Raw genomic sequence first — 52,249 nt, 5'->3', positions numbered from 1 at the left:
CCGTGGGGGCGGCGGCCGCCGTACTGCGCGTCCTGGATGTTCTTGATCACGCCGTAGCCCTTGTCGTTCATCAGCACGATCACCATGTCGGCGCGTTCCTGCACCGCGGTGGCCAGTTCGCCCAGGTTCAGGATAAAGCCGCCGTCGCCGGCCAGCGTGAAGGTCTTCTTGCCCGAAGCGGTCGCCGCAGCACCGATCGCGGCGCCGATGCCCATGGCCAGGCCCTGGCCGATGCCGCCACCCAGCGCGTGCACGCCGGCACGCGAATCGAAAATGCGCAGATGGCGATTGCCCCAGGTGCTGTTCGACACGGTCACGTCGCGCACCCAGTTGAAGCTGCGGCCGACCGCGCCCTGCAGCGCCTGCACCAGCGCCGAGTACGGGCCCAGGCCGTCGACCAGGCCGTTGACGGCGGTGTCGTGGGCGCGGCGCAGGTCGGCGGCGAAGGCCGGGTCGATCTGCATGCGCTTTTCAAGCCGATCCGCCAGGGCGTCCAGCGCCAGCGCGGCGTCGCCGCTGACAAAGTAGTCGCTCAGGTAGCAGCGGCCTTCGGCGGCCGGGTCGGCGTCGATGCGCAGCAGCGGGCGCGGCAGCTTCAGTTCGTACTTCAGGGTTTCATTGCCGCGCAGGCGCGAACCCACCACCAGCATCGCGTCGCAGGTCTGGTAGAAGGCCTCGACCGGCTTGTGCAGGTTGTAGGCGCCCAGCGAGCGGGGATCGTCTTCCGGCACGATGCCGCGACCCTGCGTGCTGGTGACCACGCCGAAGCCCAGGTCCAGCAGGCGCTGCACCTGCTTGCTGGCGTGGCGCGCACCGCCGCCCAGCCACAGCAGCGGGCGCTTCGCCTTGGCCAGGCGCTCGGCCAGCGCGTCCAGCGCATGCGCCGACGGCACGTGCTGCGGCACCGGCAGCGGCTGCAGGTCGGCCGGCATGTCGATCAGCGCGGCCTGGATGTCGATGGGGATCTCCACGCTGACCGGGCCGGTCGGCGCCGTCAGCGCGGTCTGCACGGCCAGCTTGATGGTGCTGATGGCGGTGTCGGCGCTGCGGATGCGGAAGGCGGCCTTGGACACGGCCTTGAGCATGGTGAGCTGGTCCGGCGCTTCGTGGATGTAGGCGAGGCTCTGGTCCAGGTAAGGCGTTTCGATCTGGCCGGTGATGTGCAGCATCGGCGTGCCGGCGGTCAACGCTTCCACCATCGCACCAGCGGCGTTGCCCGCGGCGGTGCCGGTGCTGGTCAGGCACACGCCCAGGCCGCCCGTGGTGCGGGCGTAGGCGTCGGCCATGTTGGTGCCACCCGCTTCGCCGCGCGCCGGCACGAAGCGGATCTTGCCGCGCTCGCCCATGGCGTCGAGGATCGGCATATTGTGGATCGAGATCACGCCGAAGGCGGCCTTGACGCCGCACTGCTCGAGAAACGCCGTGATGGCGCAGCCGACGGTGACCTGCTGTTGCTCGTACTGTTGTTGATTAGGCATGACGGGAGTGTCCTCCGGAGATATCGATATGGCTGCCCGTGGTGTACGAAGACAACGGCGAGGCAAGGAACAGGATGGCGCGGGCTGCCTCGACCGGCAGGCCCAGGCGGCCAAGGGGAATATGTTTCTGCTGGGCCAGGCGCGCGGTCCATGCGGCCCAGTCCAGGTGGTGGTCTGCTTCAGGGCGCGCCTCGAAGCGGCGGTGCCACTGGCCCGATTCGACCAGGCCGATCAGGATGCCGTTGACGCGGACACCCTTGGGCGCAAACTCGGTGGCCATCGAGCGCACCAGGTTGAGCACGCCGGCGCGCGCGGCCGAGGTCGCCACCATATGCGGCTCCGGCTGCTGCGCCAGCAGCGAGTTGACACAGACGATCGCACCCTGGCCCGACTTCTCGAGCTGCGGCAGGAAGGCACGCGTCGGGTGGATCACGGAGAAGAACTTGAGCTGCAGCTCTTCCATCCAGGCAGCGTCTTCGGTGTTGGCGAAGGTAGAAACACGGCCCTGGCCGGCGTTGTTGACCAGCATGTCGACGTTGCCCAGCGCGGCCTGCACGGCAGCGGCGAAGGCGGCGACCTGTTCAGGCTTGAGCACGTCGCAGGTGGCGGCATAGAGCCGGCACCCGGGGAATTTCTCGCGCAGCTGCGCTTCGGCGCTGCGCAGGCGGTTCTCGTCGCGGCCGCACATGGCCACGGCGGCGCCCGCTTCGAGCAGCAGCTCGACGGTCGCCAGCCCGATGCCGGAGGATCCGCCGGTGACGACGGCAACCTTGCCGCCGAGTTCAATCATGGACATTGTCCTCACTCCCGATACAGATTCACCACCTTGGCGCCGCTGCTGCGCAGCGACGGGCGGTAGTCGAGCAGGCGCGACAACTCGCCCGCGGTATCCCTGACCTTCTCCACCATCGCATCCAGTTGCGCCGGATCGATATGCGCGGCGGGGATGGTGGCGCCCAGCGCCGCCACTACCTTGCCGGTGCGATCGCGCACGGGCGCGGCGATGGTGGAAATGCTGGCTTCGAAGAAGCCTTCCTGCAGCACGTAGCCGCGCTCGCGGTCGCGCTGGACGATCTCGTGCAGCTCATCAACGGTGCGCGGCGTGCTCTCGGAGAACACCGCAAGCTGCGTCTCCGGATACAGCGCGCGCAGCTCCGCCAGCGACAGGTCTTCCAGCAGCACGCGCCCCAGCACCGTGGCATGCGCGGGCAGGCGCGTGCCGACGTTGACCGAGCTGGCAAACGGCCGCGGCGACACCGCCTTGGCCACGTAGACGATCGAACGCCCGTCGCGCACCACCAGGTTGCTGGGGTAGCCGATCTCGTCGCGCAGCCGCTCCAGCAGCGGGCGGCCCAGCTCGGTCAGCTCCAGCGACGCCAGGTATTCAAACCCCAGGCGCAGCACGGCCATGCCCAGCCGGAAATCCCGGCCGCCATCGGCGCGCTCGACAAAGCCCAGCATCTCCAGCGTGGCCAGCAGGCGGAACACGGTCGAGCGCGGCACCTTCAGGCGGCGCGCCAGTTCCGCTGCCGACATGGTGCGGTCCTTGCTACTGAACTCGCTCAGCAGGCGCAGGCCGCGCTCCAGGCCCGGGACGATGTACTTGTCCGGGGTCTCGCTGGCGGCGGGCGTGGCCGGGATGGGGTTGCTGCTCATGGCTTCGGTGGATGCGTGCTGACGGACGTTCGCCGGCATCAGCGCTTGATCTTCGTCAGCGGATGCTCGGGCGGGTAGGTCGGCGTGATCGGCTTCTTGGCGCCCAGCATCACGCACATCAGCGCGTCTTCCTCGCCGATGTTGATTTCCTCGCGGTAGACGCCCGGCGGCACCGAGACCAGGTCACGGTCGGTCAGGATGGTCTCGAAGCGCTCGCCGTCCTTCTCCAGGATCAGCTTGACCTTGCCGCGCAGGATGAAGAACACCTCTTCCACGTCGGTGTGGATATGCGACGGGCCTTCATGGCCGGCCGGGATGATCATCGTGGAGAAGGTGAAATGCTCGCTCGGCACGGTGTTGGTGTCGGCGGCCACGCCGGTGCCGCCGGTGCCCAGGTAGCGCATCTGCGCGCGGCGGTACTTGGGGTCGTAGTCGGCCTGGAACTTCAGCGCGTCCCAGTCGTACTTGCGCGTGGAGAAGCGCGCCACGCGGCTTTCCATCCACTGGTCGAACGAGGCGTCCTCCGGCTGGTCCCAGGAACGCTTGATGTTTTGTGGTTGAGAAAGATCGCTCATTTGGATTCCTTCTGTTTTCAGTGGATCGGTTGGATCAATGCATGACAAAGCCGCCGTTGACCGCCAGCGTCTGGCCGGTCACGAAACGGGCGAGGTCGGACAGTGCAAACAGCACCGCGCCGCAAACATCGTCGGGCAGTTGCTCGCGCGTGATCGCGCGCTGCTCGCGGTACAGGTCGTGCCGGTGCTGCGGCACGTATTCGGTGGCTTCCACCAGCGTCAGGCCCGGGGCCACGGCGTTCACCGTGATCTGGTCCTTGCCCAGTTCACGCGCCAGCGAGCGGGTCATGCCGATGATGGCGCTCTTGCTCGCCACATAGGCCAGCAGGTTGGGCGCGCCCCACAGCGGCGTGTCGGACGCCAGGTTGACGATGGCGCCGCGGCCGCTGGCGCGCAGCGCCGGCAGGCAGGCGGTGGTCATCAGCCAGGTGCCGCGCACGTTGACGTTCATCACGCGGTCCCAGGTGGCGATGTCGATGGCGGCGGCGTCACGGCCGCCGGAATCCGTCACGGCGGCGTTGTTGACCAGGCCGTCGAGCCCGCCCAGCGCCTTGACCGCGGCCTCGGCGCAAGCCTGCACCGAGACCGGATCGGACAGGTCCAGCGTGACCGGCACCACCTTCAGGCCGCGCGCGCGCAGGGCGTCGGCTTCCTGCTGCAGGCGCTCGGCCAGGATGTCGGCCATGGCCACGGTGGCGCCGGCTTCGGCCAGCGACTTGACGAAGGCCAGGCCCAGTCCGCGCGCGGCGCCGGTGACCAGCACCTTGCGCCCGGCCAGCAACGTATTGTTGGTGTTTGCCTCAGGCATGGCTGGCGGCTCCGGCGGGTTGCAGCATGGCGACGGGCTCGTCGGCCACTTCCTGCTCGGCGCGGCGCTTGAGCACGCGGCGCACGCGGGTAATGCCGGCGTCGTGCTGGTACAGCATCTCGTGGTCGCGCGCGTTCGGGGCCATCATTTCCAGCACCACGCGGTCCTGCTCCAGCACGTCCCAGTGCAGCTGCTCCAGGCGGTTGCGGTACAGGAAGCGCCACACGTCACGCTCCCAGCCCTGCACGTGGCGGGTACGCCAGAAGAACACCATGCAGTGGTCTTCATCCACTGGCGTGGCCATGCCGACGATGCCGAACGGGCCGCCGGGGCCGACACTGGCGCGGTATGGAATCGCCAGGCGCAGCCACAGCGTGCCGGTCTCGCCAAATTCGACCCAGTCGAAATTGACGCCGCGCTGGCCGGTCTTCTCGAACACCAGGCCGTGCTCGGTCTCGCGGATCTGCATCACGGCGGACTTCTCGCCGCTGGCCATCGAGTGCGACACCGCATGCAGGTAGGCGCCGTGCATCGGGTCCATCACGTTGTCGATGGCGTAGCGGTAGTTGCAGTCCCAGTGCGCCACGCACAGGAAGTTGCTGTGCTCTTCGCTGACCAGCTCTTCCGGCAGGCGCAGTTCGTCGGGGCTGCCCTCGCCTTGCGGGGCCTGGTCGCCGAACCACAGGAAGATGGCGCCGGCCTTTTCCTGCACCGGGTAGCTGCGCACGCAGGTGCGGCCTTCCAGCGGGCAGCTTTCCACCGCCGGCACGCTCTTGACCTGGCCGTCGCCACCGACCTCAACGCCGTGGTACCAGCAGGCAACGCGGTCGCCCAGGTTCCAGCCCATCGACAGGCGCGCGCCGCGGTGCGGGCAGCGGTCTTCCAGGGCGTGGACCTGGCCTTCGCCGTCGCGCCACAGCACGATGTTCTGGCTCAGGCGGGTGATGCCGATCGGGGCATGGGACACCGCCCACGAGGCGGCGACCGGGTACCAGTAGTTGCGCAGGCCGGTGTTCAGGCGGGCTTCGGTGCGGGCTTGCTTGTTCGATTCCATGGTTTTCTCGCTTCGAGGCTGGACTTGGACTGGGGCGGGCTCAGGCACCCAGCCGGCGCATTTCGGACAGGAAGCGCTCTTCGGTCCAGGGCTGGCCGTCCACGCCCAGGAAGCCGGCGTCATTGAAGGCGCGCACGATGTCCTGCGGGTTCTGCGCGCCGCCTTCGAACGCGGCTTCAAGGGCATCGCCCAGCGCGTTCTCATAGGCGGTCGGTGCGGCGGCGCGGGTCTGCCAGACGATGTTGGCGACCTTGCCGGGTTGCTCGATATGGCCCTTGCCTGCCACGTTGTTCGGCGCCGGACGCTCCCAGGGCACCAGGTTCGGGTTGTACGAGAGGCTTTCCATTGCGCTTTGCTCCATGTCTTGCAGCGGGGGGACCGTGTTCCGCGTGCCTCGTCGACCGGTCTTGCGATCGCCTGGCTACGTTTTACTAATGAAACACTGGTTTAGATATTGAACACAGGTACGACTATAGACAACGCGGCCGCAAAAATTGACTGGGGTTAACCCGCGATCAGCACTACGAAATCTGGAAGGGGTGGCGCAAGCTGCGCGCCACCGCGTGGGATGCCGGGGCAGGCGCCGCCGCGGTGGCTTCAGGTGACGTCGTCCAGCACCGAGCGGATCAGCCGCGCGGTGGCGGCGGCCTGGTCGATATAGCAGGCGTGGCCGGCATCGGGAATCAGCGAGAACGGCAGGCCGAAGCGTTCGGCCAATGTGCCGCAGGCTGGCGGCGTGGTGACGACATCGCGGCTGCCGCAGGCGATCTGCGTGGGCAGGGCATCGGGGCGCCGCGCCAGGTAGGCGTGGATGTCGTCGCCGCACAGCATCGCCACCGCCTGGCGGTAGCCGTCCGGGTTCAGCCGCTGCATGTTCCAGCGCACCCATGCCTGGGCGCCGGGGTCGGCCTCCTCGCTCAGCAGCCGGGCCGGCCCGCGTTGCGCCAGCCCGTCCACGCCAAGGGACTCCAGCGCCTCCAGCCGCTGCCGCGCCACCTCCCTTGCCTGCGCTTCCCTGCCCACGCCGCCGTAGCCTTGCGCCACGCTGAGCAACAGCAGGCGCGCGGGCAGCTGGCGCGCGTTGGCGACATAGGCTGCCGCCATCAGCGCGCCCAGCGAATGCCCGACGATCAGCGCCGGCTGCACGCCCAGTGCCTGCAGCAGTCCGTCCAGCCGCTGCGCATAGTCAGACGCCAGCGGCCGCGCCTGCGGCAGCGGCGACGAATCGCCATAGCCCGGCGCATCCCAGGCGATCACCCGCGCGTGCGCGGCCAGCAGGCTGGCGCACGGCAGCCATGACGCCGCCCCGGAACTGATGCCGTGCAGCAGCACGACCACCGGGCCCGTGCCCCCGCCGCAGCGGTAGGCCACGCGCTCGCCGCCCGCGCCCATCTGCACCACGCGCTGGGCAAAGCCGCTGTCGAGGGCTTCCAGCAATTGCCGGTCTGGATCGGCTGGGATGTGGGGGTGATTTTGTTCCATATATAAAACTTTGATTTGGAAATAAAACTTTTAAAGCATAGGCGTGCCGGGGCGCAGCCGGGATGAGGGTTAACGATAGAAAGATCGGAAACCTGCGCGCAGAGCCGGCGTTAGCCGTCGTGGCGCCGCCTCACTAGGGATAACCCTCCTCACATTTTGTGGAAACTCACAGCTATATTTTGCCTGACGTTTCTTATGTTGTTTGATGTTTCATATATAAAACACAAAAGAGACCGAAACAACATTCGCGGCCGCCATCCGCAGTGGCTGCGGACGACAAGACGACAAGACGACAAAACGGAAAACGGAAAACGGAAGGAAACTGGTAGATGAAACTTGCACGAATCGCCGCGGGCCTGGCCGCGGCTTTCCCCCTGCTGGCCTCGGCACAATCCTCGGTCACCCTGTACGGGGTCATCGACACGGGCGTCGAGTATGTGAGCAATGTCGGCGCCAACGGCGACGGGCTGGTGCGCATGCCCAACCTGACCGCGACCGTGCCTTCGCGCTGGGGCATCCGCGGCACCGAAGACCTGGGCGGCGGCCTGAAGAGCATCTTCGTGCTGGAGTCGGGCTTCTCGCCGGATTCGGGCACCTCCAACCAGGGCGGCCGCCTGTTCGGGCGCCAGGCGCTGGTCGGGCTGAGCAACCAGTACGGGCAGCTGTCGTTCGGCCGCCAGTACACCATGCTGTTCTGGGCCACGCTCGACAGCGATGTCCTGGGGCCCAACGTGTACGGCTCGGGCTCGCTCGACAGCTACCTGCCCAATACGCGCGCCGACAACGCGGTGTCGTACAAGGCCAACTTCAGCGGCTTCGTGGTGGGCGCCACCTACAGCTTCGGGCGCGACGCGGTCAACGCCGGCCCCAGCCCCTCGGGCACCAACTGCGCCGGCGAGAACGCCGCCGACAAGAAGGCGTGCCGCGAGTGGTCGGCCATGCTCGGCTACGACAACAAGACCTGGGGCGTCACCGCCGCGTATGACTCGCAGCGCGGCGGCCCGGGTGCCTTCGGCGGCCTGACCAACAGCAACCTGACCGACGACCGCCTGTCGCTGGGCGGCTACATGCTGTTCCAGCGCACCAAGATCGGCGCCGGCTGGATCCGCCGCGACAACGAGGGCAGCCCCACGCCGATCAGCGACCTGTACTACGCCGGCGCGTCCTACGACATCACCCCCGCGGTCAACCTGGCTGGCCAGGTCTACTTCCTGAACTACCACGGCAGCGACAACCAGGCCATGCTGTATACGCTGCGCGCGATGTACAGCTTCAGCAAGCGCACCTCGGTGTACGCCACCGCCGGCTTCATCAACAACGGCGGCCAGCTGGCCATGTCGGTCAGCGGCGGCTCGCCTGGCTCGAACCCGCGCCCGGGCGAGAACCAGTGGGGCTCGATGATCGGCATCAAGCACGTTTTCTGATTTCCTCCGCGCCCCCCGGCGGTACCGTCCGGCGCATGCAACGCGCCGGACGCCAACACAGCCCATTGGCCCCGGCCCGTCCGGGCGCCACGTCTTACAGAGGTCTGCACATCATGAAGTCCGTACGCCGCAAAGTACTCGCCACGCTGGCCGCCGCGACCGCGCTGGTCGCCATCACCGGCACTGCCCTGGCCCAGGGCGCATACCCGAACAAGCCCATCACCATCGTTGTGGCCTATCCGGCCGGCGGCGACGTCGACGTGCTGGCGCGCATGTTCGCCGAAAAGCTCGCCCCGCGCCTGAAGCAGTCGGTGGTGGTGGAAAACCGCACCGGCGCCGCCGGCACCATCGGCAGCGCCTACGTGGCGCGCGCCAACCCGGACGGCTACACTCTGCTGCTGGCCCCCAACACCGTTGCCATCGCGCCGCTGGTGCTCAAGGCCGGCACCGGCGCCAGCTATGACGTGCAGCACGACCTCACGCCCATCAGCCAGATCGGCACGCAATCGCTGTTCGTGGTGGTCAACAAGGGCAGCGGCATCACCAAGGTCAGCGAGCTGGTGGCGCGCGCCAAGGCCGGCAAGGTGGAAACCTATGCCACGCCCGGTAATGGCTCGCCGATGCACATCATGGGCGAACTGTTCAACAAGTCCGCCGGCATCAAGATCAGCCAGGTGCCCTACCGCGGCCTGGCGCCCGCCATCGTCGACGTGATCGGCGGGCAGGTGCCGGTGACCTACATCACCTACGGCGCGATCTCGCAGTATGTCGGCAACGGCAGCCTGGTGCCGCTGGCAGTGGCGGACCAGAAGCGCTCGCCGTTCGCGCCCAACGTGCCGACGCTGGCCGAGCTGGGCTACAAGGATGTGGAGATCGGCGCCTGGCAGGCCCTGCTCGGGCCCAAGGGCATGCCGGCCGACCTGGTGCGCACGCTCAACGCGCACGTCAACGAGATCCTGAAGATGCCCGACGTGGTGGCGCGCATGGCCACCATCGCGGTCACGCCTTCGGGCGGCGAGCCGGCGGTGCTGTCGAAGCTGATCGCCGCCGACACGGCCCGCTACACCAAGGTGGTCAAGGAGTTCGGCATCCAGGCCGACTGAGTTCGCCCGCCGCGCCGGGGGACTCCCCCCGGCGCCCTCTATTTGAGGTCCGCAAACTTGCGGCCCTGCGCCACCAGTTCCTCCAGCAGCGGCGCCGACGCGAAGTCCGCGCCATAAAGCGCCTCGTAGCGCCGCATCGCCGCCAGCACCTTGTCCAGGCCGATGGTGTCGGCATAGAGCATCGGGCCGCCGCGATACACCGGCCAGCCGTAGCCGTTCACCCAGATCACGTCGATGTCCGAGGCGCGGATCGCCTTGCCCTCCTGCAGGATCTTCGCGCCTTCGTTGATCATCGGATAGATGCAGCGCTCCAGGATCTCCTGCTCCGACACCACGCGGCCGGTCCTGCCCTGTTTCGCGGCGAAGTCGCGAATGACCTGCTCGACCACCGGCGACGGCTTCGCGTTGCGCTGTTCGTCGTAGTCGTAGTAGCCGGCGCCGGCCTTCTGCCCGCGGCGGTCCATCTCGCACAGCACCTCGCGCAGCGTCGAGCCGCTGGACTTCTCGCGCACCCAGCCGAGATCAAGCCCGGCGAGATCGCTCATGGCGAAGGGGCCCATCGGAAAGCCGAAGTCGTACAGCACTCGGTCCACGTCCCACGGCAGCGCCCCGTCCAGCACCAGCTTCTGGGCCTCGCGCTGGCGCTGGGCCAGCATGCGGTTGCCGACAAAACCCCGGCATACGCCCACCAGCGCCGCGACCTTGCCGATCTTGCGCGCGAGTTCCATCGCGGTGCGGATCACCGGCTTTGCCGTCTTGTCGCCGCGCACCACTTCCAGCAGCTTCATCACGTTGGCGGGCGAGAAGAAATGCAGGCCGATGACCGCCTCAGGGCGCGAAGTCGAGGCCGCGATCACGTTCACGTCCAGCGCCGAGGTATTGGTGGCAAGGATGGCGCCCGGTTTGGCGATCTGGTCCAGCTTGCCGAACAGATCCTGCTTGACCTCCATGTTCTCGAACACCGCTTCGATGATCAGGTCGGCATCGGCCAGCTGCTGCAGGTCCAGCGTGGGCGTGAGCAGCGCCATGCGGGCCTCGACCTCGGCCGCGCTCAGGCGCCCCTTGCGCGCGGAATTTTCATAGTTGGCCCGGATCGTCTTCAGGCCGCGGTCCAGCGCCTGCTGCGAGGTCTCGACGATGGTCACCGGGTAGCCGGCGTTGAGGAAGTTCATGGCGATGCCGCCGCCCATGGTGCCCGCGCCGACGATGCCGATGCGCTTGACCACAAGCGTGGGCGTGTCGGCTCCCACATCGGGCACGTTCCATACCTGGCGCGAGGCAAAGAAGTAGTAGCGCTGTGCCGCCGACTGCGTGCCGTTGAGCAATTCAGTGAACAGTTCGCGCTCGCGCTTCAGGCCGGCTTCGAACGGCAGCTCCACCGCCGCCTCGATGCAGCGGATATTGAATTCGGGCGCATCGAAGCCGCGAAAGCGGCGCGCATTGGCCTTGCGGAAGACAGCGAACAGTTCCGGCTTGCCGCGCGCGGCTGCCACCTTGTCGTCGGATTCGCGCACCTTGCGCAGGGGCCGCTTCTCGGCCACCACCTTGCGCGCGAACGCGACCGCGTCGGCACGCAACGAGGCGTCGTCGGTCAGCAGGTCGGCCAGGCCCATCTCCGCCGCGGCGCTGGCCGCCACGTGCGTGCCCGAGGTGACCATCTCCAGCGCCTTTTCCGGGCCCACGATACGCGGCAGCCGCTGGGTGCCGCCCGCCCCCGGCAGCAGGCCGAGATTGACTTCCGGCAGCCCGCACTTTGCCGAGCGCGTGGCGATGCGGTAATGGCACACCAGCGCCAGCTCCAGTCCGCCGCCGAGCGCGGTGCCGTGGATGGCGGCCAGCACCGGCTTGGGCGCGTCCTCGATCATGGCCTGCACCTCTGCCAGCGACGGGCCCGCCGGCGGCTTGCCAAACTCGGTGATGTCCGCGCCCGCGACAAAGGTCTTGCCGGCGCAGATCAGCACCACGGCCTTGACGGCATCGTCGGCGAGCGCGCGCGCCATGCCGTCGCGAATGCCGCTGCGCACGGCGGCGGACAACGCATTGACGGGGGGCGAGTCGAGGGTCAGGACGGCGATGTCGGCGTCCACCGTGAGGTCGGTCACGGCGTTGATGGCGGTCATGGATCGGTTCTCCTGGATTGGATCGGTGTGGGGTGCCGGTGCAGGCCCGGCGGATGCTCAAGCGCCGCCCTGCGCCGGCGCGGGTCGACAATGCGCAGGGCCAGCACGAAGGCGGCGCACTTGACCAGGATGGCGAGCGCGAACACCACCCAGAAGCGCACGCCCTGGGCCAGCAGGCCGCCGCAGACCGGGCCGACGGCCATCATCGCGAAAGTGGCGGTATCGGACACCGCCAGCAGCATGGGCCGGTCCTTGCGGCTGCCGAACTCCATCACCAGGTTGTCCGCGGAGATGAAGAAGCCGCCAAAGGCGGCGCCCAGTCCGCAGAAGGCAAGCAGGAAGCCGGGCAGCGTGGTGCCGCACAGAAGCAGCAGCGTTGCCGCCACCCACAGCGCGATGCTGGCCAGGAACACCAGCCGGTAGCCGTGGCGGTCGGCGATGCGGCCCCAGGCCAGGCTGCTGGTGGTCTGCGCCAGCAGGTAGGCCAGGCTCATGTAGCCCAGCACCGCGCCGGACAGGTCGATATGGGTGCTGGCATAGATCGCATAGAACGGCATCGCCATCATGCCGAACGCCACCAGCGCGCGCGCCACGAAGAAGCGCACGAAATCGCGGTCCGCGCGCAGTAGCGCCGGCACCTCGGCCAGGCGGCGCAGGAAGCCCGCCGGCAGGCGCACGTCGTGCAGGGTCGGCTCGCGCATCTGCGTGAGCGCTGAAATGCCGATGCTGGTCAGCACGAAGGCCGCCAGGAAGGTGGCGGCATAGCCGTTGCCCAGCACCTGGTTGCCCACCAGGTAGCGCCCGCCCAGCCACGCCACCGCGGCCGCCGTGAGCCCGCCGCAGAAATTGCGCAGCGCGGTCAGCCGGCCGCGGCGCGCCAGCGGGATGATCTTGGAGGTCAGGTAGTTGAAGCTGACGTTCTGCACCCCGTTGAGCAGCCCGAACAGCAGCAGGAAGATGCCCGCCGCGACCAGCGCCGCCTCTCCCGACAGCCACAGCGCGGACAGCGCCAGCCCCAGGATCTGCGCGCGCACCAGCCAGCCCACCAGGTAGATCAGCGGCATCACGCGCGGGCGGTGCTCGATCAGCGTGGCGCCCCAGATCGACGACGCGGCCATGCCCGCATATTGCGCGGACAGCACGATGCCGATGGTCAGCTTGGAGCCGGACAGCAGGTACAGGTAGGCCGGCACGAAGGTGGGCGCGGTCACCAGCCTGAACCCGGTCATGCCCAGCATGCCGTGCGCCAGGTACGCACGGGCGTTGCGCGGCAGGTGCTGGTCGACATGCCGGAGATAGCACCGCTCAGCCTGTTCATGCGCGCTCAGGTCAGGTCCCTCGTCGGGACCGGCTACCCGCTCGGGGGTCCGCTCGCCTGTCATGCGCCGTGACCTATGCCGCCTGAATCCACCCAGCGCACGCGGTCCGGCGCACGTGCACCGGGAGACGAAACGGTTCGCTGGTCGAGCGAAGGCATGACGACGGGCACGGCTTGGTCTCCCTATGGCACCGGTCTGCGTTGGCAACTTGCCTGTCCGGCATCCCACGCAACCGGTCTATCCCGACTTTTAGTGATAGCGGTATGTTTTGAATGGATGCTACCACAGGAAACATCTTCAACGCCTGGCCTTCCTTTCACCGGGCGACTACGTCGTATTACCGCCTAATTCCTAGGATATTTCGTGCTGCATCGCAACCTCAGGCATGACCCATGGTCTGCAATGCGTGCACTTCTGACATCCGGACGCTGCGCCCATCACATCCATTTTAGGTAATTGAGTATTGACGCTGCCAGATGCGACTTGTATAACGGGATACGCCGCCTGGCCGACCAGCCAGGTGCGGGCGACCTCACCGGCAGCGCGCCAGAGAAAGAGGCGTCCAGCGACAGGCACCTGAAAACAAGGAGACACGCGTGGACGAGTTGGAGACCTTCCGGCAGCAGGCGCGCGCCTGGCTGGAGCAGAACTGTCCGGCCGAGATGCGGCAGCCGGTGCGCAACGAAGACGACATCTGCTGGGGCGGGCGCAGGTTCCGCTTCCAGTCCGAGGCCCAGCGCCAGTGGCTTGGCCGCATGGCCGACAACGGCTGGACCGTGCCCGAATGGCCCACGGAGTACGGCGGCGCCGGCCTGCCACGTGAGCAGGCCAAGGTGCTGCGCGAGGAAATGGCCCGGCTCGGCTGCCGCGTGCCTCTGCAGAGTTTCGGCATCTCCATGCTTGGCCCCGCCCTGCTCCGCTACGGCACCGAAGCCCAGAAGCGCGAGCACCTGCCCCGCATCGCCCGCGGCGAGATCCGCTGGTGCCAGGGCTACTCCGAGCCCAACGCCGGTTCCGACCTGGCCGCGCTGCAGACCCGTGCCGAGGACCGCGGCGATCATTTCCTGGTCAACGGCCAGAAGGTGTGGACGTCCTATGCCGACCAGGCCGACTGGATCTTCTGCCTGGTGCGCACCGATGCCGCGGCGCAAAAACACACCGGCATCAGCTTCCTGCTGTTCGACATGGAAACGCCGGGTGTGACGACCCGGCCCATCCCGCTGATCTCCGGCAAATCCCCCTTCTGCGAGACCTTCTTCGACGACGTCGCGGTGCCGCGCGCACAACTGGTCGGCGAGCTCAACCGCGGCTGGGAGATTGCCAAGTACCTGCTCACCCACGAGCGCGAGATGATCAGCGCCATCGGCAGCCGCGGCATGCGGCAGCCGCTTGGCGCGCACGCGGCAAAGGCCATCGGGCTGGACGCCGCCGGCCGGCTCGACCAGCCGATGCTGCGCGCGCACGTCGCGCAGTTCGAGATCGACGAGGCCGCCTTTGCCGCAGCCGGCGAGCGGGTGCGCGACCTGGCCCGCCAGGGCGAGGGCATCGCGGCGTTCTCGTCGGTGCTCAAGTACTACGGCGCGGAACTGAACAAGCGCCGCTACGAGCTGCTGATGTCGATCGGCGGCAGCGACGCGCTGGAATGGGAAAGCGAGCGCAGCCAGCAGGGCGCGCTGGCACGCGCGTGGCTGCGCAGCAAGGCGAACTCGATCGAGGGCGGCACCAGCGAGGTCCAGCTCAATATCGTCGCCAAGCGCCTGCTCGGCCTGCCGGGCGCCTGAGCCCGGCCCCGCGCGCTTCCCCCGCTGCCCCGTACCCAGACACGAGTCCGCCCATGCCCATCGTACTGAACCAGACGCAGGAAATGCTGCGCGACAGCGCCCTGACCTTCCTGCGCGAATCCGCCCCGATCTCCGCGCTGCGCACGCTGCGCGATACCCGTGACGAGACCGGCTTCTCCCGCTCCTTGTGGCAACAATTTGCCGAACTCGGCTTCGCCGGCGTGCTGGTGCCCGAGCAATATGGCGGCAGCGGCTTGGGCGTGGTGGAGGCCGGCGTCATCATGGAAGCGATCGGGCGCACGCTGGCGCCCTCGCCGTTCCTGTCCACCGCCGTGCTGGGCGCGGCGCTGCTCACCCACTACGGCAGCGATGCGCAGCGCACGGCGATGCTGCCCGCCATCGCCGCCGGCAAGCACCTGACCGCGCTGGCACTGGAAGAGAGCGCCAGGCACCGGCCCACGCGCCATGCCCTGCGCACAAGCGCCGACGGCGACGGCTTCCGCCTCGATGGCGACAAGGTCTTTGTCGTCGATGGCCACGTCGCCGACACCCTGATCGTGGCGGCGCGCACCACTGGCGCGCCCGACGACCGCGACGGCATCACGCTCTTCCTGGTGCCGGCCGGCAGCGCCGGCCTCTCGATCGAGCGCACGGTCATGGCCGACGCCACCAATGCGGCGCGCGTGACCCTGCGCGAGGTCCGGCTGCCGGCCGCCGCTGTGCTGGGCACCCCCGGCAATGGCGCCGCCATGCTGGAGCGCGTGCTGGACGTGGGCCGCGCCGTGCTGGCATCCGAACTGCTCGGCATCGCCGACGAAACCTTCGAGCGCACGCTTGCCTACCTGAAGGAGCGTTGCCAGTTCGGCCGCATCATCGGCGAATACCAGGCGCTGCAGCACCGCGCCGCGCACCTATTTACCGAGATCGAGATCACCCGTGCCGCCGTGCTGCAGTGCCAGCAGCGGCTCGATGCCGGCACGGACGACGCCGCCGGCCTGGTCTGCGTGGCCAAGGCGCGCGCTGGCACCAGCGCAACCCTGGCCGTGCAGGAGGGCGTGCAGATGCATGGTGGCATCGGCATGACCGACGCGCTGGAGATCGGCTTCTTCATGAAGCGGGCACGCACCGCCCAGGAACTGCTCGGCGATACCAACGCCCAGTTGCAGCGCTGGGCGACGCTGCGCGGCTACTAGCCGGCGCGCGTCCCGCACACCGCCGCGGGGCCATGGAAAACCACTAGCTTTTCCGCGCGGCAATCGGGTTGTTTTCGTTTCGAACGATCAGTATGCTGGGATCACGGCCTCGCAAGACCGCCCGCAACGGTATTTCGCCACCGGCGAAATGCCAGTAATCACTCCCCATCAGCAGCATAATCCTGTGTTGGCGGATGCAAAGGGATCGGGAGACAGGAGACGACATGCACCAAGCATCATGCAGATTCGTGTTGCCGGTATCCTCCGTTTCGGCTAGCCGCGCCAACGCGGCGCTGCGAGGGCTGCGATGAGCGCCTACGTGCTGCGCCGGCTGCTGGCGCTGGTCCCCACGCTCTTGTTCGCCAGCCTGATCGTCTTCACCATCGTGCGCATGGTGCCCGGCGATGTGGTCGACCTGATGCTGAGCCAGAACGACATCAGCGCCGATACCCGTACCCGCGAAGACCTGGTCCGCGCCCTCGGCATGGACCGCCCGATGTGGCAGCAGTATGTGCACTGGGTCGGCGGCATCGTGCTGCGCGGCGACCTGGGCCAGTCCCTGTGGCAGGGCGAGCCGGTGCTGTCGATGGTGACCGCGCGCATCCCCGCCACCTTCTCGCTGGGCGTGATCGCGCTGGTGGTGGCGCTCTCGGTAGCGCTGCCGATCGGCGTGCTGTCGGCCATCCGACAGGACAGCGCCGCCGACTACATTGCGCGCTCATTCTCCATCCTGATGCTGGCCATCCCCAGCTTCTGGCTCGGCACCATGGTGATGGTGTTTCCCTCGGTGTGGTGGGGCTGGTCGCCCGAGGCCCGCTACGTGCCCTTCCATGAAGACCCGGTGCAGCATGTGCGCAATATGCTGATCCCCGCCATCGTGCTGGGCATGGCGCTGTCCGCCATCACCATGCGCATGACGCGCACCATGATGCTCGAGGTGCTGCGCCAGGACTATATCCGCACCGCCTGGGCCAAGGGCCTGAGCGAGCGCCTGGTGGTGCTGCGCCACGCCCTGCGCAATGCGCTGATTCCGGTGGTGACGCTGATCGGGCTGCAGGCGCCGCTGCTGATCGGCGGCGCGGTCATCATCGAACAGATCTTCGCGCTGCCCGGCATGGGCCTGCTGCTGCTCGACGCCGTGCATCAGCGCGACTATCCGGTCATCACCGGCGTGTTCCTGGTGGTGGGTGTCGCGGTGATGCTGATCAACCTGCTCGTCGACCTGAGCTACGGGCTGTTCGATCCGAAAGTGAGGCACCGCTGATGGCCAAACCCGCCCTGCACCCCAATCCCGCCGCCCCCGCTGCCGCACCGGCCCGGCGCGCCGTGCCCGGCCGCGGCCTGCTCAGCCGGCTGTTCCGCGACAAGCCGCTGGGCGCCGCCGGCGCCGTCATCTGCGCCATCTTCCTGTCCTGCGGCGTGTTCGCCGACCTGCTGGCGCCGTATGGCATGAACGAGATCAACATGCTGCAGCGGCTGCAGGCGCCCTCCTGGGCGCATCCGTTCGGCACCGACAACCTTGGCCGCGACATGCTGTCGCGCTGCCTGTACGGCGCGCAGCTGTCGGTGGTGATCGGCCTGAGCGCGGCCACGCTGGCCACGGCGATCTCGGTGCTGCTCGGCATCCTGACCGGCTACCTCGGCGGCAAGCTTGACCTGATCGTGCAGCGCATGGTCGATGCCTGGATGAGCTTCCCGGACCTGGTGATCCTGATCGTGGTGGTCTCGGTGCTGGGCCCCGGCAGCTGGCAGATCGTCTGCACGCTGGGGCTGCTGCTTGGCATCGGCGGCTCGCGCATCGTGCGCAGCGCGGTGGTCTCGGTGCGCGAGAACATGTATGTCCACGCCGCGCAGTCGATGGGCGCGTCAACCACGCGCATCCTGTGGCGCCATATCCTGCCCAATGTGCTGCCCCCGGTGATCGTGCTGTTCACCACCCGGGTCGGCACGGCAATCCTGGCGGAATCGGGCCTGTCCTTCCTGGGCCTGGGCGTGCCGCCGCCCGCGCCCACGTGGGGTGGCATGCTGTCCGGCGACGGCCGCACCTTCATGTTCCAGGGCCCCTGGCTGGCGCTGGCGCCGGGCATCTGCCTCACCATCGTGGTCTACGCGATCAATATCTACGGCGACGCCCTGCGCGACCTGCTGGACCCACGCATGCGCGGCACGCGCTAGCGCCCGCCCGAATAGCAATCCCCGCCGCGCTGGCGCGCGGGGCACGGATTTCCCGCGCGGCCATGCCGCCGGGCCAACGGCAGTCGACCACGGAGGGCTTCGGTTTGAACACACAGGCATCCTCGATGTTGGCGGGCGTGGTGCTCGCATTGTGCGCAGCCACGGCGGGCGCGCAGAGCGACGCGCCCAAGTACGGCGGCACGCTGGAGATCGGCTCGGTCTACCCGACCATCTCGGCCCTGTCATGGGACCTCGCCGACTGGAACTGGAAGCAGAACTACGACACCGGCCAGGTCTACGAGCAGCTGTTCGTGGCCGACCTGTCCAAGTCCAGGCGCCTCGGCGGCAAGTACAGCTTCCAGGCCGACGCGTGGCTGCCCGAGGACGCCATCCGCGGCGAACTGGCCGAAAGCTGGAAGTGGCTCGATCCGCAGACGCTGGAAGTCAGGCTGCGCAAGGGCGTCAGGTTCCCGGCCAAGCCCGGCGTGATGGAAGAGCGCGAACTGGTGGCGGACGACGTGGTCTTCAGCTACACGCGCCAGGCCGAAAGCGCGAAGAAGATCCCCACCTATTTCGACCACCTCGCCAAGGTGGAAGCGAAGGACAAGCATACGGTGCTGTTCCGCTTCAGCAAGTACAACGCCGAGTGGGACTACCGCTTCGGCTGGGGCTACTACTCCGGCATCATGCCGAAGGAGGTGGCCACCGCCGGCGCCGGCAACTGGAAGCACGTCAATGGCAGCGGCCCGTTCCAGCTGACCCAGTTCGTGCAGGGCAACGCCAGCACCTATACGCGCAACGCCTTGTACTGGGATACCGAGAAGGTGGGCAGCAAGGATTTCAAGCTGCCCTTCGTCGACAAGATGGTGCTGCGCACCATCAAGGACGAAGCCACGCGCAACACCATGCTGCGCACGGGCAAGCTCGACGTCATGGAAGGCATACGCTGGACCTCGGTGGAAGAGCTGAAGAAGAGCGCGCCGCAGCTGCAGTGGTCGCGCTGGCTGTCCTTCACCGGGCAATACCTGGCCATGCGCGTTGACACCAAGCCCTTCAACGATATCCGCGTGCGCCGCGCGCTCAACATGGCGGTCAACAAGCAGGAGATCGTCAAGCAGTACTACGGCGGCAACGCGGAACTGTTCGCCTATCCGCAGCACCCGGACTATGTGGGCTACTTCGAGCCGCTCAGCGCCATGCCGGAGAACGTGAAGGAGCTCTTCACCTACAACCCCGACAAGGCCCGCAAGCTGCTGGCCGAGGCCGGCTACCCCAAGGGCTTCAAGTTCAAGGTGCAGGTGTGCGCATGCGCCCCGGACCATATGGAGCTGCTGCCGCTGATCGCCGCGTACCTGGAACAGGTCAATGTGCGCATCGAAATCCAGCCGATGGAGTACGGCGCGTTCCTGTCCGCGATGACGACCCGGACCAATGCGCCCGGCTACATGATGGCCAACGGCCATACCAATCCCACCACCACGATCCGCAAGAGCTTCGTGCCGGGGCAGGTATGGAACGCCGCGCAGTGGGGCAACGACGCATACACGAAACGGGTCGAAGCCGCCTTCGAGCTGCGCGATCTCGGCAAGCGGCAGGAAGCGCTGCGCGGGCTCACGCGCGACATCCTGGCCGAGGCGCCCTATATCTGGCTGCCCACGCCCTACATGTACACCGCCTGGTGGCCGTGGGTGCGCAACTACGGCGGCGAGCTGCGCGCGGGCGCGGTGCGTCCCGGGCCGATCTATGCACGCATGTGGATCGACCAGGACATGAAGAATAAGCTTGGCTTCTGAGACGCGCCACCCGAGGAGACACGCATGACGCAGCCCATCCTGCAGGTCAGGGACCTCACCACGCGCTTTCGCACCGATCGCGGCGTGGTGACCGCCGTCGACCAGGTCTCGTTCGACGTGGCCCCGGGCGAGACCCTGGCCATCGTCGGCGAATCCGGCTCGGGCAAGAGCGTGACTGCCCTGTCGATACTGGGCCTGATCCCCGCCCCGGGCGGTTCGATCGACACCGGCGAGATCGTGTTCGAGGGCCAGGACTTGCTCAAGCTTGGCCCCCGCGGCATGCGCGCCATCCGCGGCAACCGGATCGCGATGATCTTCCAGGAGCCGATGTCGTCGATGAACCCGGCGCTGACCATCGGCAAGCAGATTGCCGAGCCCATCCACCTGCATCGCGGCCTGCCCTGGAAGACCGCGCTGGGGATTGCCGGCGAGCTGCTCGGCAAGGTCCAGATCCCCGAGCCCCAGAGCCGGCTTTCCGCGTATCCGCACCAGTTCTCGGGCGGCATGCGGCAGCGCGCGATGATTGCCATGGCGCTGGCCTGCGAGCCGCGGCTGATCATCGCCGACGAGCCCACCACCGCGCTCGACGTCACCGTGCAGGCCCAGATCCTGGACCTGCTGAAGGACCTGGCAGAGCGCATGGGCACGGCACTGATCCTGATCACGCATGACCTGGGCGTGGTGGCGCGCTATGCCGACCGGGTCGCCGTGATGTACGGCGGCAGGCTGGTGGAGACTGCCTCCGCCGAGGCCCTGTACCGGCAGCCCGCCCACCCCTACACGCGCGGGCTGATGGCCTCCGTGCCGCGCATTGACGGCGACACCCGGGAGCCGCTGGTTCCCATCGAAGGCCAGCCGCCCGACCTGACCGCGCTGGGCCCGGGCTGCGCCTTCCTGCCGCGCTGCAAGCAGGCGATCGACCAGTGCCGCAGCGCCCGGCCGCCGTTGCGCGGCGTGCCGGATGCGGCCACGCGGCAGCTCTCCGACCAACATTTCAAGGCGTGCTTCCTCCATGAACTCCATTGAAGCGATAGCGGAGCCGGCAACTGGCAACGGCGGTGTGCAGGCCGGCATGCAGCGTGACGTGCGGACCGACGTGCAGAGTGGCGATGAGATCCTGCGCGTCGACGACCTCAAGGTGCATTTCCCGGTTACGCGCGGCGTGCTGCTCAAGCGCCAGATGGGCTCGGTCAGGGCGGTCGACGGCGTGTCGTTCACGCTGCGCCGTGGCGAGACCCTGGGCCTGGTCGGCGAAAGCGGCTGCGGCAAGTCCACCACCGGGCTTGCCATCCTCAAGATGCTGGCCGCCAGCGCCGGACGCATCGCCTTCCGCGGCGACGACCTGGCCAGCTTCACGCGAGCGCAGGAGCAGCAGTTCCGCCGCAGCGTGCAAATGGTCTACCAGGATCCCTTCGGCTCGCTGAACCCGCGCATGAAGGTCAGCGACATCATCAGCGAACCGCTGGAGGTGCATGATTTCCCCGGCGGGCGCAGCGCCCGCCGCGCGCGCGTGGCGGAGTTGCTGGACATGGTCGGGCTGCTGCCCTATATGGCGGACCGCTACCCGCACGAGTTCTCCGGCGGGCAGCGCCAGCGCATCGGCATCGCCCGCGCGCTGGCGCTCGGGCCCAGCGTCATCGTCTGCGATGAGCCGGTGTCGGCGCTCGACGTGTCGATCCAGGCGCAGGTGGTCAACGTGCTGATGTCGCTGCAGCGGCGGCTTGGCCTGTCCTACCTGTTCATCGCGCACGACCTGGCCGTGGTGCGGCATATCAGCGACCGCATCGCGGTGATGTACCTGGGCCGCATCGTCGAGATCGCAAGCCGCGAGGCGCTCTACGCCCGCCCCCGCCATCCCTACACCCAGGCGCTGCTGTCGGCGGTGCCGGTGGCCAGCGTGGAAGGCGAGCGCAGCCGCAAGCGCATCGTGCTGCAGGGCGAGGTGCCGAGCCCGATGAATCCGCCATCGGGATGCCGCTTCCATACCCGCTGCCCAGTGGCGATGGCGCGTTGCCGCAGCGAAGACCCGGCGCTGCAGGCGCAGCCGGATGGCCAGATGGTGGCCTGCCACCTCTACACTTGAGCGTAAGCTAGCGCTCAGGGCTCCGACAGGATCCCCATCAGCAACGGCCGCACGAACAGGTCAGCGGCGTTGTCCGCATGGGCATCGCGCACCCAGCGGGACAACTCCACCGCGGCATTGATCATGCCGTTGACCTGCAGCGCGGCAATGGACTGGTCCAGTGCCCGGATCGAGCCATCCTGCATGCCCAGCACCAGGAAGCGCACGATCCGCGCCGACAGCCGGCTCATGGTCAGCATCTTCTCCTTGCGCATGTCCTCGGGCAGCGCGCCATAGATGGTCAGGCGCAGCAGCGGCCCCTGGCTGGAGAACTGGTATTGCACCAGCGCCCGCGACACCGCGCACAGCTTGTCCCAGCCGGTGCCGGGGCCGTTCTCCACCAGTGTCTGGGTATTGCGGATCACTGCGAACATGCGGTCGACGCAGGCCGAGATCAGGTCGTCCTTGTTCTCGTTGTGGTGATAGAACGCGCCCTTGGTCAGGTTCAGCCGGGCCGAGATGCGGTCGGCCGACGCGCCGCGATAGCCCTGCTCGTTGAGCAGCTCGGTCGCCGCGCGCAGGAACGCCTCCTGCGTGGTCTCGGGCCTGTCCGGCGCCGGCAGCAGCGCGGATACGTCCATCTGCGCATGCCAGCGGGCCGACGGCGCGGCAATGCCGTGCAGCAGCACGTCGACCACGGTTTGCGCCACCTTCGGATAGTCCTCAGGCTCATATCGCTCCACCCACGACATCGCGCCGGTAGCCAGCGACAGCAGCAGGTGGGCGCGCGCGCTCAGCGCACTGCGCTGCGCCGGATCGGCCGGCGGGCGCTCGCGCAGCAGCTGGCGGATGCGGCGGAACATGTCGGTGTAGGCGTCGAATGCGATAGCGGCATGGCTGTCCGGCAGCGCGCGGATCTCGCGAAAATTCATCAGCTCAGGCCGCTCGCCGGTGGCGGTGCGCGCCAGGCGTTCGAAGAACAGCGCGATGAAGGCCCCCGCCCGGTCGCGCGGCGCCGGCTGCTGCTGGGCCGCGCTGGCAATGTCCACCATCTCGCCGATGGCGCGCAGCAGGCACGCCACCACCAGGTCTTCCTTCTTGCGGTAGTAGTACGTGATGCTGTTGGTGCTCAGGCCCACGTCCTCGGCGACATCCGACAAGGTGGTGCCCCGTACGCCCTGGTGGTTGAAGCGCCGCGCGGCGGCGTCCAGGATGGCCTCGCGCTTTTCGACGTAGCGGCGGGTCAGGCGGGCTTGCGCGGGGTCCTTGGACATGGCTGGGGGAAGTTGTCGCGCAATATTGGGGGTGACGTGGTGAGGCGGCACAGTGCCTGCGCGGATTATAGCGGGCGCCCCGCTCCCTGCCCGCCAAAGCAAAAGCCCGCCAGTGACGGCGGGCTCTTGCTTGCTGCTTGCCGGCGTCAGTTCACCCGCCGGATCATCCCTTCCCAGAACGGCTCGCGCAGCTTGCGCCGCAGCAGCTTGCCCGACGGGTTGCGCGGCAGCGCCTCGACAAACTCGATGCTCTTGGGCACCTTGAAGCCCGCCAGCCGCTGGCGCGTCCACGCGATGATGCCGGCCTGGTCCGGCGCCTGCCCCGGCTTGAGCACGACGATGGCCTTGACCGCCTCGCCCCACTTCTCGTCCGGCACGCCGATCACCGCCACGTCGGCCACCTGCGGATGGCCGTAGATCGCGCTTTCGACCTCGGCCGGATAGACGTTCTCGCCGCCGCTGATGATCATGTCCTTGACGCGGTCATGGATGTACAGGTAGCCCTCGGCATCCATGTAGCCCGCATCGCCGGTGCGCAGCCAGCCTTCGGCGTCGATGGTGCGCGCGGTCTCCTCGGGCTGCTTCCAGTAGCCGGCCATGTTGTGCTGCGAGCGCACCACGAGCTCGCCGACCTCGCCGGGCGCGAGCTGGCGGCCTTCATAGTCGACCACCTTGATCTCCACGCCAGGCAGCGGCTTGCCCGCGGCACGCATGCGCGGCACTTCCTCGGTGGTGTGGTCCTCGGGCGGCAGCGCCACGATGGTGCCGGTGGTCTCGGTCATGCCGTACTGCTGCACGAAACCGCAGCCGAACACCTCGATGCCCTCGCGCAGCAGCGCCGCGGGAATCGGCGCGGCGCCGTACAGCAGGTACTTCAGGCGCGAGTAGTCAACCTGGCGCGCACGCGGGTCGCGCAGCACGATCTGCATCGCAGCCGGCACCAGGAACAGCTTGCTGATGCGCTCCTTCTCGATAAAGTCGAGCACCGCGCGCGGATCGAACTCGCGCGCGACCACGCCCTTGGCACCGGACAGCAGGTTGCGCAGGCCCCAGCCGGAGCCGCCGATATGCGCCACCGGCATCGCCACCAGCGAAACATCGTCGGCGACCCAGTGCGACCAGAGCAGGTTCTCGCGCTCGCTGACTTCGGTGCCGATGGTCAGGTTGCGGTGCGTGAGCATCGCGCCCTTGGGCCGGCCCGTTGTGCCGGACGTGTACAGCTGCAGCAGCACGTCATGCGCGGCGGGCTGGTGCGCGGGCGGCGTGTCCGGCTGCGCGTCGCGCCAGCCGGTGTAGCACTGCCAGTCGCCTTGCTCGGCGCACGGCTCCATCACCACCACCTTGCGCACCATCGGCAGCGCGGGCAGCAGGTTCCGGACCATTGCCGCCGATTCCGCCCCGACGAAGAGCACCACGGCATCGCAATGGCCGAGGATGAACTCCACCTCGGGCGGCGCCAGGCGCCAGCTAGCCGGCGTCATCACCGCGCCGATCTTGGACGCGCCAAGCAGCAGCTCGAAATAGTGGTCGCTGTTCTTGCCGATATAGCCAATGCGCTCGCCGACCCCGGCGCCTTCAGCCAGCAGGGCCTGTGCCACGCGATTGGTGTTCCGCTCAAACCCGGCATAGGTGGTCTGCCGGCCTTCGAACGCATACGCCACCGCCTCGGGCCGCAGGCGCGCGAAGTGGCGTACCGCGTGGGGCAGTGTCGTCAGATAGCTGAAGTCCATCCGCGTCTCCTGATTCTGATAGTGGCCGGACCAGCGGTGCGCGGGCCCGGCCACGACGATGTGCTGGCGCTACGCTCAGCGCGGCGCCATGCGGATGGCGCCGTCCAGGCGCACCGACTCGCCGTTGAAATAGCCGTTGCGGCACATCTCGACGGCCAGCGACGCGAACTCTTCCGGCTGCCCCAGGCGCTTGGGGAACGGCACCGAAGCGGCCAGCGCGGCCTTGACGTTCTCTGCCGCGCCCTGCAGCAGCGGCGTATTGAAGATGCCCGGCAGGATGGTGTTGACGCGGATGCCTTCGCCCGCCAGGTCGCGCGCGATCGGCAGCGTCATGCCGACCACGCCGGCCTTCGATGCCGAGTACGCGGCCTGGCCCATCTGGCCGTCCTGCGCCGCCACCGACGCGGTATTGATGATCACGCCGCGCTCGCCGCCGGCGCTGTCCAGCGTCAGCATGCCCGCGGCCGAGCGCGCGATGCAGCGGAAGGTGCCGATCAGGTTGATCTGGATGATGCGCTCGAAGGCATCGGTCGGGAAATGCTTGATCTGGTCCGGCGCTTCCTTGGAACGCGAGGCGGTCTTGATGGCGTTGCCGGTGCCGGCGCAGTTGACCAGGATGCGTTCCTGACCGATGGCGGCGCGCGCCTTGGCAAAGCCGGCCTCGACCTCGGCCTCTGAGGTGACGTTGACCTGGCAGAACACGCCGCCCAGTTCACGCGCCAGCGCTTCGCCCTTCTCCACGTTGAGGTCGAACAGCGCCACGCGCACGCCCTGCGCTGCCAGCGCACGTGCCGTCGCCGCGCCCAGGCCCGAAGCGCCACCCGTCACCACTGCCGATACCGATGCATTGAGTTCCATATCGTCTATCCCTTGTCTCTTGTTCCTGGCCCGGCCGGATCCAGCGCGGCCCCGCGGTTTGATGAAGCCGGCAGGCGCAAGAATCGCCTGTACCGGAGTGGGGTCGAGATTCGTGGATCGGCCGTTGCGACGCATCGTCCGAAGCGACGAATGAGGATGGCGCGTGCCTGCGGCGCGCTCCGGCACCCGGCGCGACCGATGCGCTACAGTGACGCGATCGACGGCCATTCCGGCGCCGCCCGGCACCGGCAACCGACTACGAACCATGCACAAACCCGAATACCACGCCCCCACCCCTGCGCCCCGCTGGCATGCCGCACTGCAGCCGGTGCTGCGTGCGCTCGCCATGCTGGCCGCGCTGTTGACGCTGCTGTGCGCCATCCCGGCGCACGCCGCCCCGGCCGGCTCCCTCGCGGCACTGCTGGGCAAGGCGGAGAAACCCGCGGCGCCGGCCAGCGCACCCGCCGCCAGCGTGCCGCTGGCGCAGTCGCTGGACCAGGTGATCGCCACGCTGCAGAACGACGGCGAGCGGCACGCCCTGGTGGGCCAGCTGCAAACCATGCGCCAGGGGCTGGGTGCCTCCGGGGCCGCGCCCGCCTCCGCCGCGGCAGCCCCGGCCGGCGCCTCCGCGCCCGGCCTGATCGGTGCCGTCGCTGAAGTGCTGGACGAGGTCGATTCCCATCTGCGCGAGGATCGCGGCCCGTGGCAGTTCTGGCGCTGGCGCACGCGCTTCGCGGGCGAGGAATGGCACACCGCGCTCACCCACAACGGCACCCGCACCACGCTGGCCTCGCTGCGTGAATTCGCGCTGGTGCTGGCAGTCTGGGCGGTGAGCGGCGGGGCCTTGTGGGAGATCGGCCACCGCATCCGGCGCCGGCGCGCGCGCAAACCCACGCGCGCCGAGCGCGGCAAGCTGCCCGAGTTGCCATCGTGGGTCGACGTCGGCATCTTCATGCTGCGCCATATCGGGCCCTGGGTGGTGGCATTCGGCCTGACGTTGCTGCTGGCCCAGCAATTGTTTGCCCAATCGCCGGCCAGCGTCGCCGCCGTGCTGGTGGCATATGCGATCGTGGCGGGGGCGATCGCGGCAGCGGTGTGCCAGGTCATCTTCACGCTGTTCCGCAGCGCGCACCGGCAGCTGGCGGTGCGGCAGCTGCTGGCGCACTCACCGTGGCTGCTGTTCTGCACGGGGGCGCTGGCGGCACTGGGCGACGGCGCCACCGACAGCCGCGTGGTCGCCGTGCTCGGCACCAACCTGTGCGCCCTGGTGGCCACCGTGGCCAATATCGCCGCGGCACTGGGCATCGGCGCGTTCGCGCTGTGTTTCCGCCGGCAGATCGGCCAGCTGATCGGCCAGCGGCCGCTGGCCTTCCGCCAGGCCCGCCCGGCCGTGACCGACCTGCTGCGGCTGGCCGGCCAGGCCTGGCACCTGCCGGTGCTGGCGGTGGTGGTGGCATCGGTGGTCGGCACCATCCTGGCCACCGGCAATGCGGATGTGTTCCTGCGCCGCACGGTGGCGTCGGTGACGCTGTTCCTCGCCGGGCTGCTGCTGACGATGGTGGTGGGGCACTCGCCCAAGGCCACCGCGCGCGCGCCGCGCATCCGCGACCGCCGCCGCTCGGCCTACCTGCAGCGCTTCGGGCGCTTTGCGCTGGCGCTGTTGCGCGTGCTGATCTGGGCGGTCTTCATCGAGATGGTGATGCGCGTCTGGGGCACGTCGCTGGTGCGCCTGGCCGAGTCGTCCGCCGCGGGCCGCCATCTCACCGAGACGGTCTTCAGCGTCACCAGCACCGTGCTGCTGGCCTGGCTGGTCTGGCTGCTGATCGACACCGCCATCATGCAATCACTGTCGCCTGCGCACGGGCGCGGCGCGCAGCCCAGCCTGCGGGCCAAGACCATCCTGCCGCTGGTGCGCAACGCTTCGCTCATCGGCCTGCTGGTGATCACGGTGATCGCGGTGCTGGCCAACCTGGGCGTCAATGTGACGCCGCTGCTGGCCGGCGCGGGCGTGGTCGGCCTGGCCATCGGCTTCGGCGCGCAAAGCCTGGTGCAGGACCTGATCACGGGGCTGTTCATCGTGGTCGAGGACTCCATCGCCATCGGCGACTCGATCGAGCTGCCGGACCACGCCGGCGTGGTCGAAGCCATGACCATCCGCACGGTCAGGCTGCGCGACGGCCGCGGCGCACTGCACACGCTGCCGTACAGCCAGATCAAGGCAGTCAAGAACCTGTCGCGCGGCTATGCCTACGCGGTGTTCAACATCGGCATCACCTACCAGAGCGACCTGGACCAGGCGCTGGAGCTGATCCGCACCACCGGCGCCGAACTGGCGCGCGACCATCACTACGCGCGCAACCTGATGTCGGGGCTGGACATCCTGGGGCTGGACCGTTTCGACCCCAACGGGCCGGTGGTGATGGCACAGTTCAAGACCCGGCCGCTGATGCAGGCCGAGATCACGCGCGCCTTCAACGCGCGGCTCAAGCGCAATTTCGACGCCAGCGGCATCCGCATGGCATCGCCGAGCCTGACGATCCAGGTGGGTGGCGGCACGGCGCAGCTGCTGGATCCGGAAATCGCCAATGAAAAAGCCACCCAACGGGCGGCTGATCCGACAATTCAGGGACAGTAGCAACGCGGTTGGCGCGGGCGTTCCTCTTCTGTCAATTAAACCAATGCTGCGATCTTGCTGCGTTGTACCTGTGGCACAAGCGCCAACAGAGTCGTGGCGCATGTGGAACGTCGAGCACTATTTCAGCGCTGAAAATTTCTTTTCTTCTCGGGTATTACTATCGCGCGGCGGTATGATCGCGTCCCTGCCTGCCCTGGCAGGGAGTTACGCCGCGCAATCCGTGTTTTCCCCCCCGACACGGGGGATAAAACAAACAACATTGTTTGGCATGATTGCGTTACGGCGCAGATACAGAACGCCAGAACGGAACCGATAACACAAAAAGATGTAGCCACTTGCCGTGGCGCAGAGCAATAGGCGTTTGCCACCGGGGGGATCTGAACATGGGCGAACACCCGACTACGGACGAGGACTTCCATCGTCTGGTCGACTCAATCTACGAGTCCGCGCTGGACGTTGCGGCCATGCCCGCCGCCCTCGACCTCTTTTCCCGATACACGTGCACAGGCAGCCCGCGTTACCTGATCTGGGACAAGCTTGCCGGCCATGCCCGCCTTGGCGTGACCCCGCACGGCTGCTTCACCAGCGGCGTCAGCATGCCCGACTGGCTGCCCGGACCGCTCGACCTGCCCCATGCGGGCGCTTGCTGCACCCCCAATGACGCCCCCGCGCTGGCCTGCGATGGCACCGCTGCGCTGGCGGCCTCGCACCATGGCAGCATGGCCGATGCGGCCACGGCTGCGCTGGCCTGCAGCGGACTGGAACAAGGCATCCGCCTGATCGAGAACGCCGAGGTTTGCGTGCTGATGAGCGGCACCAGCGCGGGCAGCATCAGCACAGGCCAGCGCGAGCGGCGCCTGGCCCACGTGATGCCGCACTGGGTGCGCGCGGCACGGATGCAGCAGCGCAACTTCGAGCTGAGCGGGCTGGCCAGCCTGGGCCTGGCCGGCCTGGATACGCTGGACTTCGGCGTGATGGTGCTGCAGGCGGACCTGCGCGTGCGCTATGCCAACAGCTGGGCCGAGGCGCTGGTGCAGGCCGACGGCCACCTGTCGCTGCAGGGCGGCGTGCTGCGCGCCCACAGCGACACGCTGCAGGCGGTGCTGCGCAAGCTGCTCGACGGTGCCATGCGTGCCCGCGGCACTGAGGCGGCCTCCGGCTCGTGGATGCACATCACCTCCGGCGGACAGCCGGTGCCGATCATCGTCACGCCGCTGGTGTCGCGCCAGCCGGTGGAGGGCCCGTGGCAATTGCCGGCCGCGATGATGCTGTTCGGCAACTCGGAATCGCGCTCGGTGCTGGATGCCGGCTTGCTGACCTCGCTGTTCGGGCTATCGCGCAAGGAGAGCATTATCGCGACGCGCCTGGCTGCCGGCGAAACCCTCAACGAAATTGCCGAGCGCGAATTTCTTTCGCCCCACACCGTGCGCGTGCATATCCGCGACACGCTGCGCAAGACCGGCACGCATCGCCAGTCAGAGCTGGTGCGGCTGCTGCACCTGCTGCCGGGCGTGAACCTGGAACGCGCCGGCGTGACGCCGCCCGCGCGGCCGCGCACGCCGCGCACGCCACGCACGCGCGCCGCCTGAGGCGCCGCGCCACCTGCCTCCCCGTCAGTTCACCGCCGCCTGCGCCGCCGCCAGGAAGCGCTGCACCTGGCGGTCGCCGTCATCGGGCCGCGCCGCCAGCGCAATGCCGATGCGCCCGGCCCGCCGCGGGCTGGACAATGGCAGGAAGCACACGCGCCGGTTGGCGTAGCGTGCCGCCACGCTTGGCACCAGGGCCACGCCAAGCCCACTCTCGACCAGGCTGACCTGGGTCTGCACCTGCACCGCCTCCTGCGTGACACGCGGCACAAAGCCCGCCTGCTGGCACAGCAGCATTGCCACCGCGTGCAGGTTGGGCACCTGCGCCGCCGGATACATGATGAAGGGCTCGTCCGCGAGCGCGCGCAGCGGGATGGCGCCTGCGCTTGCCAGCGGGCTGTCGGCCGGCACAGCCGCGACAAAGACGTCGTTTTCCAGCGGCGTCAGCGAATAGTTGCCGGTGTCCAGGATCGGGAAGCGCACCAGGCCGGCGTCGATCTGGTGCTTTTCCAGGCGGTCCAGGATCGCGGCGGTGGTGGAGTCATGCAGGATCAGCTCGATGCCAGGATGCGCCGCGCGGAACGCCGGGATCAGCTTGGGCAGCAGCGCGTATGTCGCCGAGCCGATAAAGCCGATGCGCAGCGCGCCGCGCTCGCCCTGCCCCGCGGCAATCGCCGCCGCACGTGCCTGCTGTGCGTGGAACAGCGCACGGCGCGCATCGTGCAGCGCGGCCTCGCCCGCCTGCGTCAGCCGCACCCCGCGCGAGGTGCGCACGAACAGCGCCGTGCCGAGCTGGTCCTCGAGCTTGCGGATGGAAATGGAAAGCGGCGGCTGCGCCATGTGCAGGCGTTCAGCGGCGCGGTGGAAGTTGCCCGTCTCGGCCAGGGCGACGAACTGCTGCAGCTGGCGGAAGTCCATGGCTCGTTAATATCCTGTGAATATCGATTTCTAAAAAACTAATATTAGACCAAGCCTCGCCTGCTGATCTACCCTGTGCCCCACAGTCAACAAGATCGGAGACAACATGCTGCCGCTTGCAGGCATCCGCGTGGTCGACCTGTCCACCGTGGTGATGGGGCCGTATGCCAGCCAGTGGCTGGCCGACCTTGGCGCCGAGGTGATCAAGGTCGAGCCGCCCGAGGGCGATTCCACGCGCCGCACCGGCCCCGCCGCCGAGCCCGGCATGGCGGCCATTTTCCTGGGCGTGAACCGCAGCAAGCGCAGCGTGGTGCTGGACCTGAAGCAGCCGGCCGCGCAGGCCGCGCTGGACCGCGTGCTGGCCGGCGCCGACGTGCTGATGCACAGCATGCGCCCGCAAAAGCTGGCCGCACTGGGGCTGGCGCCCGACGACGTGCGGGCGCGCCACCCTGAGCTGGTCTTTGTCAGCCTGCTCGGCTTTGCCGAGGATGGCCCTTATGGCGGCCGCCCGGCGTACGACGACATCATCCAGGGCCTGTCGGGCAATGCCGCGTTGATGGCGGCGCAAACCGGCGACAGCCGCTACTTCCCCACCATCGCCGCGGACAAGACCAGCGGGCTGGTGGCCGCGCTGTCGGTCTGTGCGGCGCTGGCCGGGCGCGCGCGGCGCAATGCCGATGGCAGCACCGGCCACGGCACGCTGGTCGAAGTGCCGATGTTCGAATCCATGGTTGCCTTCAACCTGGTCGAGCATTTCTACGGCCGCCATTTCGAGCCGCCGCGCGGCCCCAGCGGCTACCCGCGCGTGCTGGCGCCGCTGCGCCGCCCGTACCGCAGCGCCGACGGCTATGTCTGCATGATGCCGTACACCGATGCGCACTGGCGCGACTTCTTCCGCGCCGCCGAGCGCCCCGAGCTGGCCGCCGATGCGCGCTTTGCCGACATCGCGGCACGCACGCGGCATATCGAGACGCTGTACGAGCTCACCGGCGAAATCGTGCAGGGACAGACCACCGCGCACTGGGTTGATCTGTGCGAACGCCTGCAGATCCCGGTGGCGCGCATCAATGAACTCGACGACCTGCCGGCCGATCCGCACCTGGCCGCCACCCGCTTCTTCGAAACCGTCGAAGACCCGGCCATGGGCACGCTGCGTTTTCCAGGCGCGCCGGTGCGCTTCGACAGCCAGCGCGCGCCGCTCGGCATCCCGCCGCGGCTGGGCGAGCACACCGAGGGCGTGCTGGCGCAAGCGGGACTATCCGCAGAAGCGATCGCGCAATTGCAACAAAGCGGTGCCGCACGCTGCGCACCCGCCAAGGAGACACCATGACGCATGCAGAACTACCCCGCCTCGGCCAGGGCTTCTACTGGAAGGACCTGCAGGAAGGCCAGGCGTTCCGCACCTTCGCCCGCACCGTGACCGAGACCGACCTGGTCAACTTCATCTCCGTCACCGGCATGGTCGAGGCCATCTTCATCGAAGCCGGCTATGACGGTGGCGCCATCCAGGGCCGGCCGGTGCCGGCAGCGCTGACCTACACGCTGATCGAGGGCTTCATCCTGCAGACCATGATCCAGGGCACCGGGCTGGCCATGCTGGAACTGACACAACAGATCCACGCGCCCGTGATGGTGGGCGACACCATCCACGCCACCGTGACCGTGACCGGCATCCGCCCCACGTCGCGCAACGGCCGCGCCGTGGTGGATTCGCGCATCGAGGTGTTCAACCAGCGCGGTGAGCAGGTCATGACCTACACCGCGCGCCGGTTGCTGGCGGGACGCTGAACCCATGGCGGCATCCGCCGCGTGGCTGCATGGATGGAGGAGACAAGCACATGAAGGCAAAGACTTTCATCACGACACTGGCTGCCGCGGCAGCCATCGTATTGCCGGCGGTGCTGGCGCAGCCGGCGGCGGCGGCCGATGCCGCCTACCCGTCGCACCCGATCCGCATGGTGGTGCCGTTCCCGCCGGGCGGCCCGACCGACCTGGTGTCGCGCGTGATCGCACGGCGCATGAGCGAGACGCTCGGCCAGCAGGTGCTGGTAGACAACCGGCCCGGCGCCAATGGCAATATCGGCGCGGAGATCGTCGCCAAGGCGCCGGCCGACGGCTATACGGTGCTGTACAACACCTCGTCGATCGCGCTGAGCCCGGCGCTCTACCGCAAGCTCAGCTACGACGTGAAACGCGATTTCGCGCCGGTGGCGCTGACGGCGATGGTGCCGCTGGTGCTGGAGGTCAACGCGCAGCTGCCGGTACAGAACGTGAAAGAGTTCATCCAGTACCTGAAGGCCAACCCCGACAAGCTCACCTACGGCTCGGCCGGCAACGGCAACGTGACGCACCTGGCTGCCTTCATGTTCCTGCAGGCCAACGGTCTGTCGGCGGTGCATGCGCCCTACAAGGGCAGCGCGCCGGCGCTGACCGACCTGGCCAGCGGACAGGTGCAGTTCATGGCCGACACCATCAATTCATCGCTGCCCTTCATCCGCGACAAGCGCATGCGCGCACTGGCCGTCACCAGCACCACGCGCAGCGCCCAGTTGCCGGACGTGCCCACCCTTGCCGAAACCGTGCAGCCGGGCTTCGAGGTCGGCGCCTGGCAGGGCATGATGGTGCCGGCAAAGACACCGGCCGAGATCGTGCGCAAGCTCAATGCCGCCGCCACCAAGGCGCTGGCCCACCCCGAGACGCGCGCGAGCCTGGCCGCGCAGGGTGCGGAGCCGCGCGGATCGACCCCGGAGGCCTACGCCGCCTATCTCAGCACGGAAATGACGCGCTGGCAGAAGGTCGTGAAGGATTCAGGCGCGACGCTGGACTGAGACCACTGCCACCAGCCAATACCAGACACAGGATTTCACCGTGACCGCATTGCTTTCCACCTTCGGCCTGACCTCCCTGCCGCCGCACGCCGTGGCGTTCCGCGGCGAGGTGCGGGCCTTTCTCGATGCACACCTGCCCGCGCTGCCGCCGGAAACGCGCGCGCGCTCGTGGATGGGGTTCGATGCCGCCTTCAGCCGGGCGCTGGCCGCACGCGGCTGGGTCGGCATCACGCTGCCGGCGCAGTTCGGCGGCGCGGGCCTGGACCCGTTTTCGCGCTTCGTGCTGGTGGAAGAACTGCTGGCCTGCGGCGCACCGGTGTCGGCGCACTGGATCGCCGACCGCCAGAGCGGCCCGCTGATCCTGCGCTACGGCAACGACGCGCAGAAGGCGCGCTACCTGCCGGCGATCAGCCGCGGCGAGGCCTTCTTCTGCATCGGCATGAGCGAGCCCAACTCCGGCTCGGACCTGGCCAGCGTGGCCACGCGCGCGGTGCGCCAGGCGGACGGCAGCTGGCGCCTGAACGGCCGCAAGATCTGGACTACCAATGCCGACCGCTGCCACTTCATGATCGCGCTGGTGCGCACCTCGGGCACGCCGCAGGACCGGCAGGCCGGGCTGTCGCAGTTCATCGTCGACCTGCACGCACCGGGCGTCACGGTGCGGCCGATCCACGACCTGGCGGGCGACGCGCACTTCTCCGAAGTCACCTTCGACGACGTGGCGCTGGCCCCGGACGCGCTGGTCGGCCAGGAAGGCAGCGGCTGGGAGCAGGTCAACGCCGAGCTGGCGTTCGAGCGCAGCGGCCCGGAGCGCCTCTACTCCAGCGTGGTGCTGCTCGACACCTGGCTCGACGCCATGCGCCGGCTGCCGCCGGCACGGCGCGACACCGTGACCGCGGGCCGGCTCGCCGGCCACCTGGCGGTGCTGCGCGCCATGTCGCTGGCCGTCACGTCGCGGCTGGCCGCCGGTGAAAGCCCGGTGGTGGAGGCCGCGCTGGTGAAGGACCTGGGCACGACCTTCGAGCAGTCGATTCCCGCGCTGGTGGAAGCCGCGCTAGGTGATGAGCCCGCCCTGGCGGCCGATGGGGCGCTGTACCGCACCCTGGCCTATGTCACGCAGATCGCGCCGTCGTACTCGCTGCGCGGCGGCACCCGCGAAATCCTGCGCGGCATGATCGCGCGCGGACTCGGCCTGCGTTGAATCCGCCCCCGTCGACCGCCATCCTGAACGAGATACCCCATGCATAACGCCTATTCCGACGCCCTCGACGCGCTGCTGCGCGACTGCTGCCCGCCTGCCACCGTGCGCGCGCTGGAACAGCAGGCCGACCCGCAGCCGCTGTGGCAAGCGCTGCTGGAAAGCGGCTTTGCCGATTGCCTGCTGCCCGAATCCGCCGGCGGCGCCGCGCTGCCGCTGCGCGAGCTGGCGCCGGTGCTCCTTGTCACCGGCCGCCACGCCTTGCCGCTGCCGCTGGCGCAGACCATCTTTGCGCGCGCGCTGCTGCAGGCGCATGGCATCGCCCTGCCCGCCGGCCCGGTCGCACTCGCCGGCTTTGAAGACGGCGCCGGCGCGGCGCTGGTGGCCGACGCCCGCCATGCGCAGTGGTTCCTGCTGCAGGACGGCGAGCGCTGCCTGCTGCTGTCGGCGGCCGACGCCCGCGCCGAGGCTACCGGCGCCCATCACGACCTGACGCTGCGCGTGCTGCGCCCTGACGCCGCGGCGCCAGCGGCGTTTTCAATGCCCGCCGGCACCCTGCGCACGCTGGGCGCGTGCCTGCACGCGGCGCAACTGGCCGGAGCGCTGTCGCACGTGCTCGACCTGACGCTGCAGTATGCCAACGACCGCCAGCAGTTCGGGCGCGCCATCGGCAAGTTCCAGGCGATCCAGCACCAGGTCAGCGAGATGGCCGAGCACGTTGCCGCGGCACGCGTGGCCGCACAGCTGGCCTGCGACAGCGGCACCGGCACGCCCGACCGGCTGCGCGCAGCCATCGGCAAGCTGCGCGCCAGCGACGCGGTCACGCCGGTGGCAGCCATCGCCCACGCCGTGCACGGCGCCATCGGGATCACGGAGGAATACGACCTGCAGCTCTATACGCGCCGGCTGCATGCGTGGCGCGTGGCGGACGGGTCGGAGCGCTGGTGGAGCCGGGTGCTGGGCGAGCAGGTGTGCGCCAGCGCCGGCCGCAACGCGGTGGAACTGGTGCGCGAATGGTGCGAGCCCGCGCCCGCCGCCTGAGCGGCGGGGCTTAACCCCGGCAATTGCGGGATCAGGCGGCCAGGCTGAGGCCGCCGCCGTGCGGGCGGCGGTGGCGCCGTTCCGGCTTGCACTCGTACTTCAGCTCGGTGCGGCCGTCCTCGTAGGCCACCTCGAGCCGCACGGTGAAGCCCCACAGCCGGGTCACGTGCCGGATCACCTCGTCGAAGTTGTGCGCCAGCGGCCGGCGGTCGTTCTGCAGGTGCCGCAGCGTCAGCGAGCGGTCGCCGCCCACGTCGACATTGGTGACCTGGATATTGGGCTCCATGCTGGAGAGGTCATATTGCGCCGCCATCAGCTGGCGGATCGCGCGGTAGCCTTCATCGTTGTGGATCGCGGTGACGCGCAGCTTGCCTTCGCGGTCATCGTCCAGCACCGAGAACAGCTTCAGCTCGCGGATCACGCGCGGCGACAGGAACTGCAGCAGGAAGCTCTCGTCCTTGAAGTTGCGCATGGCAAAGTCCAGCGTCTTGCGCCAGTCGCTGCCGGCGAATTCCGGGGCCCAGCGGTAATCCTCTTCGGTCGGGTTTTCGCACATGCGGCGCAGGTCCTGGAACATCAGGAAACCGATCGTGTAGGGGTTCATGCCGCTGTAGTAGGGGCTGTTGTACGGCGGCTGGTAAATCACGTTGGTATGCGCCTGCAGCAGCTCCATCATGAACGCATCGTTGACCAGCTTTTCCTCGTACAGCTGGTTGATGATGGTGTAGTGCCAGAACGTGGCCCAGCCTTCGTTCATGACCTTGGTCTGGCGCTGCGGATAGAAGTACTGCGCGATCTTGCGCACGATGCGCACGATCTCGCGCTGCCACGATGCCAGCTTGGGCGCGTTCTTCTCGATGAAGTACAGCAGGTTCTCCTGCGGCTCCGGCGGGAAGAGGATTTCCCCCTCGGACGCGTCGTCCTCCGACGCCAGCGCATGCGGCCGGCTCTTGGGCAGGGTGCGCCACAGGTCGTTGACCTGCATCTGCAGGTAGTTCTCGCGATCGGCCTGGCGCGCCTTCTCTTCGGTGATGGACAGCTTCTTGGGCCGCTTGTAGCGGTCCACGCCGTAGTTCTGCAAGGCGTGGCAAGAGTCCAGCAGCAGTTCCACCTCGCGTTCGCCGTAACGCTGCTCGCACTCGGCCACGTAGTTCTTGGCAAACAGCAGGTAGTCGACGATGGCGTCCGCGTTGGTCCAGGTGCGGAACAGGTAGTTGCCCTTGAAGAACGAGTTGTGGCCGTAGCAGGCGTGCGCGATCGTCAGCGCCTGCATCGGCATGGTGTTCTCCTCCATCAGGTAGGCGATGCAGGGATTGGAGTTGATGACGATCTCATAGGCCAGCCCCATGTGGCCGCGCTGGTAGCTGCGCTCGGACGCCAGGAAATGCTTGCCGTAGGANGGCCCGGGGGCTGTAGCCGCCCGGCAGCCCCGCCGACGCGTAGGCGTCGAGCATCTGCTCGGCGGTGATGATCTCGATCTGGTTGGGATAGGTATCCAGCCCGAATTCGCCGGCGATGCGGGCGATCTCGCGGTCATACCGTTTGATCAGCTCGAAGGTCCATTCCGAACCCGTGGAGAGATAAGCCATCTTCGCCCCTTGTTGCCCGGGCAAGGCGCCAGACCCGTCCGGCGCGCACGGCATCGCCGCGCCGCGTGGTCCGCTTTGCCTCGCCATTTTCCTTCACTGTGGCCCTCCGCACGGAAGGCCAGGACCGGCGCCACCCTACTATGCTGCGCGCTTCTGGAACAGGTCGTGCAGCACCGGGTAGATCTCGTCCGCACCGATGATGCGCTGCATCGCAAAGTGATCGAACTGTCCCTTGACCGTCAGATACTCTTCCCAGAGGTTCTGCGGTTCTTCCGATGCGACTTCAACATATGCGTAGTACTGCACCAGTGGCAGGATCGAATCGCGCAGCAGGCGTCCGCACAACTCGGAATCACCGGCCCAGTTATCACCGTCTGACGCCTGCGCGCAGTAGATGTTCCACTGGCTTGGCGGATAGCGGTCGTGGATCACTTCCACCATCAGCTTCAGCGCACTGGACACCACGGTACCACCGGACTCGCGCGAGTGGAAGAAGTCTTCCTCATCGACTTCCTTCGCCACCGTGTGATGGCGAATGAACACGACGTCGATGCGCTCGTAGTTGCGCTTCAGGAACAGGTACAGCAGCATGAAGAAGCGCTTGGCCAGGTCCTTGCGGCTCTCGTCCATCGAGCCGGACACGTCCATCAGGCAGAACATCACCGCCTGGGCCTGCGGGCGCTTCTTCAGCACGCGGTTGTTGTAGCGCAGGTCGAGCTTCTCGATAAAGGGCACGCGGTCGATGCAGGCACGCAGGTGCCGCATCTTCTCCATCACATCGAGGGTGCCTTCGGCATAGGGGCCGTCCTTTTCCAGCGCCGCGCTGTAGTCCAGCTCCAGTTCGCGCAGGCGCTTCTGGTAAGGGCTGGACAAGGCGATGCGCCGCCCCAGCGAACTGCGCATGGTGCGCAGGACCGACAGGTTGGCAGGCGTGCCGTCGATGGAAAAGCCGGCGCGCACCTTGCGCACCTCGGCGATCTTGGCGAGGTGGCGCTTGGCCAGGTCCGGCAGCGCCATGTCCTCGAAGAAGAAGTTCAGGAAATCCTCGCGCGACAGCGTGAAGACGAAATCGTCCTCGCCCTCGCCGCTGTCGCTGGCCCGCGAACCGGTCCCGCCACCGCCCTGCTGCTGGCGGTCGAAGGAATCACCCTTGACGAACTTCTTGTTGCCAGGGTGAATCCACTCGCGCCGCCCGCCCGGGCCGTGGTGGAAGATCGGTTCGGAGATGTCCTTGACCGGAATGGACACCTGGCCGCTCTGCTCGATGTCCATGATCTTCCGGCCGGACACCGCCTTTGCCACCGCTTGCCGTATCTGCTCGCGGTAGCGCTTGATGAAACGTTGCTGATTGACGGCACTCTTGTTGCCGCCGTTCTCGCGCCGATCGATGACCGTAGCCATAAGTTTCCCTCGTTGAGAGACCTGTTCCGCGGCGCCGTTACGATGACTTTCTTACGCGCAGATACCACTCCACCAGAAGTCTCACTTGCTTGGGCGTGTACCCCTTCTCGACCATGCGGTTGACGAAGTTCTCGTGCTTGTCCTGGTCTTCGCGAGAAGACTTGGCGTTGAACGAGATCACCGGCAGCAGGTCCTCCGTGGTGGAGAACATGCGCTTCTCGATCACCATCCGCAGCTTTTCATAGCTGGTCCAGACCGGATTCTTGCCACTGTTGTTGGCCCGTGCCCGCAGCACGAAGTTGACGATCTCGTTGCGGAAGTCCTTCGGGTTCGAGATACCCGCGGGCTTCTCCACCTTCTCAAGCTCGTCGTTCAGCGCGTTGCGGTCGAGGATCTCGCCGGTGTTGGGATCGCGGTACTCCTGGTCCTGGATCCACAGGTCGGCGAACACCACATAGCGGTCGAAGATGTTCTGGCCATACTCGGAATACGACTCCAGGTAGGCAGTCTGGATCTCCTTGCCGATGAACTCCACGAACGGCGTGGTCAGGTACTCCTTGATGTACGACAGCAGCTTGGATTCCTGCTCCGGCGGGAACTGTTCGCGCTCGATCTGCTGTTCGAGCACATACAGCAGGTGCACCGGGTTGGCCGCCACTTCGGTGTTGTCGAAGTTGAAGACCTTGGACAGGACCTTGAACGCAAAGCGCGTCGACAGCCCGTTCATACCTTCATCGATGCCGGCGTAGTCGCGGTATTCCTGGTACGACTTCGCTTTCGGATCCACGTCCTTCAGGCTCTCGCCGTCATAGACGCGCATCTTCGAGAAGACATTGGAGTTCTCGGGCTCCTTGATGCGGGTGAGCACCGCGAACTGCGCCATCATCTTCAGCGTGTTGGGCGCGCACGGCGCGGCCGACAGCGAACTGCTGCGCAGCAGCTTGTCGTAGATCTTCACCTCGTCGGACACGCGCAGCACGTAAGGCACCTTGACGATATAGATCCGGTCCAGGAAAGCCTCGTTGTTCTTGTCCGCCTTGAAGGTCGTCCACTCAGCCTCGTTCGAGTGCGCCAGGACGATGCCGTCGAACGGGATCGCGCCGAAGCCCTCGGTGCCCTTGTAGTTGCCTTCCTGCGTTGCCGTCAGCAGCGGGTGCAGGACCTTGATGGGCGCCTTGAACATTTCAACGAACTCAAGCAGGCCGCGGTTGGCCAGGCAGAGCCCGCCGGAATAGGAGTAGGCGTCCGGATCGTCCTGCGGAAAATCTTCCAGCTTGCGGATGTCGACCTTGCCGACCAGCGAGGAAATATCCTGGTTGTTTTCGTCGCCAGGCTCCGTCTTCGAGATCGCAATCTGCGACAGCACCGAAGGGCGCAGCTTGACCACCCGGAACCTGGTGATATCGCCGTTGAACTCGTGCAGGCGCTTGACCGCCCAGGGCGAGGCAATGGTGTTCAGATACCGGATCGGAATGCCGTAGTCCTCTTCCAGGATCTTGCCGTCTTCCTCCGGCGCGAACAGCCCCAGCGGCGACTCATGGATCGGCGAACCCTTGAGCGCGTAGATGGGGATCTCCTCCATCAGCGCCTTGAGCTTTTCAGCGAGCGAGGACTTGCCACCACCCGGGGGCCCGAGCAGGTAGAGGATCTGCTTGCGCTCTTCCAGGCCCTGCGCCGCGTGCTTGAAGAACGAGACGATCTGTTCGATCGTGTCCTCCATGCCATAAAAGTCGCGGAAGGCCGGATAGATGCGGATGACCTTGTTGAAGAACAGGCGGGACAGCCTGGGGTCATGGTGGGTATCCACCAGCTCAGGCTGGCCGATGGCGGCAAGCATGCGCTCTGCAGCAGTCGCGTAGGCAGTCGGATCCTTCTTGCAGATCTCCAGGTACTCCTGGATGCTGTATTCCTCTTCCTTGCGAGCTTCGAAGCGCGTAGCGTAATGGCCAAAAATGTCCATACCTCACTCCCGTCAGAGTTCACGTCCGAGGCGTGCTACCCCTAAGGCTTCGCGCAACGTTCGCGGCACACCACCCCGGCCTGGCGACCTGTCATGTTGCGAAGTCTTTACTTCATCATAGTCAAATAACGGCGATGGTGGAGTCCGAGTTGACGTATCTTGCATCGATGCAACGTCTGTTTCGTTGCTGCATTTTCTGCATGAATCCGCTTCAGCTTCTGGCTGGATTTCCGCTCGGGCCTTGCCCCCGCACGCGACGGGCCATTGACCATGCTTGTGAAACACCTTACACCTTTCCCGCCATCCGTGCACATCCGGTTTTGTAACCATACGCACGAAAGCCGGCACTGGTGCCGGCTTTCGATTTTCCGCATTTTCTTACGCGTTTGCGCGCACTAGCACGCGCACACTGCTGATAGCAGACGCCTCAAAGCGTGCGCGCGACCAGCTCCTTCATGATCTCGTTGGAGCCGCCGAAGATCTTGCTCACGCGTGCGTTCGCATACATACGCGCGATCGGGTATTCAAGCATGTAGCCGTAGCCGCCGTGCAACTGCAGGCACTCGTCGATGACCTGGCAGTTCTGCTGCGTGCACCACCACTTGGCCATGGCGGCCGTGGCAGCGTCGAGCTTGCCGTCCATCAGGCGCAGCATGCAATCGTCGACGAAGGTCGCGGCAATGGTGGCGACCGTCTTGCACTCCGCCAGCTTGAAGCGCGTGTTCTGCAAATCGGCCAGCGACTGGCCGAACACCTTGCGCTGGCGCACGTATTCGGTGGTCAGCTCGATGGCGCGCTGCATGGTCGCCACGGCCCCGAGCGCAATGATCATGCGCTCTTGCGGCAGCTGCTGCATAAGCTGGTAGAAACCCTGCCCCTCCAGCGTGCCCAGCAGGTTGGCGCACGGCACCAGCACGTCGTCGAAGAAGAGTTCGGCGGTGTCCTGCCCTTTCTGCCCGATCTTCTCGAGAATGCGGCCACGACGGAAGCCCGGCAGGTCGCGCGTCTCCACCATGACCAGCGACACGCCGCGCGAACCGGCTTCCGGATCGGTCTTGGCCACCACGCAGACCAGGTCGGCGTGATACCCGTTCGTGATGAAGGTCTTTGCACCGTTTATGCGATAGCAGTCTCCGTTTTCGGTCGGTTCGCGCACCGCACGGGTGCGTATCGCTTTGAGGTCGGAACCAGCGCCAGGTTCCGACATGGCAATGGCCGCCACCATTTCGCCGCTGGCCATCTGCGGCAGCCATTTCTTCTTCTGCTCTTCCGTGCCGTAGTTGAGCAGGTAGTGTGCCACGATGCCGCTGTGCACATTATTGCCAAGGCTGGTGCAGACGGCACGCGACATTTCCTGGGTGATGACGGCCTCGTGGGCAAAGGTGCCGCCACCGCCGCCGTATTCCTCGGGGATGCTGGCGCACAGCAGCCCGATCTGGCCGGCGCGGCGCCAGACCTCGCGGTCGATATAGCCCTGGTCGGCCCAGCGGGCCTCGTTGGGCGCCAGTTCGCGCTCGATGAAGCGGCGCACGGTTTCCTGGAACGTCCCCAGGTCTTCGGTCATCCAGGGGGTCTGGCGTACGGCGGGCGCCGTGTGCTGGTCGTGGGATCCCATATGGTGTGCTGGTATCAGGGTAAACGAGAAAATGAGCAGGCGACCGGTGCCGTCCGGCCAGCGCCCGCCTGTATACGTAAACAACGGCCTGGCGAGGCAGCCGGATGCTGCAGGGCAGCATGACCGGTGCCGGCGCTCAGTCCGGCCAGCGGTAGCGCAGCGGCTGCTTGGCCATGAAGCGGTCGGCAGCCTCGCGGCGATAGGCGGTGGAGAAGGCAATGCCCTGCCCGTCCGCTTCCATCGCCAGCATGGTGTGCAGGTCCTGGTTCAGCGAAGCGTTCAGCGCCTGTTTGGTCAGGCCCACCGCCACCGGCGAGGCCTCGGTGAAGGCCTGCGCCAGCATCCGCGCACGTTCCTGCAGGCTGTCTGCCGGCACGATTTCCATGACGATGCCAAGGTCTTGCGCGGCCTGGGCGTTCAGCTCGCGCATCGAGAACATCAGCGCCTTGGCCCGCTGCAGGCCGATCATCCGCGGCAGCGTGTAGAACACGCCACAGTCGGGGATCAGCCCCATGCGCAGGAACGGCAGCCCGAAGCGCGCGCGCGGCGTGGCCAGGATGATGTCGGCCGTCAGCGCCAGGCTGAAGCCCGCGCCATAGGCCGCGCCGTCCACCGCGGCGATGACCGGCACGTCGAGCTGGATCAGGTCTTCCAGCCAGCCGTGCACCTTGTGCAGGCGCTTTCGGCCCTGCTCGGCATTGATTTCGACCTGCATCGAGCTGATGTCGCCGCCCGACGAGAAATCGGTGCCGGCGGCGGTCAGGATCAGCGCGCGCACGCTGTCGTCGGCGCGTACCCGGCGAATCACTTCGCCGATCTCGTCGCGCATCGGCAAGGACAGCGCGTTCTTGCGCGCCGGCGAGTCCAGCGTCAGCGTGGCAACGCCGTCCTCGACGGCAAAGCGGATGGTTTCCATCGGTGGGCTCCGGGAGGCGGGTTTCAGTCGAGCTGGATATTGGCGTCGCGCACGATCTTGGCCCACTTGGGCGTGTCGCCGGCGACCACGGCCGCCAGTTCCTGCGGCGCGGACCCGACCGGCTGCAGGCCCATGCCGGCCAGCTTCTGCGTCACTTCGGGCAGCCGCACGATGCGCGCGGTCTCTGCCGCCAGCTTCGCCGTCACATCCTTGGGCGCATTGGCCGGCAGGAACAGCCCGTACCAGCCGTCGGGCTCGAATCCCGGCAGGCCCAGTTCAGTGAAGGTCGCCACATTGGGCAGCGCCTTGTAGCGCTGGGTGCCAGTGATGCCGAGGATCTTGAACTTGTTGCTGCCCAGGTAGGGGTTGGCCGAGGTCACGTCGACAAAGGCGCTGTCCACCTGGCCGCCGAGCAGGTCGCTCATCAGCGGCGCCGCGCCCTTGTATGGGATGTGTGCGAGATCGATGCCTGCCTGCTGCTTGAGCAGCTCGCCGTGCAGGTGCGACGAGGTGCCGTTGCCGTAGGAGCCATAGCTGAGCTTGCCCGCCTTGGCCAGCGCCAGGAACTCGCGCATATTGCTGGCCGGCACGCGGTTGGGCACCACGAACAGGTCGGACGACTTGGCGATCAGCGAGACCGGCGTGAAGTCCCTGGCCACGTCGTACGGCGTGCGCTTGTACAGGGCCGGCGCCTGGATCAGCGCCGTGATCGCCAGCAGGATGGTGTAGCCGTCGGCCGGCGCCTTGGCGACGGTGTCGTTGCCCAGCATGCCGCTGGCGCCGGGCTTGTTTTCGACCACCACCGGCTGGCCCAGGCTTTCGGCCAGGCGCTGGCCGATCAGGCGGCCCACGGTGTCGGTGCCGCCGCCGGCCGGGTACGGCACGATCATGCGGATCGGCTTGCCGGGATACGGTTGCTGCGCGAAGGCGCTGCCCGCGCCGCCGAGGATGGCTGCGCCGGCCAGGGTGCCGGCCTGTGCCAGCCAGTTGCGTCTGCTTTGCTGCATGCTGTCTCTCTCTTTGCTGAATTCGCCGCTGGCGTCACGCGCTCGGGTTGTCCGCCTGCATCTCGCGCTCCTGCAAGGCGCGCCACAGGATCTTGCCGGTGGCCGACTTGGGCAGCGCGTCGACCACGTCGACGATGCGCGGCACCTTGTACGCGGCCATATGCTCGCGGCACCAGGCCATGATGCGTTCGGGGTCGGCTTCGGCCGTGCCGCGTGCTTCCGGACGCAGCGCCACCACGGCCTTGACGGTCTCGCCGCGGCGCTGGTCGCGGGCGGCGATCACGCAGGCTTCGTGGATGGCCGGGTGCGCGTACAGCAGGTTCTCCACCTCGGCCGGCCAGACCTTGTAGCCGGACGCGTTGATCATGCGCTTGAGGCGGTCGCGCATGAAGAAGTAGCCTTCCTCGTCCATGAAGCCGAGGTCGCCGGTGCGCAGGAAGCGCTTGCCGCCGATCTCGATGAAGGTAGCCGCGTTGGCCTCCGGGTTGTGCCAGTAGCCCTGCATCACCTGGCCGCCGTGGACCACGATCTCGCCGGTCTCGCCGTGGGGCAGTTCCTGCAGCGTCTCGGGATCGAGCACGCGCGCGTCCACGCCGAAGGTGGCGATGCCCAGGCATTCGCGCTTGGGCTGGTTGCGCGGGTTGGACAGGATGAAGGCCGCGGTCTCGGTCATGCCGTAGGCCTCGACGTAGGGCAGGCCGAAGCGTTCCTGCAGCATATTGGCCACCGCTTCGGGCATGGCCGCGCCGCCGCCGCCGACGTAGGCCAGGCTCGACAGGTCGCGCGCGTCGATGCCCGGCTGGGAGAAGAAGTCCACCATCATCGCCGGCGGCGCACCCCAGACCGAGACGCGGTAGCGCTCGAGCAGGTCCGCGGCCAGCGTGCGGTCCCAGCGCGGCATCAGCACCACGGTGGCGCCCAGGTAGAGCGGCGAGTTCATGCAGTTCTGCATGCCGAGCAGGTGGAACATCGGCGCCACGGCCAGCACCACGGATTCGGGCGTAGCGCCGCGCCAGATCACCGAACCGGCCGCCGCGGTCATCAGCGTGCCGTGGGTATGCATGCAGCCCTTGGGGTGGCCGGTGGTGCCGGAGGTATAGGCCAGCATGCACAGCGTGTCGTAGCCGGCCTGGTGGGGCAGCGGCCGGTGCCCGGCGGCGCTGGCCGCGTCCCAGGCCACCGGCATGGCGCCGGAGGGCGCAGCCTGCGGCGCGGGCGGCGGTTCGCGCAGCCAGGCCGGCACCGCCAGGCCGCCGTCGTCGCGCAGCATGCCGGCGTAGTCGTGCAGGATCACATGGCGCAGCGCCGGGCCGTGCAGCGGTGCCACGCGCTGGTACAGCTCGCTGCCGGCAAAGGCCGCCACCGCGCCGCTGTCCTGGACCACATGGGCAAGTTCGGCCTCCAGCCACATCGGGTTGGCCGGGACCACCACGCCTTCGGCGCGCAGGATCGCGTAGTAGGCGATGATGAACTGTGGGCAGTTCTGGCTGAACAGCAGCACCCGGTCGCCCGGCTCGATGCCGCAGGCGTGCTGCAGGTAGCCCGCCATCCGTTCGATCTCGTCCTGCAGTTGGGCGTAGGAGATCGCGGTGCCGAAATACTGGATCGCGGTCTTGTCCGGATAGCGGTGCGCCGCCGCCTCGACGTTATAAAACAGGCTGGTGCGAGGCGTATGCAGCGTGGCCGGCAGGCCGGGCGGCCAGGCCGGGGAACGGAACGGCTGGTGGGTACTTGTAGCAGGCTTCATTTGCAGCAATCGACAGGTCAAACGGGAATGACTTAATCCAGGCGGATGTTCCTGGTGCGGATCACCTTGCCCCAGCGGACATAGTCGGCCTGGATGGTCTGGGCAAACGCGTCTGGCGTGCTGCCGGTCAGGATCACGCCAAGCTCATTCATGCGCTTGCGCACGTCGGGCTGGGCCAGCACGCGGTTGACGTCCGCCGAAAACTTCTCAACGATCGGCCGCGGCGTAGCGGCCGGTAGCAGCAGCCCGAACCAGCCCATCGCATCCATGCCTTCAATGCCGGCTTCGCGGAAAGTCGGCACATCCGGCAGCTGCGGGGCGCGCGCGGGGCCAGTCACCGCGAGGGCGCGCAGGCGGCCGGTGGCGACGTGGGGCTTGGCGCCCATCACCGAGATCACCGCCGCCGTCACCTGGCCGCCCAGCAGGTCATTCAGCTCCGGAGCCTCGCCCTTGTATGAGACATGGAGCATGTCGATCTTGGCGGCCTCGTTGAAGACCTCGCCGTACAGGTGGCCGCTCGAACCGGCCCCGAACGAGCCGTAGGAGAACTGCTTCGGCTTGGCGCGAACCTGCGCGATGAAGTCTTTCAGGTTGGTGGCCGGCACCGCATTGCTGTTGACGGCGAACACCAGGTTGGTCGTGCCGAGCTCGGACACCGCGGCGAAATCCTTCACCGGGTCATAGGGCGCCCGGGCATACAGGCTTGGCGCCTGCACCAGCGGCGTGATCGTCAGCAGCGCGGTGTAGCCGTCGGCCTCGGCACGGGCGACCACCTCGGCGCCGAGCATGCCGCTGGCGCCCGGGCGGTTTTCCACCACCACCGGGCGCTTCCAGGCCTTGCCCAGCCCTTCGGCAATGGCGCGGGCCAGCACATCAGTGGCGCCACCTGCCGGGAAGGGCACGACCATGCGCACGGTGCGCGCCGGGAATTCGCTCTGCGCGAGCGCCGCGCCCGCCCCCAGCATCCCGGCGGCAACGCCGCCCCACGCCAGCAATCCGGCCCCAAAGTGCCATAGCGCACTACGACGATCTGCCTGCATGTGTTGTTGTCTCCATTGTTTTTCCTGAGGCGGGAACGGGTCGTTGCCCCCGTTTCTGGTCCCGTCCGGGCCGATGTGCCAGCCTTGTATAGGTATCAGCCGCAGAGTGCGCGATGCTGCGGTGCGTGGACAATGACCAGACAAGCCAAAATGATTGGCCGAATCGCTCAGATGGAAGGCAGCCTTTGGCAAATCCCGATTGTGCGGTGCGGTCGCGGCTTGCTAAGGTGGCGAGACGATGTGGCGAAACGTCCTGGAACGCCCGCGGAGCCAGGCGTTCCGCGGCGCCGGCGCCGACGCGCCACCGTGATGAGGAGACCCATGCATACCGCTGTCCTGTCATCGCTGCGCCCGCCCGCGCCAGGCAAGCTGCACCTCGCCGGCAGCGCACTGCCGCCGGCGCCCGGGCACGGCCATGCCCCAGGCCGTGCCGAGGCCCCGGCCGGCACGGCGCAGGCCGCGCCGCAGGCCTCGGCGCGCCACACCATTGCGATCCAGCATGTGGATCACATCCTGCTGGGCCCGCGCCGGCTGGGCCACGACATTGCCGCGCTGCTGCGCCGGGCCGGGATTTCGCCGGCGCTGCTGGCCTCGCCCAATGCGCGCGTCACCCAGGGCCAGTACGCGGCGCTGATCCGCACGCTGCGCCGCGTCACGCGCGATGAACTCTGGGGGCTGCTGGACCGGCCCGTGACCCCGGGCGTGTTTGCGCAGGCGTGCCGCAACCTGATCCATTGCGCCACGCTGGAAGATGCCATCCGCGCCGGGCTGCGCCTGTACCGGCTGCATATCGACGCCTTCGCGCCACGCCTGCATGTCAGCGCGGACGGCAAGACCGCCTCCGTGGTGCTGCATCCGCGCGCGCCGGCCTCGGCCTGCCGCAGCTTTGCCGAATCGACTTTCGTGTTCCATGCCTACGCGCTGCTCAGCTGGCTGGTCGCCGGCCATATCCCGCTGGCGCGGGTCGACCTGAGCGCCGCGCCGTCGCAGGGCGGCCCGGAGACCGAGCGTGTCTTCAAGGCCGCCGTGCATTACGGCCAGCCTGTCTCCGTGCTGCATTTCGATGGCGCCAGCCTGCGCATGCCGGTGATGCAGGACGCCGCCAGCCTGCGCGAGTTCCTGCGCGAGACGCCGCGCAACCTGCTGATCCGCTACCGCGACAACAGCTGCCTGGCCGAGCGTATCCGGCAGCACTTGCGTTCCCACCTGGATGACGAACTGCCGTCGCTGGAGCAGATGGCGCAGATGCTGCGGCTCACGCCCCAGACCCTGCGCCGCCGGCTGCGCGACGAGGGCAGCGGCTACCAGAGCATCAAGGACAGCCTGCGGCGCGACGTGGCCATCGGCATGATGGAGCGCCCCGGCATGACGCTGCAGGACGTGGCACTGCGGCTCGGCTTCTCCGAGCCGAGCACGTTTCACCGGGCATTCAAGAAATGGACGGGCGTGGCGCCGGGAGAGTATCGGATGCGGGGATTGCGGGGAGAGGCTGTGCCGGGCTGATCCGGGCCGGGTCAGGATCTTCAGTGGCCGGCGACTGAAGCATGGCTGCCGGATTGTCCCGGCACCGCCCTCCCCTACCTCTGTCCCACCGGCGGCGCTGCCCGCTGCCCGACCTGCACCATTCCCGCCTGGGGCGGCGGCACCTGCAGGGTCGCCAGCAGCAAGCCCATGCCGGCAAGGATGCGGTACTGGCTGGCCAGCTCGTTGTACTGGCCGGTCACGTAGGCCGTGCGGGCGCTGAAGTACTCGTTCTCGGCATTCAGCAGGTCAAGCAGGCTGCGCTGCCCGATCCGGAATTGCTTGCCGTAGCTGACACGCGTGGCATCGCTGGCCTCCACGTATTGCTTGAGGCTCACCAGCCGGTCCTGCGCCGTCAGGTGGGCGTTATAGGCCTGCGATACGGCCTCCTGTACCTGCCTGCGCAGCCGGTCCAGGTTCTGCTCCGCTTCCTGTACTTGGTAGCCGGCCTCGTTGATGCGCGCCTTGTCGGCGTTGCCACGAAACAGGTTGTAGCGCACGCGCAGCATCACGCTGCGCTCGTCGGTGGTGCCAAGCACGCGGTCACGGTCGCGCGCCACGCCGACCTCGAGATCCAGCCTTGGCCACAACGCGGCCTTGGCCAGCGAACGCCCGGCCTGGGCTTCGGCGATATCGGCCTGCCCGGCACCCAGCGCGGGGTGATTGGCGTTTGCCACCTGCTGCGCCTCCCGTTCGGTGGCAGGCAGGAGCGTCGACAGCGGCTCCGGCCTGGACAAGGCCTCCGGCGGCGCGCCGACCACGCGCAAGTAGGCTGTCATGGCGTCCTGCAGGCTGCCCTGCTCGGCGCGCAGGCTGGCCTTGGCCAGCGCCAGGCGGCTTTCGACCTGATACAGATCGGCGCGGCGCAGCACCCCGTTGTCGGCGCCAAGCCGGATCTGGTCATAGATGTGCTGGTGCGCTTCCAGATTGGCCAGGCCGATGGCCACGGTTTCCTGGCGCCGCAGGACCTCCACATAGACGCCGACCGTGCGCAGCGCGATGTCTTCGGCAGTCGCGCCGACCCGATAGGCCGCGCCGTCGATCCGTGCGCCCTGGCGCTCCACATCGCTGCTGGTGGCAAAGCCGTCGAACAGCATCTGCGAGATCGTCACGCCGGCCGCGTGGCTGGCATAGGAAGAGTCGGACAGCCCCATCAGACGGGTGCTGTGGCTGTCCAGGCGTACGCGACCGGTGGCGGCATTGACATCGACCCGTGGCAGGTAACCGGCGCGCGCCTGCGTCAGCCCCTCGTCCGCGGCCAGCCGGCGGCTGCCCGCCGCCAGCACTTCGGGATTGGTATGCACGGCTTGCTCGACTGCCTGGCGCAGCGCCTGGGCTGCCGCGTGATGCGGCACCACCATGGCTGCCCATAGCAGTACATGTGCCAGCCGGCACCATGTCGTTGTCATGCTTCCCCCACTCGGGCGCACCCGCCGCCGCGTATCGCCCTGGCCGGCGCCTGCGCGATGCGGGAAGCGGTGCGCTACCCGTTTATTATGGTTTTCAACTGCACCGGAGTACCGGTTTTACTGCCGCCCAGCATTTCCCTCTCTGAATTCGCCACCGAACGCACGCCTCAGGCGGTGTGGATATTGCCGTTGCTCAACAACGTGTTGAGATCGAGCCCGACCACGCCCTGCAGCACCGCCACGTCCTGGAATGCAGCCGCCGTGCCACTGCCATCGCGATCCAGGCTGACCACGGTATCTCCACCCACCTCGGAAAGGCGGACGAACTGCGCCGCATTGGCAGTGGTCACGCCAACACCGGAAAGCAGGTCGGAAAGATCCAGCACATCGCCACCGGAAGCCACGGGAGCCACACCGAAGTCGGTGATGGTGTCGACCGAGGCGGGGTCCGCGCGCAGGAAGCGGAAGGTGTCGCTGCCGGTGCCGCCGGTCAGTGTGTCGGCGCCGGCGCCGCCGGTCAGTACGTCGTTGCCGGCGCCTCCGACCAACACGTCGTTGCCCGCGCCGCCACGCAGCACGTCGTTGCCGGCCAAGCCGGTGATGTTGTCGTTGAAGGCGGAGCCGATGACGCCTTCCATGTTGCTGTAGCTGTCGGCACCGAGGCCGGTCACGCCCGGGCCTGCCGTGGTGGCGCTGCCGCTCTGCATCAGAGTGAACACAATCCCGCCGGTAGCATCGGAGAAATCAAGCAGGTCGATGCCGTCGCCGCCGTCGATGGTGTCATTGCCCGCGCCACCGCGAATGATGTCGTTGCCGGAGCTGCCGGTCAGCGCGTCGGCCAACGCCGAGCCGATCACGCCCTCCATATTGCTGTAAGTATCCGAGCCCAGGCCGGACAGGGTAGCTGTGCCGCTACCTTGCGTCAGCGAGAAGGTGATACCCCTGGTCGAATCGGAGAAATCAAGCATGTCGATACCTGCGCCGCCGTCGATCGAATCGTTGCCCGCGCCACCCCGCAGCACGTCGTCGCCGGCGCCGCCGTTGAGCAGATCGGCGCCCGCTCCACCGATGAAGACGTCCCCAGCGCCGGCGCCCTTCTGCGTATCGATGCCGCTGCCGCCATTCAGGTAGGAAGCCTGATAGTCCTGGTTCTCCAGCGACACCGTGACAGATCCGGTGGTCGACAAGACATTGACCGTAACGGTCCCCGTGCTGGTACCACCCGCCCCGTCGTACACGGTATAGCTGAAGCTGCCTTGCCCCGTGCCGCCGCTGGTGTTCAACGTGATGTAGCTGCCGTCGGCACCCAGTACCGCGGTGCTTCCCGCGCCCGTCCCAGGCTTCACCGCGGTGATTGACAGGGCCCTGCCATCTACATCGCCATCATTGGCAAGCAGCGCGCTGACCGGGATCAGGATATTGTTGTTGCCGTTTTCGTCGTACGAAACATAGATCACGTCCCCCGCTGCCACCGGCGCGTCATTGACGGGATTGAGCGTAATCGCCACCGTATCGGTATCGACCGAAGCGCCATCGCTGGTCTGCATCTGCAACGATGCGGCGCCCGCGTAATCCTTCTCGCCAAGGAAGCTCATGCCATTCAGCGCAGCATTGATGGCCGCATCGCTGCCCGTGAATGTCATGGTGCTGTCCGCGGTGCCGTCGCCCGACAGGAACTGCAGTCCGGCAACGCCATTCAGCGTGATCGCGCCATGGCTTGCGCTCAGTGTCACCGTGTGGCTCGCGTTGTCCACGTCAGAGATGCTAAGTGCATTGCCGTTGGCCGTATGGAACACCAATGGCGTATCTTCGTTGACCACCTGCGCCAGGGGGACGGCATTCACCGCAGCATCGTTGGCGCCGGTGATGTTGACGGCTATCTCCTGGCTGGCAGTGAGATCCGCCGATTGCACGATCAGCTTGTCGGTCACATGCTGCGCTGCGGCGAGCGCG

Annotated in this window: 40 protein-coding genes and 1 pseudogene; 17 read left to right on the top strand and 24 right to left on the bottom strand. The window is 67.5% G+C overall.

What is annotated here, in order from left to right; all coding sequences use genetic code 11:
* From CF68_RS27345 to CF68_RS27310, 8 genes are all read right to left on the bottom strand, one after another.
* Positions 1 to 1,478: thiamine pyrophosphate-binding protein (locus CF68_RS27345; protein ID WP_235205897.1), on the bottom strand; the 1,478-nt coding region annotated here is incomplete at its 3' end.
* Positions 1,471 to 2,274 (bottom strand): SDR family oxidoreductase, encoded by an 804-nt coding sequence (locus CF68_RS27340; protein WP_035825059.1) that lies wholly within the window; start codon positions 2,272 to 2,274, stop codon positions 1,471 to 1,473. The genes CF68_RS27340 and CF68_RS27345, both read right to left, overlap by 8 nt.
* Positions 2,275 to 2,279: 5 nt before the next feature.
* Positions 2,280 to 3,134, bottom strand: coding sequence for an IclR family transcriptional regulator (locus CF68_RS27335; RefSeq protein WP_035825082.1), 855 nt, complete (start codon positions 3,132 to 3,134; stop codon positions 2,280 to 2,282).
* Positions 3,135 to 3,172: 38 nt separating this feature from the next.
* Positions 3,173 to 3,709 carry a cupin domain-containing protein gene (locus CF68_RS27330; RefSeq protein ID WP_013952364.1) on the bottom strand — a complete coding sequence of 179 codons (537 nt, stop codon included), beginning with the start codon at positions 3,707 to 3,709 and terminating at the stop codon, positions 3,173 to 3,175.
* Between the two features lie 34 nt (positions 3,710 to 3,743).
* On the bottom strand, positions 3,744 to 4,517 hold the full coding sequence (locus CF68_RS27325) for an SDR family oxidoreductase (protein WP_035825057.1): 774 nt from the start codon (positions 4,515 to 4,517) through the stop codon (positions 3,744 to 3,746).
* Positions 4,510 to 5,571 carry an aromatic ring-hydroxylating dioxygenase subunit alpha gene (locus tag CF68_RS27320; protein WP_035825055.1) on the bottom strand — a complete coding sequence of 354 codons (1,062 nt, stop codon included), beginning with the start codon at positions 5,569 to 5,571 and terminating at the stop codon, positions 4,510 to 4,512. The genes CF68_RS27325 and CF68_RS27320 overlap by 8 nt, the downstream gene beginning before the upstream one ends.
* Before the next feature lie 40 nt (positions 5,572 to 5,611).
* The gene (locus CF68_RS27315; protein ID WP_010811689.1) at positions 5,612 to 5,917 is read right to left on the bottom strand and encodes a recombinase-like helix-turn-helix domain-containing protein; all 306 of its coding nucleotides are present in this window, start codon (positions 5,915 to 5,917) and stop codon (positions 5,612 to 5,614) included.
* Between the two features lie 251 nt (positions 5,918 to 6,168).
* On the bottom strand, positions 6,169 to 7,053 hold the full coding sequence (locus CF68_RS27310) for an alpha/beta fold hydrolase (protein WP_051591704.1): 885 nt from the start codon (positions 7,051 to 7,053) through the stop codon (positions 6,169 to 6,171).
* Between the two features lie 329 nt (positions 7,054 to 7,382).
* Between CF68_RS27310 and CF68_RS27305 the strand changes: the two genes are divergently transcribed.
* Both CF68_RS27305 and CF68_RS27300 read left to right on the top strand, forming a co-directional pair.
* Positions 7,383 to 8,477 (top strand): porin, encoded by a 1,095-nt coding sequence (locus CF68_RS27305; RefSeq protein WP_035825052.1) that lies wholly within the window; start codon positions 7,383 to 7,385, stop codon positions 8,475 to 8,477.
* Positions 8,478 to 8,590: 113 nt separating this feature from the next.
* Positions 8,591 to 9,580 carry a tripartite tricarboxylate transporter substrate binding protein gene (locus tag CF68_RS27300; protein WP_035825050.1) on the top strand — a complete coding sequence of 330 codons (990 nt, stop codon included), beginning with the start codon at positions 8,591 to 8,593 and terminating at the stop codon, positions 9,578 to 9,580.
* 38 nt (positions 9,581 to 9,618) lie between these two features.
* Here CF68_RS27300 and CF68_RS27295 read toward each other — a convergent pair whose 3' ends face one another.
* Together CF68_RS27295 and CF68_RS39070 are read right to left on the bottom strand one after the other, a co-directional pair.
* On the bottom strand, positions 9,619 to 11,700 hold the full coding sequence (locus CF68_RS27295) for a 3-hydroxyacyl-CoA dehydrogenase NAD-binding domain-containing protein (protein WP_035825047.1): 2,082 nt from the start codon (positions 11,698 to 11,700) through the stop codon (positions 9,619 to 9,621).
* Complete coding sequence (locus CF68_RS39070) at positions 11,697 to 13,082, bottom strand: MFS transporter (RefSeq protein ID WP_035825044.1); 1,386 nt, start codon at positions 13,080 to 13,082, stop codon at positions 11,697 to 11,699. The genes CF68_RS27295 and CF68_RS39070 overlap by 4 nt, the downstream gene beginning before the upstream one ends.
* A gap of 533 nt (positions 13,083 to 13,615) precedes the next feature.
* On the opposite strand from CF68_RS39070, the gene CF68_RS27285 reads away from it, so the two are divergent.
* The 7 genes from CF68_RS27285 to CF68_RS27255 all read left to right on the top strand — a co-directional run bounded on the left by CF68_RS27285 (position 13,616) and on the right by CF68_RS27255 (position 22,044).
* Positions 13,616 to 14,800, top strand: coding sequence for an acyl-CoA dehydrogenase family protein (locus CF68_RS27285; RefSeq protein ID WP_035825042.1), 1,185 nt, complete (start codon positions 13,616 to 13,618; stop codon positions 14,798 to 14,800).
* Between the two features lie 53 nt (positions 14,801 to 14,853).
* Positions 14,854 to 15,993, top strand: a complete 1,140-nt coding sequence (locus CF68_RS27280; protein ID WP_035825040.1) for an acyl-CoA dehydrogenase family protein — start codon at positions 14,854 to 14,856, stop codon at positions 15,991 to 15,993.
* A 307-nt stretch (positions 15,994 to 16,300) separates the two neighbouring features.
* On the top strand, positions 16,301 to 17,257 hold the full coding sequence (locus tag CF68_RS27275) for an ABC transporter permease (RefSeq protein ID WP_035825039.1): 957 nt from the start codon (positions 16,301 to 16,303) through the stop codon (positions 17,255 to 17,257).
* The gene (locus CF68_RS27270) at positions 17,257 to 18,168 is read left to right on the top strand and encodes an ABC transporter permease (RefSeq protein ID WP_035825038.1); all 912 of its coding nucleotides are present in this window, start codon (positions 17,257 to 17,259) and stop codon (positions 18,166 to 18,168) included. Before CF68_RS27275 ends, CF68_RS27270 begins: the two co-directional genes overlap by 1 nt.
* 125 nt (positions 18,169 to 18,293) lie before the next feature.
* Positions 18,294 to 19,961 (top strand): ABC transporter substrate-binding protein, encoded by a 1,668-nt coding sequence (locus CF68_RS27265; protein ID WP_051591703.1) that lies wholly within the window; start codon positions 18,294 to 18,296, stop codon positions 19,959 to 19,961.
* A 24-nt stretch (positions 19,962 to 19,985) separates the two neighbouring features.
* A complete protein-coding gene (locus tag CF68_RS27260; RefSeq protein WP_035825037.1) occupies positions 19,986 to 20,987 on the top strand; it encodes an ABC transporter ATP-binding protein in 1,002 nt (333 codons plus the stop codon).
* Between the two features lie 46 nt (positions 20,988 to 21,033).
* Positions 21,034 to 22,044: an ABC transporter ATP-binding protein gene (locus CF68_RS27255; RefSeq protein ID WP_051591705.1), complete on the top strand. Its 1,011-nt coding sequence runs from the start codon at positions 21,034 to 21,036 to the stop codon at positions 22,042 to 22,044.
* A 14-nt stretch (positions 22,045 to 22,058) separates the two neighbouring features.
* On the opposite strand, the gene CF68_RS27250 is transcribed toward CF68_RS27255, so the two are convergent.
* From CF68_RS27250 to CF68_RS27240, 3 genes are all read right to left on the bottom strand, one after another.
* Positions 22,059 to 23,297: a TetR/AcrR family transcriptional regulator gene (locus CF68_RS27250; protein ID WP_035825034.1), complete on the bottom strand. Its 1,239-nt coding sequence runs from the start codon at positions 23,295 to 23,297 to the stop codon at positions 22,059 to 22,061.
* Between the two features lie 146 nt (positions 23,298 to 23,443).
* The gene (locus CF68_RS27245; protein WP_035825031.1) at positions 23,444 to 25,027 is read right to left on the bottom strand and encodes a fatty acid--CoA ligase; all 1,584 of its coding nucleotides are present in this window, start codon (positions 25,025 to 25,027) and stop codon (positions 23,444 to 23,446) included.
* Positions 25,028 to 25,102: 75 nt separating this feature from the next.
* Positions 25,103 to 25,885, bottom strand: coding sequence for an SDR family NAD(P)-dependent oxidoreductase (locus CF68_RS27240; protein WP_035825028.1), 783 nt, complete (start codon positions 25,883 to 25,885; stop codon positions 25,103 to 25,105).
* 265 nt (positions 25,886 to 26,150) lie between these two features.
* On the opposite strand from CF68_RS27240, the gene CF68_RS27235 reads away from it, so the two are divergent.
* Together CF68_RS27235 and CF68_RS27230 are read left to right on the top strand one after the other, a co-directional pair.
* Positions 26,151 to 28,520, top strand: a complete 2,370-nt coding sequence (locus CF68_RS27235) for a mechanosensitive ion channel family protein (protein ID WP_035825025.1) — start codon at positions 26,151 to 26,153, stop codon at positions 28,518 to 28,520.
* 383 nt (positions 28,521 to 28,903) lie between these two features.
* Entirely contained in the window at positions 28,904 to 30,109 is a 1,206-nt protein-coding gene (locus CF68_RS27230; RefSeq protein WP_035825023.1) for a helix-turn-helix transcriptional regulator, read from the top strand.
* A 24-nt stretch (positions 30,110 to 30,133) separates the two neighbouring features.
* On the opposite strand, the gene CF68_RS27225 is transcribed toward CF68_RS27230, so the two are convergent.
* A complete protein-coding gene (locus tag CF68_RS27225; RefSeq protein WP_035825021.1) occupies positions 30,134 to 31,024 on the bottom strand; it encodes a LysR family transcriptional regulator in 891 nt (296 codons plus the stop codon).
* Between the two features lie 106 nt (positions 31,025 to 31,130).
* On the opposite strand from CF68_RS27225, the gene CF68_RS27220 reads away from it, so the two are divergent.
* The 5 genes from CF68_RS27220 to CF68_RS27200 are packed head-to-tail and all read left to right on the top strand — an operon-like array spanning position 31,131 to position 36,091.
* Entirely contained in the window at positions 31,131 to 32,354 is a 1,224-nt protein-coding gene (locus CF68_RS27220) for a CaiB/BaiF CoA-transferase family protein (RefSeq protein WP_035825019.1), read from the top strand.
* A complete protein-coding gene (locus CF68_RS27215; protein ID WP_035825016.1) occupies positions 32,351 to 32,812 on the top strand; it encodes a MaoC family dehydratase N-terminal domain-containing protein in 462 nt (153 codons plus the stop codon). Before CF68_RS27220 ends, CF68_RS27215 begins: the two co-directional genes overlap by 4 nt.
* Positions 32,813 to 32,862: 50 nt before the next feature.
* Positions 32,863 to 33,852 carry a tripartite tricarboxylate transporter substrate binding protein gene (locus tag CF68_RS27210; RefSeq protein WP_035825013.1) on the top strand — a complete coding sequence of 330 codons (990 nt, stop codon included), beginning with the start codon at positions 32,863 to 32,865 and terminating at the stop codon, positions 33,850 to 33,852.
* 40 nt (positions 33,853 to 33,892) lie between these two features.
* Positions 33,893 to 35,053 carry an acyl-CoA dehydrogenase family protein gene (locus tag CF68_RS27205; RefSeq protein ID WP_035825010.1) on the top strand — a complete coding sequence of 387 codons (1,161 nt, stop codon included), beginning with the start codon at positions 33,893 to 33,895 and terminating at the stop codon, positions 35,051 to 35,053.
* A gap of 39 nt (positions 35,054 to 35,092) precedes the next feature.
* Entirely contained in the window at positions 35,093 to 36,091 is a 999-nt protein-coding gene (locus CF68_RS27200) for an acyl-CoA dehydrogenase (RefSeq protein WP_035825007.1), read from the top strand.
* 31 nt (positions 36,092 to 36,122) lie between these two features.
* Here the strand turns inward: CF68_RS27200 and CF68_RS27195 are convergent.
* From CF68_RS27195 to CF68_RS27160, 8 genes and pseudogenes are all read right to left on the bottom strand, one after another.
* Positions 36,123 to 37,680 (bottom strand): annotated as a pseudogene (locus CF68_RS27195) (SpoVR family protein).
* 138 nt (positions 37,681 to 37,818) lie between these two features.
* Positions 37,819 to 39,081, bottom strand: coding sequence for a YeaH/YhbH family protein (locus tag CF68_RS27190; RefSeq protein WP_035825005.1), 1,263 nt, complete (start codon positions 39,079 to 39,081; stop codon positions 37,819 to 37,821).
* A gap of 37 nt (positions 39,082 to 39,118) precedes the next feature.
* The gene (locus CF68_RS27185) at positions 39,119 to 41,041 is read right to left on the bottom strand and encodes a PrkA family serine protein kinase (RefSeq protein ID WP_035825003.1); all 1,923 of its coding nucleotides are present in this window, start codon (positions 41,039 to 41,041) and stop codon (positions 39,119 to 39,121) included.
* A 427-nt stretch (positions 41,042 to 41,468) separates the two neighbouring features.
* Entirely contained in the window at positions 41,469 to 42,656 is a 1,188-nt protein-coding gene (locus tag CF68_RS27180; protein ID WP_035825001.1) for an acyl-CoA dehydrogenase family protein, read from the bottom strand.
* A gap of 136 nt (positions 42,657 to 42,792) precedes the next feature.
* On the bottom strand, positions 42,793 to 43,572 hold the full coding sequence (locus CF68_RS27175) for an enoyl-CoA hydratase/isomerase family protein (RefSeq protein ID WP_035824998.1): 780 nt from the start codon (positions 43,570 to 43,572) through the stop codon (positions 42,793 to 42,795).
* A 23-nt stretch (positions 43,573 to 43,595) separates the two neighbouring features.
* Entirely contained in the window at positions 43,596 to 44,579 is a 984-nt protein-coding gene (locus tag CF68_RS27170) for a tripartite tricarboxylate transporter substrate binding protein (RefSeq protein ID WP_035824995.1), read from the bottom strand.
* Between the two features lie 34 nt (positions 44,580 to 44,613).
* On the bottom strand, positions 44,614 to 46,326 hold the full coding sequence (locus CF68_RS27165; protein WP_035824992.1) for a long-chain fatty acid--CoA ligase: 1,713 nt from the start codon (positions 46,324 to 46,326) through the stop codon (positions 44,614 to 44,616).
* Between the two features lie 32 nt (positions 46,327 to 46,358).
* Positions 46,359 to 47,366, bottom strand: coding sequence for a tripartite tricarboxylate transporter substrate binding protein (locus CF68_RS27160; RefSeq protein ID WP_035824989.1), 1,008 nt, complete (start codon positions 47,364 to 47,366; stop codon positions 46,359 to 46,361).
* A gap of 321 nt (positions 47,367 to 47,687) precedes the next feature.
* Here CF68_RS27160 and CF68_RS27155 point away from each other — a divergent pair, with 321 nt between their 5' ends.
* Complete coding sequence (locus CF68_RS27155; RefSeq protein WP_035824987.1) at positions 47,688 to 48,869, top strand: AraC family transcriptional regulator; 1,182 nt, start codon at positions 47,688 to 47,690, stop codon at positions 48,867 to 48,869.
* A gap of 74 nt (positions 48,870 to 48,943) precedes the next feature.
* On the opposite strand, the gene CF68_RS27150 is transcribed toward CF68_RS27155, so the two are convergent.
* Together CF68_RS27150 and CF68_RS27145 are read right to left on the bottom strand one after the other, a co-directional pair.
* Entirely contained in the window at positions 48,944 to 50,296 is a 1,353-nt protein-coding gene (locus tag CF68_RS27150; RefSeq protein ID WP_035824985.1) for a TolC family outer membrane protein, read from the bottom strand.
* Positions 50,297 to 50,463: 167 nt separating this feature from the next.
* Positions 50,464 to 52,249, bottom strand: a 1,786-nt coding sequence (locus CF68_RS27145) for a type I secretion C-terminal target domain-containing protein (protein WP_035824983.1), incomplete at its 5' end; no start/stop codon positions are given.

Origin of the sequence: Cupriavidus sp. SK-4 (genome assembly GCF_000611125.1) — a bacterium.
Lineage (GTDB): Bacteria > Pseudomonadota > Gammaproteobacteria > Burkholderiales > Burkholderiaceae > Cupriavidus > Cupriavidus necator.
Note: the sequence above shows the minus strand (reverse complement) of the source record. Positions and strands in the feature narration are given on the sequence as shown.

Excerpts from the sequence above, each read along its gene's own strand:
- CF68_RS27340 (WP_035825059.1), bottom strand. The coding sequence starts at position 2,274 with ATGTCCATGATTGAACTCGGCGGCAAGGTTGCCGTCGTCACCGGCGGA.
- CF68_RS27335 (WP_035825082.1), bottom strand. The coding sequence starts at position 3,134 with ATGAGCAGCAACCCCATCCCGGCCACGCCCGCCGCCAGCGAGACCCCG.
- CF68_RS27330 (WP_013952364.1), bottom strand. The coding sequence starts at position 3,709 with ATGAGCGATCTTTCTCAACCACAAAACATCAAGCGTTCCTGGGACCAG.
- CF68_RS27325 (WP_035825057.1), bottom strand. The coding sequence starts at position 4,517 with ATGCCTGAGGCAAACACCAACAATACGTTGCTGGCCGGGCGCAAGGTG.
- CF68_RS27320 (WP_035825055.1), bottom strand. The coding sequence starts at position 5,571 with ATGGAATCGAACAAGCAAGCCCGCACCGAAGCCCGCCTGAACACCGGC.
- CF68_RS27315 (WP_010811689.1), bottom strand. The coding sequence starts at position 5,917 with ATGGAAAGCCTCTCGTACAACCCGAACCTGGTGCCCTGGGAGCGTCCG.
- CF68_RS27310 (WP_051591704.1), bottom strand. The coding sequence starts at position 7,053 with ATGGAACAAAATCACCCCCACATCCCAGCCGATCCAGACCGGCAATTG.
- CF68_RS27305 (WP_035825052.1), top strand. The coding sequence starts at position 7,383 with ATGAAACTTGCACGAATCGCCGCGGGCCTGGCCGCGGCTTTCCCCCTG.
- CF68_RS27300 (WP_035825050.1), top strand. The coding sequence starts at position 8,591 with ATGAAGTCCGTACGCCGCAAAGTACTCGCCACGCTGGCCGCCGCGACC.
- CF68_RS27295 (WP_035825047.1), bottom strand. The coding sequence starts at position 11,700 with ATGACCGCCATCAACGCCGTGACCGACCTCACGGTGGACGCCGACATC.
- CF68_RS39070 (WP_035825044.1), bottom strand. The coding sequence starts at position 13,082 with ATGACAGGCGAGCGGACCCCCGAGCGGGTAGCCGGTCCCGACGAGGGA.
- CF68_RS27280 (WP_035825040.1), top strand. The coding sequence starts at position 14,854 with ATGCCCATCGTACTGAACCAGACGCAGGAAATGCTGCGCGACAGCGCC.
- CF68_RS27275 (WP_035825039.1), top strand. The coding sequence starts at position 16,301 with ATGAGCGCCTACGTGCTGCGCCGGCTGCTGGCGCTGGTCCCCACGCTC.
- CF68_RS27270 (WP_035825038.1), top strand. The coding sequence starts at position 17,257 with ATGGCCAAACCCGCCCTGCACCCCAATCCCGCCGCCCCCGCTGCCGCA.
- CF68_RS27265 (WP_051591703.1), top strand. The coding sequence starts at position 18,294 with ATGTTGGCGGGCGTGGTGCTCGCATTGTGCGCAGCCACGGCGGGCGCG.
- CF68_RS27260 (WP_035825037.1), top strand. The coding sequence starts at position 19,986 with ATGACGCAGCCCATCCTGCAGGTCAGGGACCTCACCACGCGCTTTCGC.
- CF68_RS27255 (WP_051591705.1), top strand. The coding sequence starts at position 21,034 with ATGCAGCGTGACGTGCGGACCGACGTGCAGAGTGGCGATGAGATCCTG.
- CF68_RS27250 (WP_035825034.1), bottom strand. The coding sequence starts at position 23,297 with ATGTCCAAGGACCCCGCGCAAGCCCGCCTGACCCGCCGCTACGTCGAA.
- CF68_RS27245 (WP_035825031.1), bottom strand. The coding sequence starts at position 25,027 with ATGGACTTCAGCTATCTGACGACACTGCCCCACGCGGTACGCCACTTC.
- CF68_RS27240 (WP_035825028.1), bottom strand. The coding sequence starts at position 25,885 with ATGGAACTCAATGCATCGGTATCGGCAGTGGTGACGGGTGGCGCTTCG.
- CF68_RS27235 (WP_035825025.1), top strand. The coding sequence starts at position 26,151 with ATGCACAAACCCGAATACCACGCCCCCACCCCTGCGCCCCGCTGGCAT.
- CF68_RS27230 (WP_035825023.1), top strand. The coding sequence starts at position 28,904 with ATGGGCGAACACCCGACTACGGACGAGGACTTCCATCGTCTGGTCGAC.
- CF68_RS27225 (WP_035825021.1), bottom strand. The coding sequence starts at position 31,024 with ATGGACTTCCGCCAGCTGCAGCAGTTCGTCGCCCTGGCCGAGACGGGC.
- CF68_RS27220 (WP_035825019.1), top strand. The coding sequence starts at position 31,131 with ATGCTGCCGCTTGCAGGCATCCGCGTGGTCGACCTGTCCACCGTGGTG.
- CF68_RS27215 (WP_035825016.1), top strand. The coding sequence starts at position 32,351 with ATGACGCATGCAGAACTACCCCGCCTCGGCCAGGGCTTCTACTGGAAG.
- CF68_RS27210 (WP_035825013.1), top strand. The coding sequence starts at position 32,863 with ATGAAGGCAAAGACTTTCATCACGACACTGGCTGCCGCGGCAGCCATC.
- CF68_RS27200 (WP_035825007.1), top strand. The coding sequence starts at position 35,093 with ATGCATAACGCCTATTCCGACGCCCTCGACGCGCTGCTGCGCGACTGC.
- CF68_RS27190 (WP_035825005.1), bottom strand. The coding sequence starts at position 39,081 with ATGGCTACGGTCATCGATCGGCGCGAGAACGGCGGCAACAAGAGTGCC.
- CF68_RS27185 (WP_035825003.1), bottom strand. The coding sequence starts at position 41,041 with ATGGACATTTTTGGCCATTACGCTACGCGCTTCGAAGCTCGCAAGGAA.
- CF68_RS27180 (WP_035825001.1), bottom strand. The coding sequence starts at position 42,656 with ATGGGATCCCACGACCAGCACACGGCGCCCGCCGTACGCCAGACCCCC.
- CF68_RS27175 (WP_035824998.1), bottom strand. The coding sequence starts at position 43,572 with ATGGAAACCATCCGCTTTGCCGTCGAGGACGGCGTTGCCACGCTGACG.
- CF68_RS27170 (WP_035824995.1), bottom strand. The coding sequence starts at position 44,579 with ATGCAGCAAAGCAGACGCAACTGGCTGGCACAGGCCGGCACCCTGGCC.
- CF68_RS27165 (WP_035824992.1), bottom strand. The coding sequence starts at position 46,326 with ATGAAGCCTGCTACAAGTACCCACCAGCCGTTCCGTTCCCCGGCCTGG.
- CF68_RS27160 (WP_035824989.1), bottom strand. The coding sequence starts at position 47,366 with ATGCAGGCAGATCGTCGTAGTGCGCTATGGCACTTTGGGGCCGGATTG.
- CF68_RS27155 (WP_035824987.1), top strand. The coding sequence starts at position 47,688 with ATGCATACCGCTGTCCTGTCATCGCTGCGCCCGCCCGCGCCAGGCAAG.
- CF68_RS27150 (WP_035824985.1), bottom strand. The coding sequence starts at position 50,296 with ATGACAACGACATGGTGCCGGCTGGCACATGTACTGCTATGGGCAGCC.